The organism is Aurantiacibacter sp. KMU-128, from assembly GCF_056933515.1.
On sequence record NZ_JBXORT010000001.1, the window covers coordinates 2,258,618 to 2,316,288 of the forward strand.

The 57,671-nt window shown below is 62.4% G+C and carries 44 protein-coding genes and 1 tRNA gene (2 of these 45 running past the window's edge); 30 read left to right on the forward strand and 15 right to left on the reverse strand.

What is annotated here, in order from left to right; all coding sequences use genetic code 11:
• The 6 genes in view from glgX to ACS0VV_RS11095 are tightly spaced (at most 36 nt apart) and all read right to left on the reverse strand, a layout consistent with a single transcriptional unit that may run on beyond the window.
• On the reverse strand, positions 1-362 hold the 5' portion of the coding sequence (gene glgX, locus ACS0VV_RS11070) for a glycogen debranching protein GlgX (RefSeq protein WP_483532760.1). It extends 1,432 nt beyond the left edge of the window; the window shows 362 of its 1,794 coding nt (coding positions 1-362); its start codon is at positions 360-362; its stop codon lies beyond the left edge, outside the window.
• The gene (locus ACS0VV_RS11075) at positions 359-1,990 is read right to left on the reverse strand and encodes an alpha-D-glucose phosphate-specific phosphoglucomutase (protein WP_483532761.1); all 1,632 of its coding nucleotides are present in this window, start codon (positions 1,988-1,990) and stop codon (positions 359-361) included. The genes glgX and ACS0VV_RS11075 overlap by 4 nt, the downstream gene beginning before the upstream one ends.
• Positions 1,987-3,441 (reverse strand): glycogen synthase GlgA, encoded by a 1,455-nt coding sequence (glgA, locus tag ACS0VV_RS11080; RefSeq protein ID WP_483532762.1) that lies wholly within the window; start codon positions 3,439-3,441, stop codon positions 1,987-1,989. Before glgA ends, ACS0VV_RS11075 begins: the two co-directional genes overlap by 4 nt.
• Positions 3,442-3,443: 2 nt before the next feature.
• On the reverse strand, positions 3,444-4,706 hold the full coding sequence (gene glgC, locus ACS0VV_RS11085; RefSeq protein WP_483532763.1) for a glucose-1-phosphate adenylyltransferase: 1,263 nt from the start codon (positions 4,704-4,706) through the stop codon (positions 3,444-3,446).
• A 36-nt stretch (positions 4,707-4,742) separates the two neighbouring features.
• Positions 4,743-6,896 carry a 1,4-alpha-glucan branching protein GlgB gene (gene glgB, locus ACS0VV_RS11090; RefSeq protein WP_483532764.1) on the reverse strand — a complete coding sequence of 718 codons (2,154 nt, stop codon included), beginning with the start codon at positions 6,894-6,896 and terminating at the stop codon, positions 4,743-4,745.
• Positions 6,897-6,901: 5 nt separating this feature from the next.
• On the reverse strand, positions 6,902-9,313 hold the full coding sequence (locus ACS0VV_RS11095; RefSeq protein WP_483532765.1) for a glycogen/starch/alpha-glucan phosphorylase: 2,412 nt from the start codon (positions 9,311-9,313) through the stop codon (positions 6,902-6,904).
• A gap of 213 nt (positions 9,314-9,526) precedes the next feature.
• Here ACS0VV_RS11095 and malQ point away from each other — a divergent pair, with 213 nt between their 5' ends.
• The 9 genes from malQ to virB11 all read left to right on the forward strand — a co-directional run bounded on the left by malQ (position 9,527) and on the right by virB11 (position 19,480).
• A complete protein-coding gene (malQ, locus tag ACS0VV_RS11100) occupies positions 9,527-11,506 on the forward strand; it encodes a 4-alpha-glucanotransferase (protein WP_483532766.1) in 1,980 nt (659 codons plus the stop codon).
• Between the two features lie 121 nt (positions 11,507-11,627).
• Entirely contained in the window at positions 11,628-12,002 is a 375-nt protein-coding gene (locus ACS0VV_RS11105) for a TrbC/VirB2 family protein (protein WP_483533534.1), read from the forward strand.
• 137 nt (positions 12,003-12,139) lie between these two features.
• Positions 12,140-12,427: a VirB3 family type IV secretion system protein gene (locus ACS0VV_RS11110; RefSeq protein WP_483532767.1), complete on the forward strand. Its 288-nt coding sequence runs from the start codon at positions 12,140-12,142 to the stop codon at positions 12,425-12,427.
• On the forward strand, positions 12,406-14,781 hold the full coding sequence (locus tag ACS0VV_RS11115) for a VirB4 family type IV secretion/conjugal transfer ATPase (protein WP_483533535.1): 2,376 nt from the start codon (positions 12,406-12,408) through the stop codon (positions 14,779-14,781). Before ACS0VV_RS11110 ends, ACS0VV_RS11115 begins: the two co-directional genes overlap by 22 nt.
• Entirely contained in the window at positions 14,781-16,010 is a 1,230-nt protein-coding gene (locus ACS0VV_RS11120) for a type IV secretion system protein (RefSeq protein WP_483532768.1), read from the forward strand. The genes ACS0VV_RS11115 and ACS0VV_RS11120 overlap by 1 nt, the downstream gene beginning before the upstream one ends.
• The gene (locus ACS0VV_RS11125; protein WP_483532769.1) at positions 16,007-16,747 is read left to right on the forward strand and encodes a VirB8 family type IV secretion system protein; all 741 of its coding nucleotides are present in this window, start codon (positions 16,007-16,009) and stop codon (positions 16,745-16,747) included. The genes ACS0VV_RS11120 and ACS0VV_RS11125 overlap by 4 nt, the downstream gene beginning before the upstream one ends.
• Positions 16,744-17,463, forward strand: a complete 720-nt coding sequence (locus ACS0VV_RS11130) for a TrbG/VirB9 family P-type conjugative transfer protein (protein ID WP_483532770.1) — start codon at positions 16,744-16,746, stop codon at positions 17,461-17,463. The genes ACS0VV_RS11125 and ACS0VV_RS11130 overlap by 4 nt, the downstream gene beginning before the upstream one ends.
• Positions 17,460-18,506, forward strand: a complete 1,047-nt coding sequence (locus ACS0VV_RS11135) for a TrbI/VirB10 family protein (RefSeq protein ID WP_483532771.1) — start codon at positions 17,460-17,462, stop codon at positions 18,504-18,506. Before ACS0VV_RS11130 ends, ACS0VV_RS11135 begins: the two co-directional genes overlap by 4 nt.
• Entirely contained in the window at positions 18,506-19,480 is a 975-nt protein-coding gene (gene virB11, locus ACS0VV_RS11140; protein ID WP_483532772.1) for a P-type DNA transfer ATPase VirB11, read from the forward strand. Before ACS0VV_RS11135 ends, virB11 begins: the two co-directional genes overlap by 1 nt.
• Positions 19,481-19,487: 7 nt before the next feature.
• Here the strand turns inward: virB11 and ACS0VV_RS11145 are convergent, their stop codons facing one another.
• From ACS0VV_RS11145 to ACS0VV_RS11165, 5 genes are all read right to left on the reverse strand, one after another.
• Entirely contained in the window at positions 19,488-23,741 is a 4,254-nt protein-coding gene (locus ACS0VV_RS11145) for a TonB-dependent receptor (RefSeq protein WP_483532773.1), read from the reverse strand.
• A 5-nt stretch (positions 23,742-23,746) separates the two neighbouring features.
• Positions 23,747-25,975, reverse strand: a complete 2,229-nt coding sequence (locus tag ACS0VV_RS11150) for an SdrD B-like domain-containing protein (protein WP_483532774.1) — start codon at positions 25,973-25,975, stop codon at positions 23,747-23,749.
• A 39-nt stretch (positions 25,976-26,014) separates the two neighbouring features.
• Positions 26,015-28,600 carry a beta strand repeat-containing protein gene (locus ACS0VV_RS11155; RefSeq protein WP_483533536.1) on the reverse strand — a complete coding sequence of 862 codons (2,586 nt, stop codon included), beginning with the start codon at positions 28,598-28,600 and terminating at the stop codon, positions 26,015-26,017.
• Positions 28,601-28,664: 64 nt separating this feature from the next.
• Positions 28,665-30,269: a CshA/CshB family fibrillar adhesin-related protein gene (locus ACS0VV_RS11160; protein ID WP_483532775.1), complete on the reverse strand. Its 1,605-nt coding sequence runs from the start codon at positions 30,267-30,269 to the stop codon at positions 28,665-28,667.
• A 74-nt stretch (positions 30,270-30,343) separates the two neighbouring features.
• Positions 30,344-31,636 (reverse strand): COG1361 family protein, encoded by a 1,293-nt coding sequence (locus ACS0VV_RS11165; protein WP_483532776.1) that lies wholly within the window; start codon positions 31,634-31,636, stop codon positions 30,344-30,346.
• 308 nt (positions 31,637-31,944) lie between these two features.
• Between ACS0VV_RS11165 and serS the strand changes: the two genes are divergently transcribed.
• The 5 genes from serS to rimO all read left to right on the forward strand — a co-directional run bounded on the left by serS (position 31,945) and on the right by rimO (position 37,238).
• Positions 31,945-33,222 carry a serine--tRNA ligase gene (gene serS, locus ACS0VV_RS11170; protein WP_483532777.1) on the forward strand — a complete coding sequence of 426 codons (1,278 nt, stop codon included), beginning with the start codon at positions 31,945-31,947 and terminating at the stop codon, positions 33,220-33,222.
• 105 nt (positions 33,223-33,327) lie between these two features.
• On the forward strand, positions 33,328-33,915 hold the full coding sequence (locus ACS0VV_RS11175) for a D-Ala-D-Ala carboxypeptidase family metallohydrolase (protein ID WP_483532778.1): 588 nt from the start codon (positions 33,328-33,330) through the stop codon (positions 33,913-33,915).
• A gap of 60 nt (positions 33,916-33,975) precedes the next feature.
• Positions 33,976-34,743 carry a 5'/3'-nucleotidase SurE gene (surE, locus tag ACS0VV_RS11180; RefSeq protein WP_483532779.1) on the forward strand — a complete coding sequence of 256 codons (768 nt, stop codon included), beginning with the start codon at positions 33,976-33,978 and terminating at the stop codon, positions 34,741-34,743.
• A 6-nt stretch (positions 34,744-34,749) separates the two neighbouring features.
• Entirely contained in the window at positions 34,750-35,835 is a 1,086-nt protein-coding gene (locus ACS0VV_RS11185) for a potassium channel family protein (protein WP_483532780.1), read from the forward strand.
• A gap of 35 nt (positions 35,836-35,870) precedes the next feature.
• A complete protein-coding gene (rimO, locus tag ACS0VV_RS11190; RefSeq protein ID WP_483532781.1) occupies positions 35,871-37,238 on the forward strand; it encodes a 30S ribosomal protein S12 methylthiotransferase RimO in 1,368 nt (455 codons plus the stop codon).
• Positions 37,239-37,530: 292 nt separating this feature from the next.
• On the opposite strand, the gene rtcR is transcribed toward rimO, so the two are convergent.
• Positions 37,531-39,117, reverse strand: a complete 1,587-nt coding sequence (gene rtcR, locus ACS0VV_RS11195; RefSeq protein ID WP_483532782.1) for an RNA repair transcriptional activator RtcR — start codon at positions 39,115-39,117, stop codon at positions 37,531-37,533.
• Between the two features lie 262 nt (positions 39,118-39,379).
• On the opposite strand from rtcR, the gene ACS0VV_RS11200 reads away from it, so the two are divergent.
• From ACS0VV_RS11200 to ACS0VV_RS11240, 9 genes are all read left to right on the forward strand, one after another.
• Positions 39,380-39,452 (forward strand) — tRNA-Trp (locus ACS0VV_RS11200).
• Positions 39,453-39,476: 24 nt separating this feature from the next.
• Complete coding sequence (locus tag ACS0VV_RS11205; protein WP_483532783.1) at positions 39,477-41,048, forward strand: vWA domain-containing protein; 1,572 nt, start codon at positions 39,477-39,479, stop codon at positions 41,046-41,048.
• 459 nt (positions 41,049-41,507) lie between these two features.
• Positions 41,508-42,734 (forward strand): RtcB family protein, encoded by a 1,227-nt coding sequence (locus tag ACS0VV_RS11210; protein ID WP_483532784.1) that lies wholly within the window; start codon positions 41,508-41,510, stop codon positions 42,732-42,734.
• A gap of 30 nt (positions 42,735-42,764) precedes the next feature.
• Entirely contained in the window at positions 42,765-43,220 is a 456-nt protein-coding gene (locus ACS0VV_RS11215) for a hypothetical protein (RefSeq protein ID WP_483532785.1), read from the forward strand.
• Positions 43,221-43,248: 28 nt separating this feature from the next.
• Positions 43,249-44,265 (forward strand): RNA 3'-terminal phosphate cyclase, encoded by a 1,017-nt coding sequence (rtcA, locus tag ACS0VV_RS11220; protein ID WP_483532786.1) that lies wholly within the window; start codon positions 43,249-43,251, stop codon positions 44,263-44,265.
• Positions 44,266-44,444: 179 nt separating this feature from the next.
• Complete coding sequence (locus ACS0VV_RS11225; RefSeq protein ID WP_483532787.1) at positions 44,445-44,972, forward strand: DUF2239 family protein; 528 nt, start codon at positions 44,445-44,447, stop codon at positions 44,970-44,972.
• Positions 44,972-45,364 carry a GFA family protein gene (locus ACS0VV_RS11230; protein ID WP_483533537.1) on the forward strand — a complete coding sequence of 131 codons (393 nt, stop codon included), beginning with the start codon at positions 44,972-44,974 and terminating at the stop codon, positions 45,362-45,364. The genes ACS0VV_RS11225 and ACS0VV_RS11230 overlap by 1 nt, the downstream gene beginning before the upstream one ends.
• 35 nt (positions 45,365-45,399) lie before the next feature.
• A complete protein-coding gene (locus ACS0VV_RS11235; RefSeq protein WP_483532788.1) occupies positions 45,400-46,146 on the forward strand; it encodes an HAD family hydrolase in 747 nt (248 codons plus the stop codon).
• A 172-nt stretch (positions 46,147-46,318) separates the two neighbouring features.
• A complete protein-coding gene (locus ACS0VV_RS11240) occupies positions 46,319-46,804 on the forward strand; it encodes a DUF5946 family protein (RefSeq protein ID WP_483532789.1) in 486 nt (161 codons plus the stop codon).
• A gap of 142 nt (positions 46,805-46,946) precedes the next feature.
• Here the strand turns inward: ACS0VV_RS11240 and ACS0VV_RS11245 are convergent, their stop codons facing one another.
• The 3 genes from ACS0VV_RS11245 to ACS0VV_RS11255 all read right to left on the reverse strand — a co-directional run bounded on the left by ACS0VV_RS11245 (position 46,947) and on the right by ACS0VV_RS11255 (position 49,086).
• Positions 46,947-47,519, reverse strand: coding sequence for an MOSC domain-containing protein (locus ACS0VV_RS11245; protein ID WP_483532790.1), 573 nt, complete (start codon positions 47,517-47,519; stop codon positions 46,947-46,949).
• Between the two features lie 150 nt (positions 47,520-47,669).
• Positions 47,670-48,230: a GNAT family N-acetyltransferase gene (locus tag ACS0VV_RS11250; RefSeq protein WP_483532791.1), complete on the reverse strand. Its 561-nt coding sequence runs from the start codon at positions 48,228-48,230 to the stop codon at positions 47,670-47,672.
• Between the two features lie 223 nt (positions 48,231-48,453).
• Positions 48,454-49,086, reverse strand: coding sequence for a tyrosine-type recombinase/integrase (locus tag ACS0VV_RS11255; RefSeq protein ID WP_483533538.1), 633 nt, complete (start codon positions 49,084-49,086; stop codon positions 48,454-48,456).
• A gap of 265 nt (positions 49,087-49,351) precedes the next feature.
• Between ACS0VV_RS11255 and ACS0VV_RS11260 the strand changes: the two genes are divergently transcribed.
• The 7 genes from ACS0VV_RS11260 to ACS0VV_RS11290 form a co-directional block, all read left to right on the forward strand.
• Positions 49,352-50,272: an ABC transporter ATP-binding protein gene (locus tag ACS0VV_RS11260; protein ID WP_483532792.1), complete on the forward strand. Its 921-nt coding sequence runs from the start codon at positions 49,352-49,354 to the stop codon at positions 50,270-50,272.
• A complete protein-coding gene (locus ACS0VV_RS11265) occupies positions 50,272-51,024 on the forward strand; it encodes an ABC transporter permease (RefSeq protein WP_483532793.1) in 753 nt (250 codons plus the stop codon). The genes ACS0VV_RS11260 and ACS0VV_RS11265 overlap by 1 nt, the downstream gene beginning before the upstream one ends.
• Before the next feature lie 40 nt (positions 51,025-51,064).
• Positions 51,065-52,129 carry a sensor histidine kinase gene (locus tag ACS0VV_RS11270; RefSeq protein ID WP_483532794.1) on the forward strand — a complete coding sequence of 355 codons (1,065 nt, stop codon included), beginning with the start codon at positions 51,065-51,067 and terminating at the stop codon, positions 52,127-52,129.
• Positions 52,126-52,731: a response regulator transcription factor gene (locus tag ACS0VV_RS11275; RefSeq protein ID WP_483532795.1), complete on the forward strand. Its 606-nt coding sequence runs from the start codon at positions 52,126-52,128 to the stop codon at positions 52,729-52,731. Before ACS0VV_RS11270 ends, ACS0VV_RS11275 begins: the two co-directional genes overlap by 4 nt.
• Before the next feature lie 98 nt (positions 52,732-52,829).
• Positions 52,830-53,837, forward strand: coding sequence for an acyl-CoA thioester hydrolase/BAAT C-terminal domain-containing protein (locus ACS0VV_RS11280; protein ID WP_483532796.1), 1,008 nt, complete (start codon positions 52,830-52,832; stop codon positions 53,835-53,837).
• A gap of 375 nt (positions 53,838-54,212) precedes the next feature.
• Entirely contained in the window at positions 54,213-56,030 is a 1,818-nt protein-coding gene (locus ACS0VV_RS11285; protein ID WP_483532797.1) for an AAA family ATPase, read from the forward strand.
• Positions 56,023-57,671, forward strand: the 5' portion of a protein-coding gene (locus ACS0VV_RS11290; protein WP_483532798.1) for an ATP-dependent helicase. 142 nt of this gene lie beyond the right edge of the window; 1,649 of the gene's 1,791 nt are visible here — the first part of the coding sequence; it begins with the start codon at positions 56,023-56,025; its stop codon lies beyond the right edge, outside the window. The genes ACS0VV_RS11285 and ACS0VV_RS11290 overlap by 8 nt, the downstream gene beginning before the upstream one ends.

Genomic DNA, 57,671 nt, shown 5'->3' on the forward strand with positions numbered 1-57,671 from the left:
ATTGCGCCGGGCACGACAGCGCGCGGCACCAGTGCTGCCGTATCTGCCCCATAGACGCCCAAGCTGGGGTGCTGGACGAAGCGCCGGTCAAGCTCGATAGCGTGCGGATCAACCAGCAACTTTGCGGGATCAAACCACAGCCCGCGCTCGGGTGCCCACTCACCCTCGGCGCGATAGCCATAAAGCTGGCCGGCAAGATTTCCGGAAAGTTGGGCCACCCAGTCATCACCCTCGCGCCACATCACAATGCGCGTTTCGGCCTCTCCATCAAACAGGCATAGCCAGACTGCCGATGCTAGAGGCGAACGGACGGCGAAATACGTTTTGTTTTTGCCCGCTCGCGCGCCGTATTTGCGCGTCACGTCACGACGTCTGGGCTGGTGCGACCGGTATGGCGCGCAATCCCGGCGATGTCCTCCGCCGCCGCGATCAGGCCGGTGAGCATTTCCGGCGTTTCGCGATCAAGATCACCGCCCGCGGGTTCGTAGCGTTCAAGATAGACCCGCAGCGTCGCGCCTTCGGTGCCGGTGCCGGAGAGGCGGAATACGACACGCGAACCGCCCGCAAACAACACACGGATGCCTTGGTTGGCGCTGGTGGAGCCGTCAACCGGATCGGTATAGGTAAAGCTGTCAGCTTCACTGACTGTCAAATCGCCGAAGCGCTTGCCCGGCAAACCCGGCAGCGATCCGATCAGCTCGCTCATTAAAGCATCAGCGCGCGCAGTTTCTATCGCTTCATAATCGTGGCGGGCGTAGTAATTGCGCCCGAACCTCGCCCAATGGTCGCGGGCAAGGGCATCAACGCTGATTTTCCGCACCGCCAAGATGTTGAGCCAAAGCAGTACGGCCCACAGCCCGTCCTTTTCGCGCACATGGTCGGATCCGGTTCCGGCGCTCTCCTCGCCGCAGATGGTCGCTTTGCCGCCATCGAGCAGCGTGCCGAAGAATTTCCATCCGGTCGGGGTCTCGAAACACGGCACGCCCAGCGCCTCTGCAACACGGTCTGCGGCGGCGCTCGTCGGCATGGAGCGGGCAATGCCCTTGAGCCCGCCCGCATAGCCCGGCGCAAGGTGGGCATTGGCGGCGAGCATCGCCAGCGAATCCGAAGGCGTCACAAAACGGTGCCTGCCAATAATCAAATTGCGGTCGCCATCACCGTCCGATGCTGCGCCAAAGTCCGGCGCATCGGGCGCCATCATCAGATCGTAAAGCGCCTTGGCATGGACCAGGTTGGGATCGGGATGATGGCCGCCAAAGTCCTCCATCGGCACACCATTTCGCACCGTTCCCGGCGCAAAGCCCAGCCGCCGCTCGAGGATTTCGGTCGCATAGGGGCCGGTCACCGCGCTCATGGCGTCGAAGGCCATGGTGAAGCCGCCTGCCACCGCCTGCCGGATCGCAGCGAAATCGAAGAGATCCTCCATCAACAAAGCATAGTCGGCAACCGGATCTATGACCTCGACCGCCATGCCGCCAACCTCGCAGCTGCCCAGCGTATCGAGATCAATGTCGGCTGCCTCGACAGCCATCCAGCGTTCGATGGTCTGCGTCCGGGCATAGATCGCCTCGGTCACCGCTTCGGGCGCGGGGCCGCCATTGGCGATGTTGTATTTGATCCCGAAATCTTCCTCTGGCCCGCCGGGATTGTGGCTGGCCGAGAGGATCAAGCCGCCGCTCGCGCCGTATTTGCGGATCACAAGGCTGGCCGCGGGAGTAGAAAGAATACCGCCTTGGCCAACCAGAACCTGGCCATAGCCATTGGCAGCGGCGATGCGGATTGCAATCTGGATCACGGTGCGGTTGTGAAAACGCCCGTCGCCGCCGATTACCAGCGTTGAACCAACCGGAGCCCCGACTGCATCGAAGGTCGCCTGAATGAAGTTCTCGGCATAGTTGGGCTGCTGGAACACGCGGACTTTCTTGCGCAGGCCCGAAGTGCCCGGCTTTTGCCCGGCAAAGGGTGTCGTCGGATGGATTGTTGCCGTCATTGTGCACTCACCAGTTCGCGATAAAGATCGGCATAGGCGCTGCCGCTGCTTTTCCATGAGAAATCAGCCTTCATGGCATTGCGCTGGATCGCCCGCCACACGTCTGGCTGGTGATAGAGCGCCACAGTCCGACTGACCGCTGCTGCAAGCGTGGAATAGTCGACGCCGGAGAACTGCACTCCGGTCGCCGCGCCCGCCGCAATTGCGGCAAGGTTGGCATCGATCACAGTGTCGGCCAGCCCGCCCGTCCGCGCCACCACCGGCACGCAGCCATAGGCAAGGCCATACAGTTGCGTCAGCCCGCAAGGTTCGAACCGGCTCGGCACGAGGATCGCATCGCCGCCGCCCTGCATACGGTGGGACAGGCCTTCGTCATAACCGATGCGTACGCCGATCCGCCCGGGGTGGCGCGCTGCGGCAGCGGCAAATTCGGCCTCCATCGCGCGGTCTCCCGATCCCAGCAGCGCCAGCCTGCCGCCGATCCCGACCAGATGGTCAAGCACTTCGAGCAGTACGTCCATGCCCTTTTGCCAGGTCAGGCGGCTGACGACGATGAACAGCGGGCCATCACCCGGCTCAAGCCCGAACTCATCTTCAATTGCGCGCTTGTTGGCGGCACGTTTGCCAAGCGAACGCGCGGTATAGTTGGCAGGGAGCTGCACGTCTTGCGCCGGGTTCCACTCGGCGTGGTCGATGCCGTTGACGATCCCGCGCACCCGGTCACCACGGCTCGCCACAAGCCCTTCCAATCCCATGCCGAATTCGCTGCTCCGGATTTCGCGGGCGTAGGTCGGGCTAACCGTGGTGATCACGCTCGCCGCCTCCATCCCTGCTTTCAGAAAGCTGACGCCCTTGTGATATTCGACCCCGTCGATCGCCCAAGCCCGTTTGGGCAGGCCCATATGCCTGAACACCTCGCGCGGATAATAGCCCTGAAACGCCATGTTATGCACGGTCATCACCGAAGGCACCGGCTTACTGCCCGCAACAGGCGCGAAACGCAGATAGGCTGGCGCCATCCCGGCCTGCCAATCATGTGCGTGGAGCAGATCGAACTTTGGCAGCTTGACCATCCCGCCGGCAAGGTCCGCCGCGGCCCGGCCCAGCGCGGCAAAGCGGCGCCAGTTGTCGTCCCAGTCCTTGCCAGCCGGATCGCCATAAAGGCCCCCATCGCGGGAAAAGAACCCCGGCGCGTCGAGCACGATCATCGGATGCTCGCCGAGCTTTGCGGAAAGCAGCCGCGCCCGTTCGCCCAGCAGATCTTCATAAGCGTGCAACACCTTGCCGCGTTTGACCGCCCGCATCACCGCCGGATAGCCTGGCAGCAGCGTCGTCAATCGCACCCCGTGCGGTGCAAGCGCAGCGGGCAGCGCGCCTGCGACATCGGCAAGCCCGCCGGTTTTCACCAATGGCACCGCTTCGGAAGCGACCGATAGGACGTTCAGCGGCATTGTCAGGCCTTGAGCTTCTCGATCATGGCACGGGTGATCAGGCAGACGCCGTTCTCGCTGCGGCGGAAGCGCTTGGCATCGAGTTCCGGATCTTCCCCGACCACCATACCTTCGGGAATGCGAACGCCCGAATCGAGAATGACCCTGTTGAGGCGCGCGCCGCGGCCAATATTGCAGTGCGGCAGGATCACGGCCTCATTGACGCTGGAAAAGCTGCCCATCTTGACGCCGGTGAACAACAGGCTGCGCTGCGCCACCGCGCCCGAGACGATACAATCCTGGCTGATCAGCGAGGATATCGCGTGCCCTCTGCGGCCTTCCTCGTCATGGACGAACTTGGCCGGAGCTGCCACGATCTGGTCAGTCCAGATCGGCCAATCCCGATCATACAGATTGAGTTTGGGGACAGTGTCGGTCAGGTCAAGATTGGCATCGAAATAGGCGTCAAGCGTTCCAACATCGCGCCAATATTCCTCGATCTCTTCGGCTGCGCGGATGCAACTGTCGGTGAAGCGGTGGGCCACCGCCTTGCCGTGCTTCACGATGTAGGGGATGATGTCACCGCCGAAATCGCGTTTTGACCCCGGTGTTGCCGCATCCCGGCGCAACTGTTCGAACAGGAATGCGGTCTCGAAAACATAGATCCCCATCGACGCAAGCGCATGGTCGGGATCGCCGGGGATGCCGGGCGGGTCGGCAGGCTTTTCGACAAACTCGGTGATAGTACCCTTCGCATCGACCGCCATCACGCCAAAGCCGGTCGCTTCTTCGCGCGGCACGACAAGGCAGCCCACCGTCACATCCGCACCCGAATTGACGTGCTGTTGCAACATCAGCTCGTAATCCATCTTGTAGATGTGATCGCCCGCCAGAATGACCATGTATTTGGGCATATGCGACTGGATGATGTCGATGTTCTGGTACACCGCGTCCGCCGTGCCTTCATACCACAGCTGCTCCGAAATGCGCTGCGAGGCGGGCAGGATGTCGAAGCTTTCATTGCGTTCGGGGCGCATGAAGTTCCAGGCGCGGTTCATGTGCCGGATCAGCGAGTGCGCCTTGTATTGGGTGGCGACGCCGATGCGACGAATGCCCGAATTGATCGCATTCGACAGGGCGAAGTCGATAATCCGCGACATGCCGCCGAAATAGACGGCCGGTTTGGCCCGGCGGTCCGTCAATTCGAGCAGACGGCTTCCGCGCCCGCCTGCCAGAACATAGGCCATGGCATCACGCGCCAGCGGCGATTGTCGTATTTCGACCATGCTTTTTCTCTCCCGGTTCACGCCTTTTGGCGTTTGTTATCCTGCAAATTCGAACATCACCGTTGCGAGCGGCGGCAGCACGATTTGCGCTGCGCCGTCTTGTGCCTCAATCGCGCCAAGGTTCCCTTGGCCGCTGCCGCCATAAATCTCCGCATCGCTGTTGAGCACCTCCCGCCACGTCCCGTCGCAGGGCAATGGCAGCCGGTAGTGGCTGTGGAGCGCCGGCGTCATATTGCTGACGACCGCGATCGGCGACGCGCCGGGTGCCTTGCGCAGCCATGCGAAGACCGAGGCGGCTGCATCATTCACCACCAGCCATTCGAAGCCCTCTGGCTCGCAATCGCGGGCATGGAGCGCCGGCTTTTCGCGGTAGAGGTGATTGAGATCCTGCACCAACCGGCTGACACCCGCGTGTGCGGGACTATCCAGCAGTTCCCAATCGAGCGCGCGTTCTTCGCTCCATTCGCGGCGCTGGGCAAATTCCTGCCCCATGAAGAGCAGCTTCTTGCCGGGATAGCCCCACATCAGCCCATAGTACGCACGCAGATTGGCGAATTTCTGCCAGTCGTCCCCGCTCATCTTGCTGAGCAGCGAGCCCTTGCCATGGACGACCTCGTCGTGGCTCAGCGGCAGGACGAAATTCTCGCTGAAGGCATAAACCAGCCCGAACGTGATTTCGTCGTGATGGTATTTCCGGTGCACCGGATCACGCGCCATATATTGCAGCGTGTCGTGCATGAAACCCATGTTCCATTTGAAACCGAAACCAAGGCCGTCTTCATGCACTGGCTTGGAAACTCCGGGCCACGAGGTCGATTCCTCGGCAATCGTCACGATCCCGGCATGGCTGCCATACAGCGCGGTGTTCATCTGCCGCAGGAAAGCCACCGCTTCCCAGTTTTCACGGCCGCCCTCTGCGTTGGGAATCCATTCGCCGTCCTTGCGGCTGTAATCGCGGTAAAGCATCGAAGCGACGGCATCGACCCGCAGTCCATCGACATGGTAGTGCTCGGCCCAGAACAGCGCGTTGTTGACGAGGAAGCTGGCCACTTCCCGCCGACCGAAATTGTAGACCGCCGTGTTCCAATCGGGATGGAAGCCAAGCCGGGGGTCCGCGTGCTCATAGAGCGCAGTGCCATCGAACATGGCGAGGCCGTGTTCGTCGACGGGGAAGTGCGCCGGAACCCAGTCGATCAGCACCGAAATGCCCGCGCGGTGCGCACCGTCGATGAACCGCGCGAACCCATCAGGCCCGCCAAACCGCGCTGATGGAGCGTAAAGGCCGGTGGTCTGATAGCCCCAGCTCGGATCGTAGGGATGCTCGCTGACCGGGAGGAACTCGATATGGGTAAAGCCCATTTTCGCCGCGTAGGGGATCAGGGTCTCGGCCATGGTGTCCCACGTCTGGAACCACCCGTTTTCGTCGCGCTGCCACGATCCGGGGTGAACCTCGTAGATGGACATCGGCTCGCGGCGGGCGTCGGCACTGGCCCAATGGGCACGGTGCGCGGCATCGCCCCAATCGGGCTTGGCCGGCTGCGCAGTCACCGATGCTGTTGCCGGACGCAGTTCGGCGGCAAAGGCATAGGGATCGGCCTTGAGCGGCAGCACCGTGCCATCAGCGGCGACAATCCTGAATTTGTAGGCGCGCCCGGCACCGATATCGGGGATGAAAATCTCCCACACGCCGATATCGCCGCGCAGGCGCATCGGATGGCGGCGAGAGTCCCAATCGTTGAAATCGCCAACCAGACTGACGAGTCTGGCATTGGGCGCCCAGACAGCGAAATGGACACCGTGTGCGCCCTGATGCTCGATCAGATGCGCGCCAAGCTTGTCAAACAGCCGCAGATGCGTGCCTTCCGCGATCAGAAAATCGTCGGTCGGGCCCAGCACCGGGCCGAAGCTGTAGGCATCGGTCACCCACCATTCGTGCGTGCCTGCGGTGCAGCGGTATTTGACCGGTTGGCGGGGGCCCTTCACCTTGCCTTCGAACAGGCCGCGATCATCGCTGCGCCTCAGCTTGCCAAGCTTCTTGCCCGAAAGATCATGCGCCTCGGCGGTTTCGGCCCCCGGCAGAACCGCTCGGGCAAATGAACCTTCCGGCCCTTCGTGAACGCCAAGCAGCGAAAAGGGGTCGGCGTGGGTCCCTTCCAGCAACGCAGCAATAGCCTCTCCCGATGGCTTCATGAGCCTCAGACTTTCCAAATATCCTTCGCATATTCCGCGATGGTGCGGTCGGACGAAAACCAGCCGACATTGGCGATGTTGTGTATTGCGCTCTTGCGCCAGCCCTGCTGGTCGCGCCAGCGCCGCTCGACGTCGCGCTGGGCGGCGGCGTAGCTTTCGAAATCGGCGGCGAGCATGAACCAGTCGCTGTTGTACAGCCCGTCCATCAGCCCGGTGTAGCGATGCGGGTCATCAGGCGAGAACACACCCGACGAAATCGCCTCGACCGCTTGGTGCAGCTCGCGGTTGCCTTCGATCAGCGCGCGCGGGTTGTAACCGTCCGCGCGCTGCGCGGCGACTTCCTCCGCAGTCAGGCCGAAGATCACGATATGCTCGTCTCCGACACGGTCCTTGATTTCGATATTCGCCCCGTCGAGCGTGCCGATGGTCAGCGCACCGTTCAGCGCGAACTTCATGTTGCCGGTGCCCGAGGCTTCCATCCCGGCGGTCGAAATCTGTTCGGACAGGTCGGCGGCCGGAATGATCCGCTCGGCCAGGCTGACGTTATAATTGGGAACGAACACTACCTTCAGCACACCGCCAACCGTTGGGTCGGCGTTGATCCGGCGGGCGATGTCATTGGCCAGTTTGATAATCAGCTTGGCGTTGTGATAGCTCGACGCCGCCTTGCCGCCGAAAATCTTCACCCGCGGCACCCAATCGCGCTCGGGATGGCTGCGGATCTGGTCGTAGAGCGCGACGGTCTCGACGAGATTGAGCAACTGCCGCTTGTATTCGTGAATACGTTTGACCTGCACGTCAAACAGGGCGTCGGGGTCTAGGCGGATACCGGTGAGCTCTTTGAGATGCGCGGCAAGGGCCACCTTGTTGGCGCGTTTGACCTCGGCAATGCGTTCACCCAGCACCGCGTCGCCCGCCAGCGCGTTGAGCGCGACAAGCTGCTCGGCATCATCCAGAAACGCATCGCCAATCGCATCGCGCAGCGTTGCCGTCAGTCCGGGGTTGCACTGTTGCAGCCAGCGGCGCGGCGTAACCCCGTTCGTCTTGTTATTGATCTTGCCAGGGTAGAGCTTGTGCAGGCTGGAAAACACCGTGCTTTTCATGAGGTCGGTATGCAGTGCGGCAACCCCATTGACGCTATGCGCGCCAGCAAATGCAAGGTTGGCCATCCGCACGCGGCGTTCACCACCTTCGTCGATCAGCGAGATCGCGGAAACGTCGCCATCATCCATGCCGTTCTTGCGCGCTTCACGCAGCACGCGCGAATTGATCGCGTAGATGATCTGCATATGGCGCGGCAGCAGCCGCTCGAACAGCGGCAGTGGCCAGGATTCGAGCGCCTCGGGAAGCAGGGTATGGTTGGTGTAGCCGACGGTCCGCTGGGTGATGTCCCACGCTTCATCATAGCCGAGCGAATGAACATCGATCAGCAGGCGCATGATTTCGGCAACGGCAACAGCGGGGTGCGTATCGTTGAGCTGGATCGCCGCTTTATCCGGCAAAGTGCGGACGTCGCCGTGATGCTGCAAATGACGGCGGAAAATATCCTGTATCGAAGCCGAGGTGAAGAAATACTCCTGCCGCAGCCGCAATTCCTGCCCGGCCGGACTGGAATCCGCCGGATAAAGCACCCGCACCAGACTGTCCGCCCGCATCTGGTCAGCGAGCGCGCCGAGATGATCGCCCGCGTTGAAAGCATCGAGACGGATCGGATCGAGCGCGCTGGCACTCCACAAGCGCAGCGTGTTGACCCGCTTGCCGCGCCAACCGACGACCGGGGTATCAAACGCCGTGGCTTCAACCTGCTCGGCGGGCCGCCATGCCACAGCGTCGCCATCGGCGACAACCTCGCCGCCATAGCCGATCCTGTAGGAACTCTCGCGCCGTTCAAATTCCCACGGGTTGCCATGGGCCAGCCAGGTTTCCGGCAGTTCGACCTGCCAGCCATCGTCCACACGCTGGCGGAACATACCGTTCACATAACGGATGCCGTAGCCGTAAGCGGGGATATCGAGGCTGGCGAGGCTTTCCATAAAGCAGGCAGCAAGACGGCCAAGCCCGCCATTGCCCAAAGCGGCATCAGGCTCCAGCTCTTCCAGCGCGGAGAGATCGAGCCCGTGCGCGCGAAGGGCCTGTTCCATCTCGCGCACCAGCCCGAGATTGCTCATCGCATCGCGAAGCAAGCGACCTATCAGAAATTCAAGGCTGAGGTAATAGACCCGCTTGCCATCTGCCTCGTAAGTCTTGCGGGTCGATTCCATCCAGCGATCGATCACGTCGTCGCGGAGCGCCAGTACGGCGGCAGTAAACCAGTCATGCGGCTTGGCAGCGCGTTCGTCTTTCCCGACCCGGTGCCTCAGAACGTCAAGAATGCGCGCTTCGAGCAGTTCGGCCTCGGGATTGGGACTGATTTGCACGAACCACTAACTCCTGCACACGATTGGCACTGCGAACCGAAGTCGGCTCGGCTGATTTCAGGCTTGAATTGGATTACCCCGGCCCTGCTCCAGACTAGTCTGTGTCCCGTACGGATAGCAACCGCAGATTTGTCCGTGCCTTCGTATGCATACCCGCATTTGGCGCACCAGACGGTTGCCAAACCGCAGGCTTGGCCGGATGTTGGCGGCGCTATGGTCAAGGCGACGAATCCCGAATTGTACGAATTGGCAGAGGTCGCGGGTCTCGCGCGCCATTGGCGCGATGTCGATGGCCGCGATCAGCAGGTAAGCGATGACGCCCTGGCGGCCATTCTGGGATCGCTGGGCCATGAAACCGGGAGCCAGCGCCAGATCAGGTCGAGCCTTGCGAGCCTTGGCGAGCGCCAAAGCGGCCTTCCGCCAATGGTAGTCACAGAGGCGGGCTTTCCCACCCCCTTGCAAACGCGCGCAACCAGCGCCGAGCTGATGGACGAAGACGGCGCTTGCGAAGCGATACCCATTACGGACGGCCAGCTCGCCCCGATCCTTAAGCCCGGCTATTACGACATGGCGATTGATCGCCAGCGCGTACGTCTGGCAGTCGCCCCGCGCCATTGCCCGCTACCCAGCGGCCATGGGCGGCGCTTATGGGGAACCTCGATCCAGATCCCGGCTTTGCGCGGAGAGCGAGCGCAGGCTTTCGGCAGCTTCGGCGAACTGGCGGGGGCCGCCCGAACGCTTGGCCGGCATGGCTGCGGTGCCGTGGCGATCAATCCGGTGCACGCCCTGTTTCCGGGCGTGGGCGAGGATTTCAGCCCCTATTCGCCTTCGAGCCGGACGTTCCTCAACACGGCGATGGGCGATCCGGCGCTTCTGGGTCTGCTGCCCCTCGCCAACACCCCGCAAACCGAAGGCCTGATCGACTGGGCCAAGGCCATGCCAGAGCGGCTCGCCGCGCTGCGCCAGAGCTTTGCCGATCTCGGCGCGGAACAGCGCGCCGTCATAGCAGCGGCGAGCGCGGACGAAGGCCCGGCCTTGCACCGGCACGCGCTGTTCGACGCGCTCTATTGCCACTTCCGTGCGCTTGGCTGTGCCGACTGGCGCGCATGGCCGTCCGCCTACAGGAACCCTGACAGCGAAGAGGTGCAACGCTTCGCGGCACAAAACAGCGAGGAAGTGGCATTCCACCTCTACACGCAGTGGCTGGCCCGCGAAGGACTGGACACAGCGCAGCGCCAAGCGACCGCCGCAGGTATGGCGATAGGTCTCGTCACCGATCTTGCGGTTGGCGTGCATTGCGGCGGCAGCGATTGCTGGTCGATGCCAGACGCCATGCTGCAAGGCCTCACGATAGGTGCGCCGCCCGATCCGCTGGGGCCGCTCGGGCAGAACTGGTCGATCACGGGATTTTCGCCCGACGGCCTGCGCAGCAGCGGCTACGCCCCCTGGATCGCTATGCTGCGATCGGCGCTGCGCAGCGCGGGCGGCCTGCGGATCGACCATGCATTTGGTCTGGCACGCCTGTGGGTCATTCCCGCTGGCGGGAGCTCCTCGCAGGGGGCCTATCTGACCTATCCCTTCCATGATCTCTTGCGTCTGGTGACGCTTGAGGCGCACCGCGCTTCGGCGCTGATCATCGCCGAGGATCTGGGCACCAGCCCGCATGGGTTCACCGAGGCGGTTTCCGAGCGCAATATGCTGGGAATGCGGGTCTTGTGGTTCGAGCGTGCCGCCGATAACGGCTTCATCGGCGCACACGATTATCCTGCCAATAGCGTGGCGATGACCGGAACGCACGATACGCCGACGGTCGCCGGCTGGTGGCGCGGCCGCGATCTGGACTGGGCGGACAAGCTCGGTCGTCTGCCCGACGATGTAGACCGTCAGAAGGCCGAAGACATTCGTGACTGGGACCGGGGACTGCTATGGTCGACGATTGCCGAGGGGCCGCGGCCAGCCTCCGATGATCCCGAACCTGTTGTTATTGCTGCACTCGATCATGTCGCCAAAACGCCTGCCTTGCTCGCCATCGCCCCGCTTGAGGACTTGCTGGCAGAGGCCGAACAGCCCAATCTGCCGGGCACGACGAGCGAACATCCAAATTGGCGCCGCAGACTGCCCGCGCCGCTGGATGAACTCCTGCAGGAACCGCAAGTAACGGCAAGGGTGGCGGCAATATCCAGCCGCAGCTGATACAGACATCGCAGAGGTTGGCCGTTTCTAGCGCGGCCCAACTCCCGTCTTCGGCTTCAGCCTTTCCTGTCCATGCCGCGCCCGCCACCTGCCGCAATCTTCCGGACCTTCGAGCAACACGATTGGCAGCACGCCCGCAAATGCGCTAGCCTCGCGCGCGATGTTCGACGCCACCGCCAGCCAAGACCCGCTCGCCAGTTCGATCGGCTGGATCACCGGCACGCTGCTCGGTGATCTGGCGGTGACGCTGTGCGTGCTGGCCGTGGCATTTGTCGGCTTTTCGATGCTGACCGGACGTATTTCGCTGCGGCGCGGCGGGCAAGTCATTCTCGGCTGTTTCCTGCTGCTGGGCGCGCCAGTGATCGCGGCGAGCCTGCTCGGCCTCGCCGATGGCAATAGCGCGCGCGCAGATGCGCGGCCTGCCGTCGTCTACGAGGCGCAGCCGCGCGAACCCCTGCAACCGGCAGACGATGCGACCATTCGGCCAGCGCCGTAACGCCCGCCCACCGCTCCAATGCGGCACACTGCCCTCAGCGAAGGCTCGACTCACGCCGCAAGCCTTGCAATAACCCGGACTCGGTATTTTTGCGGATACGCCGTGAACAGCGGCCTTCGCGGAAAAAGGGGGATGAGATGGCAGACAGCTTGCGCAGCGATACGCTGTTCGTGGCGCTGACGCGTCCGCAAATGTTTGCGGGCGTCACCTTCTCCTTCTTCGTCATCAACGCAATCATCTGCGTCGAGCTGTTCCTCGTTTTCCGCAGCTTCTGGATCATTCTGCTGGCACTCGCCATCCACGGTGCGGGCGTGGTGCTTTCGCTGCGGGAGCCGCGCATTGTCGAACTGTGGCTCACGCGGATGCGGCATTGTCCGCGCGTCAAGAACCATGCCCATTGGGGCTGCAATTCCTACCGCGCATGAGCAAAAGGCGCGATCTGGCACGGCGGGAAGCGCCTGCGGGGATGCATCTCCCCTATGCCCGCCATCTCGACGCGGCGACGCTGGAAACGCGCGACGGGCTGCTGATGCAGACGATCCGCATTGCCGGTTTCCATTTCGAGACCGCCGATAGCGAAGAGCTGAATTACCGCACCGAACTGCGCGATGCCATGCTGCGCGCGCTCGGCAATTCGCGCTTCGCCGTCTATCACCACGTCGTGCGCCGCCGCGCCGATGTGGATCTGGAAGGCGAGTATCAGGACAGCTTCAGCCAAGGGCTCGATGCGCGCTGGCGGCAACGGCTCGGCGCGAAGAACCTCTATGTGAACGACCTGTTCCTCACCATCGTGCGGCGTCCCTTGCAAGGCCGCGTCGGCTGGGCCGAGCGGATCGGCAACTGGTTCACCAAGAAGAGCAGCCGCAATGCCGCGATGATCGCGGGCGAGAAGGCGGCGCTCGACAATGCGCGCGAGGCGGTGTTCTCTGCCCTGCGGCAATATGATCCGCATTTGCTCACGCGCTATGACACGGCGGATGGCGAGCGGTCGGAGCCGCTCGAATTCCTCTCCTATCTCTACAATGCCGATATGCGTCCCGTCGCGGTGCCGCATGGCGATGTAGGCCAACATATCCCCGCGCGCCGCATCAGCTTTGGCACGCACACGGTGGAACTCGGCCCGGCGGGCGCGCTGGGCCGCCGCTTTATGGCTCTGGTGTCGATCAAGGATTATCCGGGGCGCACCATGCCCGGTATGTTCGACGAACTGTATCGCCTGCCCTTCGAACTCGATGTGACGCAGAGCTTCGCCTTCGTCGAACGCGCCGCCGCGCTCGACCGGATGAATCTGGCGATCCGGCGGATGCGCTCTGCCGAAGATGAGGCGCTGTCGCTGCGGGACGAGCTGGTCGACGCCAAGGACGAAGTCGCCGCAGGCCGCGCCGGTTTTGGCGAGCATCACACCACCATCACCATCCACGCGGACGATCTGGGGCTGCTCGACGGACAAGTCGCCGAAGTGATCGCGCTGCTCGCCGATCTGGGCATTACCGCCGTGCGCGAGGATCTTGCGCTGGAGCCGACCTTCTGGGCGCGTTTCCCCGCAAACTTCAAATATATCGCGCGGCGCGGCCTCGTCTCGACGACCAATTTTGCAGGGCTTGCAAGCCTGCACAATTTCGCCACCGGGCGCGCGCATGGCAACCATTGGGGCGATGCCGTCACCCTGTTCGAGACGACGGCGGCTGGCCCCTACTATTTCAATTTCCACCAGCGCGATCTGGGCAATTTCACCGTCATCGGCCCCTCGGGCAGCGGCAAAACGGTGGTGATGAACTTCTTGCTCGCGCAGGCGCGGCGGTTCGATCCGCGCATCATCTTCTTCGACAAGGATCGCGGGGCGGAGCTGTTTATCCGCGCGATTGGCGGGCAGTATGACCGCCTCTCCTCCGATCGTGCCTCGGGCCTCAACCCGCTGCAAATGGACGATACGCCTGCGAACCGGCAATTCCTGATCGAGTGGCTTGGCCTGCTGGCAAACGGAGTGGACGAGGAAGAGCTGGACGCCATCCGCGATGCGGTCGACACCAATTTCGCGCAGCCGATGGAACGGCGGCGGTTGCGGTTTCTGGTCGAACTGTTCCGCGGCGGCGCGCGGCCCCACCCCCGCGACCTTCATGCCCGCCTGCGCCCTTGGCATGGCGATGGCGAACGCGCATGGCTGTTCGACAATCCGCTCGACCAGACCGACTTGTCCGCCAAGGCGGTCGGCTTCGACATGACGAGCATCCTCGACGATCCCGCCGCGCGCACGCCGGCGCTGATGTATTTCTTCCACCGCGTGGAAGAACGGCTCGACGGGACGCCCGCCATCATCGTGGTCGATGAAGGGTGGAAGGCGCTGGACGATGATGTCTTCGTGCGGCGGATCAAGGATTGGGAAAAAACCATCCGCAAAAGGAACGGCATTGTCGGCTTTGCCACGCAGAGCGCGCAGGATGCGCTCGAAAGCCGGATCGCCAGCGCGATTATCGAGCAGGCGGCGACGCAGATTTTCATGATCAATCCGAAAGCGCGCGCGGAAGATTACATGAACGGCTTCGGCCTCACCCGCCACGAGTTCGATCTGGTGCGCAGCCTGCCCGACAATTCGCATTGTTTCCTCATCAAGCACGGCAATGACAGCGTAGTCGCGCGGCTCGACCTGTCGGGCGAGCGTGATCTCCTCACCATCCTTTCAGGCCGCGAAAGCACGGTGCGCCTGTTTGACGAGCTGGTGGCCGAAACCGGCCCCGATCCCAAGGCGTGGATGCGCAAATTGCTGGAGCGTGCGGCGTAATGGCCTGCCCGCAGATCCTGACCGGCGGCGAATTCGTCACCCGCGTAGTGACGCATATCGATTGCCAGGCGCGCTATCTTGGCAGCTATGGCTACGGCGCGCTCAGCGATCCCGGCTCCTTCGCCGCGACCGCCATGGCGGGATTGCTGACCTTGTTTGTCGCCATCTGGGGTTTCCGCATCGCTTTTGGTTATGTGCCGCAAGGGCGCGATATAATGGGCGATGTTTTGAAGGTAGGCATCGTGCTTACCCTCGCCTTCAGCTGGCCCGCATTCCGCACGGTGGTGCATGATCTGGTGCTGGACGGCCCCGCGCAAATCGCCACCGCACTCGCCAATCCGGGTGCGACCAGCGCAGGCGGAAATTTCGTCGCGCGGCTGCAAGGCGTCGACAATGGCATACTCGCGCTGATTGACCTTGGCACCGGGCGCTGGTCGGAGCAATTGCTGGAGGGACAGGCGGGCAATGCCAGCTTTGCCGGAACCGCCTTGCAGGATGATGCAGCGCTCGGCTGGGCGCGGCTGATCTATCTGGCGGGGTTGATCGGCTCGCTCGGCCTATTGCGGCTGCTGGCGGGGCTGCTGCTGGCTTTGGCGCCGCTCGCCGCAGGGCTGCTCCTTTTCGAGGCGACGCGCGGAATTTTCGCCGGTTGGCTGAGGGGCCTCGTGCTGACTGTGCTCGGATCGGTCGGCGTGACAGCCATACTTGCGATCGAGTTGGCCGTACTAGAACCCTTCCTGCGCGATGCCCTGCTTGTCCGCTCGAGCAGCTACGCCGCGCCCAGTGCGCCGATTGAATTGTTCGCCATCGTTGCCGGTTTCACGCTGGTGCAATTGCTGAGCATCTGGCTGCTCGCCAAGGTCGCGTTTATGCGCGGCTGGCCCGAGGCATTGCGCCTGCCTGCTTGGCCCGATGCGTCGAGCCTTGGGAGCGCCGCTGCTCCCGCCATGCAGCGCGTTTCCATCGGGCCCGTGAACCGCGCAGAGCGGATCGCGCAGAATGTCGAGAACCGGATGCGCTTTGAAGACCGCCGGATGGTGAATTTACCAAGCAACTCGGCACCCGTTGGAGGTGGCGGCGGCAATGCAGGGGCACGCATATCGGGCTCCGGCACCACCATGTCCGCCAGTCGCAGCGAGGCCCGCACCCAGCCACCCGAACGGCTCGGCAATTCCTATCGTCGCAACAGCCATGCGCGGTCTCTGTCGAGCCGCAGGAGAGATCAATGAGCGCGCACGAACCCTTCGATGAGAGCTACGCCATCGCCGATAGCTGGGGCGAAAGCGTGACCGAGCAGCTGGAAAAATCGCGCCGCAACGCGTGGATTGTCGCCTGCGTTTCCGCTGCTGTGGCGATCCTGCTGGCCGTGGCTATCGTCATCATGCTGCCCCTGAAAGAGCGCGTTCCCTATACGCTGCTGGTCGACCGGCAGACCGGCCATGTCGAGGAACTCGCCCCGCTCGACCAGACGATGATCGCGCCCGACGCCGCGCTGACCCGCAGCTTTCTGGTGCAATATGTCACCGCGCGCGAAAGCTATGACTACGCCGATCTCAACGAGGATTACCGCAAGGTCGGCCTGTGGAGCACGGGCGAGGCGTGGCGGCTTTACGAGAACATGATGGCCGCTGACACACCGGGAAGCCCGATCAACGCCTATGGCAGCACCAGCCGGGTGACTGTGGAGATACGCAGCGTCTCCTCGCTCGCGGCAGACCGGTCGCTGGTGCGCTTCTCCACCGTGCAGACCGATGCGGGCGGGCAGCCGCAGGCAGCGCAGCATTGGGCAGCGGTGATCGACTACACCTTCAGCCAAGCGGCGATGAGCGAGGCCGACCGCTATCTCAACCCGCTCGGCTTTCAGGTGACGCGCTATCGCCGCGATGCCGAGACCTTGCCCGAAGTGATGGAAGCGCAAGAGGCCGTGCAGTTGCAACGCTCTGCCGAAGCGGAGACGGCCGAGTGATCCGCGCGCTCGCCCTGCCTCTATTGCTGCTCACCGCATTTCCGGCGGGCGCGCAGACCGTGCCCGATGTGCAGCTCGACAATCCGCGCATCCAGCGCGTGCATTATGCCGAAGGTGCATCGGTGTTGCTCACAATCATGCCGGGGTCGGGCACCACGATCATGCTGGAACCGGGCGAAGAGATCACCAGAGTCACGCTGGGCAGCGAATTCGACTATTCGGTGCGGGTTTCGCCCGAAGGCAACAGCCTGCTGGTGCTCGCCGATCATCAGGCGGAGGAAAGCACAATGCTGGTCGAGACTGACCGGCGGCGATACCCGTTTGTCCTTCGCATCGGGCAGGGCCTGACCGCCGCCTATCTTGTGCGCTTTACCTATGGCGAATTGCCGTCTGCCGACGCTGTGGAGACGCTGCCCGAAACGCCGCGTGCTGCACAAAGCTGGTCATACCGAATGCGCGGCGATGATGAAGTGCGCCCGCTCAGCATCAGCGATGACGGCGAACGCACCTATATCGCCTACCACCCCGAACAGGCGCTTCCCGCCGTCTTCGCCATCGGCCAGACGGGGGAAGAGGAACTGGTGAACGGCCATATGCGCGGTGACCTTTTCGTGATCGACCGCGTCTATTCCGAGCTTGTCTTCAGGCTCGACAGGGAACGGCTGCGCGCGCAGCGCAACAGCAGCCCCGATCCGGCAGAGGAGCGCGGCGGATGAGCGAGCAGGCCATCAGCGAAACCGACGATATGCGTCCCGTCGTCGCCACTTCGGGTGCGGGCAATTGGGGGCTCTACGCCTTTATCGCCATCCTCGCGCTGGGCGGCTTCTGGCTGTTCAGCACCTTGAATGCCACCGGCAATGCGGAGAGCGACAATGCCCTCCCCGCTGGTGAAGCTGTCGACCGGATTGCTTCGCCTTCCCCGCTCCGCCTGCCCGAAGGCGCGCGGCGCTTGCCGGTCGACCTTGGCGCGGCATCGGATGCAGAAGCGGCACCCATATCGGCGCCACCGTCCGGCCCCGCCGTGCTGCTTCAGCCCGCCCCCTCGCCTTTGCCGCCGCCGCCACAAGCGCCGAGCTATGCTCCGCCCAATGCGCCGCCGCCCGTGCTTAGCGAACCGCTTGGACCTGCCGTCGTGTTCGACCGCGCGATGGAGCCCCCGCGCCGCAATGAGGAGGAGAACGTCACCACTGGCGGCGTCAACGCAACGCGGCTCGCCAACCCGTCCTACACCGTGCCGCAGGGCACGATCATTCCCGCCGTGCTTGAAACCGCCTTCGATTCCACCCGCCCCGGCCGCGTGCGCGCGCTGGTGCAGCGCGATGTGCATTCTTTCGACGGACGCCGCGTGCTGGTGCCGCGCGGCAGCCGGTTGTTCGGCGAATATGAGGCGGGGCTTGCGCCGGGCGAAAGCCGGGCAATGATTCAGTGGACACGGCTGATGCGGCCCGACGGCGTGAGCATTTCATTGGACAGCCCTGCATCCGACCCGCTGGGGCGCGGCGGGGTGGAAGGCGATGTCGACAGCCATTTCTGGGAACGCTTGGGCGGCGGCCTGCTCAACACGGTGCTGGGCCTAGGCGTGGGCGTAATCGCGGGTGAAGCATCGGGCGGCAGCACGATCCTTGCCCTGCCCGGCAGCACGCAAAACATTGCCGAAGGCGGCTCGCGCGGCCCCCGGCCCGTCTTGCAGATCGCCCACGGCACCAGCGTTTCGGTCTATGTCGCGCGCGATCTCGATTTCTCCAGCGTCGATCGCTGATGGATAGCGGATATTATCTCGACAGCTTCCTCGCCCCGCTCGCTCCGTGGCTGGGGCGCGAGGATGTGACCGATATCTGGATCAACCGCCCCGGCGAAGTGTGGTTCGAGCAGCTGGGCGGCGGAATTTCCTGCGAGCGTGTCGAGGCGCTGGACGAAGTCACGCTGGCCCGACTCGCGCGGCAGGTGGCGGCGCATTCCTCGCAAGGGATCAGCCGCGCGCAGCCGCTGCTCGCCGCCAGCCTTCCCGACGGCAGCCGCGTGCAGGTGGTCGCTCCGCCTGCGACGCGCGGCGGGCATATCGTGGCGATCCGCAAACACGTCGCGCCTGAATTGTCGCTGGGGGACTGGCAGGCAGAAGGCGCGTTCGACGCGCTGGCGCCGGGCGAAACGGCGCTGGAACCCAAGCTTAGCCACCGCACGCTGGGGCCGGACGAAGCGCCTGCGGCTTTGCAACAGGCGGTGCGCGAACGGCGCAACATCATGGTGGCGGGCGGCACCTCCACCGGCAAGACGACCTTCCTCAACGCCCTGCTGGCCGAAATTCCGCAAGAAGAGCGGCTCGTGCTAATCGAGGACACCGAGGAGCTCAATCTGAAGCACCCCAACGCGGTCGGCCTTATCGCGGCGCGCGGGCAGATGAGCGAGGCGCAGGTCAGCGTCGAAGACCTGCTGATCGCCGCGCTGCGATTGCGGCCCGACCGGATCATCCTCGGCGAATTGCGCGGGCAGGAGGCGTTCACCTTTCTGCGCGCGGTCAATACCGGGCATCCTGGTTCGATGACCACGATCCACGCCGACACGCCCGCCCGCGCCATTGAGCAATTGACGTTGCTCGTGCTGCAAGCCGGCACCCGCCTCAGCCGCGATGATGTGCGGCATTATGTGCGCGAAAGCGTCGACGTCTTCGTCCAGCTTTCGCGCCATAACGGCAAGCGCAGCATCGCGCAGGTAATGGTGACCGAGCGGGTGTGAAACCGGGCTAGAAGCGCGAGAGGATATTCAGGAACGGCCCGTGGCTGGAATAGCTCTGGTCGGTCAAATCATCCGAGAAGTCGCTCCACGAATAACCGACGCCGACTTTCACATTGTCGCCGACATGGCGGTAGACCGCACCAAGCGCGCCGAGCCGCAGATCGTCCGCCTGCGTCACCCAAAGCGCACGCCCTTCGGCGAGCACGTCCCATTCGCGCAGCACATTATAGTCGAGGCGGATAACCGCGAGATGCGCGTCGGAGCTGACGAATTCGTCCGAATCGCGGCCCAGCGAGACGCTGCCATCGCGGTAGCCATAGCGGCCACCAATGGTCAGGCGGTCGGTCAGGTCGTAATTCACATCGACAGTGAAAATCGTGCTCGATTGCTTGGGCGTCTCGATCTGGCCGGAGCCGGTGATCTGGCCGACTGGGCCGAGATCCTCGAAATACTGCAAGCGGACAAGCGCGTTCAGCCGGTCATTAGCAACCGGGCGATAAGCAAAGCCGGCAATCGCTTCGGTGAACTCGGCAGCGCGGATCGACGTGCTGTCGGTATCGGCGCGGGCGATATTGAACTGGCTGACAAAGCGCCAGTCGGGGTTCACCGCATAGCTGAGATTGGAACGCAGCAGCCAAACGGTCTGGTCTTCGCCCGCAATCGTCGTGCTGAGTCCTTCCTCGTTGCGCACTTCGATGGCGGCACCCGCGCGCACATCCTCCGCGGTGTAGCCCAAAGCGACCGAGCCCGCCGTGCGGCGGAACACGCCTGTGTTCGGGTCTTCGATCCGGCCGTTTTCGAACGTGCCGTTGATGCTGACGTGCTCGCTCGGCTCGAATTGCAGGCCGAAACTACGCGAGAGGGTTGGCGTGTCGCCGCCCACGCTCACACGGTTTTCGCCGAAGACCGAGAGGCTATCCGAGAAGCGTTGCCGCCCGCCGACGACCAACGCGCCGCCGGGGCGTCCGGTGAAGAGATTTTGCGGCTCCAGCCCGGTATCAGTGCGGTCTGCCAGCAGCGTGTAGCCGACATAGGCCTCCGAACCTTCGCCAAGACGGTAATTCACACGCGCATCCGCGCCAAGCCCGCCGTCGCCGCCCGAGACCTCGCCCGACAGCGTGGTGCGGTCCGAAATCTCGGCTTCCAGCCCCACACCGGCGCGGTTGTTGCGCTGGCGGCTCGCATCGCGGTCGATCGTAATCTGCCCGAAAGCGCGACCGGTGAAATTGGCGCGCGTCGGCTGGAACGCCAGCTCCAGCGCGGCATCGGTACGGCTGCCATCCTGCACCGCGTTGAACAGGGTGTTGGGCGAAAGCTCGTCAAAGCGCACGCCAGCACTCGCGGTCAACTGACCAGCGGTGAGCGCGAAACGGTTCGACAGGTCGAGTTCTGCCGTGCGGTTGCTGCCGCGTCCCTCGGCAGAGAAGTCGTCATAGCTAGCCGCGATATTGCCGGTTTCGCCAAGCGGAATATCGGCAGCAACGCCCCAACGCTCGATAGCGCCCGGAGCAAGACGCCCAGCGGCGCTGAAGCCCGCCTCAAGGTTCTCGTAGAAGGCATTGATCGTGCCCAGATTGCCCTGTTGCCCTGCCAGTTCGGCGAAGTTCACCGCCGCTTCGGCGCGATAGGCGTTGGCGGTCACATTCGCGCCCGGATTGGCGATATCGAGGAAGCTCAACCCGCCATCGATGGAATTCGATTGGGCAAAGCCCGCGCCATCGCTCTGCGCGAATTCCGCCTTCAGATAGGTGCCAGCGGTCAGGCGCAGCAGCGCATCCACGCCGAACAGTGTCTGGTCGGCTTCTTCCACAGTGTCGATCTGGCCGGTTGCGCCAAGACGCACAACGTCGCCCAGCCACACCGTGCCGCGTCCGCCCAGCGTATAGCCGTCGAGCTCGCCGACCGTGGGCGTGTATTCGTAGCGCACGACCAGCACCGGCACATCGCCCGGCGCACTGCCTTCGCGCACCGTCCCGCCGCCATCGGCGAAAGAGCCGAGCGGGCGCAGCAGCGTGAGGCGGCCACTGAACGGGTCGAAATCATAGTCCTGGCGCGGATTGAGATTGCGCGTCTCCAGCACAATGCCCGTCTCGCGGTCGCGGATTTCGATACGCACACGCTCGCTGCCGACCGTCACATCCTGCCGCTGCAGGAAGTAGAGCGAGCCACCCGTGCCGCGGAATTCCTCGCGCGCCGGAACCGTACCCGGATCGGAGGCGAAGGCCAGCACCTGCGCGGTGCGTTCACCAAAGCTGGTGGTGCCCGCCGAATTGATATCGACCAGCGCGCCGAACAGCCCGCGATCCAGCTCGACCAGTTCGGAACCGCTCGCCTGCGCGGTGAAGTTGCCGATAATCGCCTGGCTCAGCCCGTTCTCGAGGCGGAAATAGAAGCGCCCCTGCGTCGGCGCATCCTCGACCAGCGTCGAATCATCGCCATAGGTTGGGTAATATTGCTCCGAATTGAGGCGGCGCAGCAGGGTGCGCGGGTCCTTGCGATCCAGATTGGTGACAAGGTCTTCTAGCAGCGCTTCGCCGGTGTCGAGCGAAGCGGTGAGTTCCCAATCACCGCCGACGGGGCCGTTGGCGTAGAAGGCCACGCGGCCAATGGCATAGTCGCCCTCGGCAAGGCTGGAGCCACTGACGCGCTCTGCAGGGCCGCTCGAAATCGAGGTGCCGACCGTGACCTCGCCCTGCCCGACAATCAGCCAGTCGTCGCCGTTCTGCTCCAGATCGCGCATGGCGACAAAGTTCAGTTCATCACCCTGCCCGATGGAGATCAGGATCCGTTCCATGTCACGCGGGACGATCTGCTCGCTGACGAAGCGGCCGGTCTCGTCCACCGGCACGATCTGCCCGCCAACGCGGACGATATCGGTATCGGGATCGGCGAGGCCGGTCACGGTCACCGTCGACACGCGGCGCTGCGGGATGGTGCGCGTGGCCGCTTCATCCTGCGTGCCGAACAATTCGCGCGCGGGTGCCTCGTCGGCAATCGGGCGCTCGTCGAGCACGGTCAGTTCCTGCGGCGCGGTTTCGTCGAACCGGCCTTCTGCATCATAGACACGGAAGGTGTAGAACATATCCTGCGGAGCTTCTGCCGCTACCGGCCAACGCACCACGCCATTGGCATCGGCAGAAAGTGTGGCGAAGGGCACAGCATCGGGATGGGCCCCGGCTTCGAACAGGCGGATTTCTCCGCGCTCGACCAGCGCCGGATAGTTGGCGTAAGTGACAAAGGTCGCCTCTTCGCCGCGCACCACGATGCGCAGGCTTTCGGCAAGGCCGGTTGCCAGCACCGGATCGGCGCGGCGGTCTTCTACGCGGATATCGATCGCGTGATCGTCTGGGTCAGCAGTAACGGCAGAGGCGCGATTGTCTTCGCCCGCCTCGGAGCGGGTAATCACCAAGCCGTCAACTTCGCCATCGACCGGATCGGTGACCGGATCGGCAGCGAGCGTGTGGCTGATGCCGCAGGAATCGGTCGCGACGATGCTCGGCAAGCAGCCGAAGGGCAGCAATTGCGCGGCGGCAAATTCGCCGCTTTTCGCATCATGGCTGAGCAATTGTCCGCAAAGATAGAGCCGCGTGGCATCGCCATGCACCACGCCGCTAACATCGGCGGAGAAGGCGGTGGTGAGCGGGATCATGCGCGCAGCGGCGCTGTCCACTAGGCCGAATTCCGGACGGCTGACCGCTTCGCGCGGCAGGTACTGCGCTGCTGGAATCACGGTAAGCGACTGCGGGGCCGTCTCGTCGAAATGCCCCTCGGCATCATAGACACGGTAGACCGCAACCATATGCTCTGCGGCGTATGTGCCCGGCATCCACTGCATTACGCCGTCAGCATTGGCGGGGACGACTTCGTGGGGGACCCCCGACAGATCGCTGCCCTTGGCAAACAGCCGCAACTCGGCGCGCTCGACAAAAGCCGGGTAGTTCGAATAACCAAGAAAGCGCGCGGGCGTGCCACGCTGCACCGTGTCCTGCGAACCGATCAGGCCGAGCGAGAGCACCGGCGCAATCGCGCGGGCCGCAGGCCTGACCGAGTAATCGGCAAGCGCAGGCGCCTTTTGCCGCTGCGCAGTATCCGGGGCGCGTTCGGCGGCTTCGACGAGTTGGTCAAATTCGACCGGTATCGGCAGCGCCCCCGCCTGCGCGGGAACCGCCGCGAGACACGCGAGGCCGGAGACACCAGCGAGCAGAATGCGCGACTTGGCCGAAGTGATTGCAGGAATGTGCGGGAAGAAAGTCTGGGTCATGGCGCTTACTCCCCTCCTGACGCGGCGCGGGCGCGGGATGCGTCCACCTGGATTGTTGGCGGTGGCCCGTCGCGTTGCTCGGCAAACACGGTTTCGAGCGCGGCGCGGATGGCGGTGATGCGGGACGTGATGAGCGACTCGCTCTCGCCCGGTGCGATGGCGTAGGTGGCGCGCACCAGCATGTGCGTCTCCTCGCCTGTGGCGAGCGCACGCAAGCGTTCGAGCACTTCGGGTTTCAGATTGCCCGCTGTGTCAAAGGCATTGGCACCGATATCGAGCTGAACCAGATCAGCCTCGCTCGCGCCGAAATTGAGCACACCCATGATGCCGCGCGTCAGACGGATCGAGCGCGGATTGTCAGTGGTCATCGCCCAGCCCTGCGGCAGCGATGCCTCGTCGACTTCGAGCACGAAGTTGGAACCGATGCGCGCGTCCGGAACGGCGGCACAAGGAATGTGATAACGACCGAATTCGTCGGTGGTGATGATCTGGCCGTTGACTGTGGCGAGGCGCACGGCAGGCACGCCGGGTTCGCCATCATCCTGATAGCCGTCGCCGTCATAATCCTCGAACACCTGACCGATCAGCTCGGTGCAATCGAAGACGGTGCTCGGCGTGATGATGACCGTCGCGGTGCCGCGGTTGGAGATTTCACTGCCGTCGAGGCCGTTTTCGGCGAGGCCGGTATTGACCGCCTGCCCTTCGGTTACGCCCGCGCCGACGACCAGCACCAGTTGATAGGTCATTTCGCCATTGGCGGGGATGATCTGCCCTGGCCATACCAGCTCGCGATTGCCGTTTTCGAATTGCGGCTCCTGCGCCATCCCGTTCACCCGCGCGGTGCCGGTGACATAGGTCATGCCCGGTGGGAGAACGTCCACCACATCAACGCCAGCGCGCTGCACATTCTCGGTGTTGCGCACGGTGATCTCGTAGGGAACCAGATCGCCCGTGCTCGCGGAGCGGCGGGTCGAAGTCTTGGTCACCACCAGCCCGTCGCGCGCCAAGAAGGGATCGAGCGCGATGTGGTTGTTGATGATGTCGGGATCGCCCGTCTCCAGCTCGAAGCTGATGAAATAGACCGGAGCGTTGCCCACCGGCACGGCGGGCGAAACGCTGACCGAATAGGGATTGCCCAGCCCCGTCGGATCAAGCGGCCCCGGCTGCGGCGGCAGCACGGTGGAAGTAAAGCTGTAGCCCGGCGGCGGCGTGATGCGGATCGTGTAATCGCTTTCACCCGTGGGACAGGCAGGCGCTGCGCCCGGCACCACGTCGAAACGGTAGGCCCCGCTTGCGCCCGTCACCTGATTGCTTTGCGAGGCGTCGACATAGCAATCCTCGGGCAGCGGAATGCCGTTTGAATCGACCAGCGTTGCGGTCGCGCCAGCCACCGGCAATCGGGTGACCGAATCGTAGATGATGCCCGATGGATCGATCGGCAGGTTCTGGTCTGGAAGCGTGGTTGCGTCCTCGAGGAAAATGCCCGTGATTTCTTCGTAAACAACGCCGCCGTCGGGGCTGCGGAAACGGATGGTGTATTCAGTGCCGCCCGGAAGGCCGGGGAAGGCGTAGGAGCCATCAGTGCCTGTAATTGCCGTGCCAACGACGCTGCCGCCGGAGAGCACTTCGACAGTCCAGCCGGCAAGCCTTGTGTCGCCGTCATCCAGCTCGCGGTCGCCATTATTGTCGAGATAGACGGTGCCGTCGATCTCGCTGATCGGCGTGACGATCTCGATTGTCACCAAAGCGGTTTCGCAATTGGTCGGGATCGCCAGTTCGCAGATCCGGTATTCGAACGTGTATTCGCCCGGAGCCATTCCCGGCGCGACATTCACATTGCCCGTCACCGTATCAAAGGTGATTCCCGTAGGGAGATTGGAGCCCGGCGCAAGCGAAAGCACGGCGTTATCACGGGTTGCCGGGCCGCCATCGATCGTGTCGCCGGTAAAGACGTTGACCACGCCCGTTCCGCCAACCGCCGCATTGATCCCGCGTCCTTCATCAGGCGTGGCCACAATCACGGCTTCGACATCAGTGATGGTCGTTGCAGTATTGTTGCCGCCATCGGGATCGAACGACCCGGTGGGCGGAGCCACGCTGGCGGTGTTGGTGACGGGGTCCATCGCCAACACCACGCCAGTGGGCAAAGCCACCGCAAGGAATGGAAGGATGCTGGTAAACATCCGCGCAAGCGGCAAGCCTGGCAAACCCAGATTGTTCTGTAGGGTATACATAGACTTAGCCACCTTGCGCTTCCGTCCTATTCCTTAGCTTCAGTCGATCGAGCAGCTGTAGGTGATGGTGGTGCTTTCACCCGCCGCCAGCGAACCGAGCGTGATGCCCGCACCCGTCAGGTCAGCGATGGTGAAGCTGCCCACCGGCACGCCGTCGCCCGTCAGGGTTACGGTGTTGCCGACCGGGCAGGTCAGGCCTGCGCCCGGGACGTCGGTGACAACCGCGCCAACCGCTGCATCGGGGCCAGCGTTGGACACGACCAGCGTGTAAGTAACCGTATCGCCCGACTGGACGGTGGTGACACCGTTGGTCTTGGTGATCGAGAGATCGACCGTCGGGGCAATGATGACCGTTGCAGTAGCCTGCGCGGTGTTGCCCGGATTGTTGCGGTCCTCGATCTCGTAGACGATGGTGTAGGTGCCACCGGGCGTGTTTGCCGGAACCTGCACCTGGCCCGTTGTCAGGTCGATAAACGGCACGTTGCCGCTGCCGCTCGCCGGAGTGACGATGGAGATGCTGACTTCGGTGATGTCCGTCTGCACGCCGTTTAGCGTGTCGCCTGCCAACACGTCGAGCACGTCGGCAGAGCCTGCCACGCCGCTGAGGCCGGTGACGCTGTCATCATCCGCCGTGATCGCCGGCGCCACCACGTTGACGGTTGCCGTCGCGGTATCGCAATTGGTCGGGTTGATGACTTCGCAGATCGTATAATCGAAGGTGTAGACGCCTGCCGGGGTGCCCGCTGCAACATCCACCGAGCCATCGGTGATGTCGAAGGTGAGGCCAGTGGGGACGCTGGAGGTGGTCGCCACCGCCAGAGTGACATTGCTGACCGTGGCCGCGCCGCCATTGAGCGTGTCATTATCCAGCACATTGATGACATTGGTGCCACCATCCGCGCCGTTAATGTCGAGCGAGCTGTCATTGACCGCATCGATCACCGGTGCATCAACCGTCACGCTGACCGTGTTGGTCTCGCAATTGGTCGGGTTGAGCACGTCACAGATCGTGTAGTCGAAGGTGTAGACGCCCGCCGGAGTGCCCGGATCGACGCTGACGCCGCCATCGGTCGTATCGAAAGTAAGGCCGGTCGGAACCGACGAACCGCTCGCCACGGTGATGGTGACAGTGGACGGGGTCGCAGGGCTGCCGCCAATCGTGTCGCCGTCGAGCACATTGACCACATCGGTGCCGCCATCGGCGCCATTGATGCCGGTAACCGTATCGGGATCGGCGACAATCACCGGCGCATCAACCGTGATGCTGACGGTGTTGGTGTCGCAGTTCGACGGGTTGACCGCATCGCAGATCGTGTAGTCGAAGGTGTAGACACCCGCCGGGGTCGCTGGATCAACGCTGACCGAACCGTCGGCGGTGTTGAAGGTAAGACCTGCCGGGACGGACGAACCGCTGGCAACGGTGATGACGACATTGCTCGTGGTCGCTGCGGCGCCGCCAATCGTGTCGCCATCAAGCACGTTGAGCACGTTGCTCTGGCCTGCCACGCCATCCACGCCGGTGGCGCTGTCTGGATCGGCCAGGATCGTCGGTGCTTCCACCGTCACGCTCACCGTATTGGTGTCGCAATTGGCCGGGTTGAGCACGTCGCAGATCGTATAATCGAAGGTGTAGACACCCGCCGGCGTGTTCGGAGCGACGCTGACGCCGCCATCGGTGGTGTCGAAGGTGAGGCCTGCCGGAACCGAGGAACCGCTCGCCACGCTGATCGTGACATTGCTGGTCGTCGCCGGATTGCCGCCAATCGTGTCGCCATCGAGGACGTTGAGCACATCGGTGCCGCCTGCCAGGCTGTCGACGCCGGTAACCGAGTCCGGGTCGGCGACAATCACCGGCGCATCAACCGTAATGCTGACGGTGTTGGTGTCGCAGTTCGACGGATTGATCGCGTCGCAGATCGTGTAGTCGAAGGTGTAAACACCGGCCGGAGTGCCCGGATCGACGCTGACGCCGCCATCGGTCGTATCGAAGGTGAGACCTGCGGGGACAGAGGAACCGCTCGCAACGGTGATGACGACATTGCTGGTCGTCGCCGCCACGCCGCCGATAGTGTCGCCGTCGAGCACGTTGACCACGTCGGCCACGCCCGCCACGCCGTCCACGCCGGTAGCGCTGTCCGGATCGGCCACGATGGCCGGATCGGTGACGGTTACCGTCGCGGTGGCCGTGTCGCAGTTCGTCGGCTGACCGGCTTCACAGATCGTGTAGTCGAAGGTGTAGACGCCGCTGCCAGTGCCCGCTGCCACGTCAATCGTGCCATCGGCGGTATCGAAGGTAAGGCCCGCCGGGACCGAGGAGCCCGAGGCAACCGCAATGGTCACATTGCCGGTCGTCGCCGCCGCGCCATTGCTGGTATCGTTGCCGAGCACGCTGAGGACATCGGTCGCCCCGGCAAAGCCGAAGGCACCCGAAGCGGAGTCGTCATTGGCGATGATTGCCGCGAGCAGCGTATCGGTATCGGTCGCCGAGTTGTTGGTGGGATCGGTATCGATCGCGCCACTCGGCACCGAGATCGACGCCGTGTTCGACGGGTCAACCTGCGCATAGGCCGTGCCGGGAACGGCAACGGCGATAAAGGGAAGCGCACTCGTCAGCATCTTGCGCACAGGCAAGTTGCCGATGGGGAACGCAGGCGGGGGAGCTGCAATGCTTTGTACTGAGTTCATCATGTTAGTTCACCTGGCAAGAGTAAGAGAGAGTGGTCGTTTGACCGGTAGAGAGAGTGCCGAGCGTGATGCCCGCACCGGTTAGGTCTGCGATTGTGAAGGAACCGGCAGGGACACCGTCGCCCGTGATCGTCACGGGACTGGCGGCATCGCAGGAAAGCCCCGCGCCGGGAGTATCGGTAAGGATGGCACCAACGGCATCGTCAGGGCCGTTATTGGTCACGCGAATGGTGTAGGTTGTGGTCGAACCCGAAATGAGCGTGTCATCCGGCTGATCGACTTCGCCGTTGACGCCCGGCGTGTTGGTCTTGGTCAGCGCCAGATCAACGGCCGTCGTCAACGTGACGATGTAGTCCTCGACCTCGCCATTTCGGGCCGCAACCGTTGCGCCAGAGGCCGTGAGCGTATCGCTCGTGTAGCGCAGGCGGACATAGGTGCTTGCGCCCGAGGTAACGCCCGAAACGCCGCTCCAGACCAGATCGCTGGCAGGAACGCCGCCGGTGACGGTTGTCGATGCGAATTCGTCGGTGTCGAACGTGCCGTTGCCGTCAAAATCGACCCAGCCGTAAAGATTGCCCGAACCCGAAACCGAGATGTTGGATGCAGGCAGCGTGTAAGTGGTGGTGGCGCGTGTCAGCGTCCCGAACGAAGAAATGCCGTTCTCGTCATCACCACGCGGGTCGGTATCATCGCCATCGGCGTTGACGCTCGCTTGCGCGCTGAATTCCGGATCGATGCCGGTGCCGAGAATGGGCTGGCTGGCATCCGCCACCAGACCGAGGCCCAGCGGATTGGCATCCTCGCGGAAGGCATGGACGGCCGAACCGTAGGATGCGGGCGCGTCGGAAAAATCGCACGGCAACAGCACGCCGAACGCGACCGCCTGATTACCGCCGGCGACCATCGCCACATCGGTACGGCTCACCGCCTTTGTCAGCAGGACGGGGGAATTCGATGGCCCTTCGGTTCGGGTAATGGTGATTGTTTGGCTTCCAACGCCGGCCATCACATACCCTGTGCCGCCGATGTTCTCGATCAGCGCCCAGCCGCCACCATTGGTCGTCGCGGCGATGGACTCGCCTCCACCATTGGTGGCTTCCGCATCGAAGAAGATCAGATCGAGCGGCTGCGCTTGCCCGCCTACCGTGAACGTCCAGTTGATCGTAAAGCCGAGGTCGTCATTGACAGTGTGGATCGCCTCGCCCGCGCCTGGGCCGTTATAGGCCTGAAACGCCGATGATCCGACCCATGTCTGCATATCGCGAATGTCCATGTTTCCGGCATTCACGACATTGCTGAAGGTCGCCGTCAGCGTTCCCGTGCGGCAGCCGGTCAGCGCGAAATTGACGACGTCGCCGTTCTGGATGCCATCGACGATCGAGCTGGTCGACCAGTCGAGGATCGCGATGCTGGACTGGTGCAGGCCGTTGCCGCTGGTGGCATAGGACATCGTACCCGGCCCCGTTGAGGGCGCCGGGATAACGCGGTCGCTATCGGTTGCGGTGTTGTTGGCGGCATTCGGATCCGTCAGCCCGCTAGGTCCGGTAATCTGGACGGTATTTGTGGCTGTTTGCGCATACGCTGTCACGGGGGCAGCCGTGGCTGCCATCGCGATTGTTACAGGCCACAATCGGCAAGCACCGGTCAAAAGCATCCTGAGAGAAAGGCGATGTTGTGCCATGGTCAGTTCACCGTGCACGCGTAGCTGAGCGTGGCACTCTGGCCGCCCGCAAGAGTGCCGAGCGTAATGCCCGCACCGGTCAAATTTGCTACCGTGTAGCTACCTGCGGGAACGCCGTTGCCCGAAATTGTAACGGTGTTGGAGCCGGCACAAACAATGCCGCTGCTCACCGTGTCCCTGACGATGATGCCATTTACACTCACCGTGCCATTGTTTGTTACGATGACCGTGTATGTCGTTGTCTGGCCAGCATTCACGGAATCGTTGGCCTGGTCGACATTGCCGTTTACGCCCGGCGTATTGGTTTTGGTGACCGATATGTCTGCGGAGCCGGTCACGGTCACCGTCGCAGTGGCGATGGCGCAATTGGCTGGAAATCCGGTTTCACAGATCCGGTAGTTGAAGGTGTGCACACCCACGGGCGTGCCTGCGGCAACCGTGACCGCACCGGTCGTGGTGTTGAAGGTCAGACCCGCGGGCACAGTCGATCCGGGAGCAACGCTCAGCGTGGTATTCACGCCATTGACGGCAACCGTGTTGAGCGTGTCATTGGCGCGGACATTGGCAATCGCCGTTCCGCCCGTCGTTGCGCTGGTCGAGCCGGTATCGTTGCTGGCAACGACGCTGCCCGACGCGACGACAATGACGATATTGTTCAAGCTTATGCGCGAGGTTGCATCGCGCCCGGCTTGCACATCGTCATAGATCATACGGAAGGTGCGGGTTGGCGTGGCCATCGTGAAGGTGGCCGCTTCGTCAACGGGGTTGTTGCCAGAATCATTGGCGATGAAGCTGCCCACAGCTCCCGCCGCCGTTAGCCGTGCAGCTTGGTCGGCGTAGGTCGGCGGGCTCGCAAAAGAGTGGACTTCGATGGTGGGCGACGTCCAAGTGCCCGGAACGTTCATCGCCATCCCATCGCGCGGGCCAGTGCCATCGAAATCGTCGATATCGATGAAATTGATCGACTGAACGAGAAAGCCGGACGTCTCGAAATCAAAGGTGATAGCGCGGTCGCACGCTGCGACGCTGACCCGCGCATATTGGAAAGTCCGCCCGGTCGCATCGATCGAGGCGCAACTGGTGTTCTGAGGCTGCATCCGCACAGTAATCGTGCGACCAAGACTGTCGGCAAAGGTAGCGGTCCAGCTGTTGGGCACCGATTGGACGGTAAAGGTCGATTGTGCTGCCGCATCGTCCGGCGCGCCGATCAGCGACAGGCCAGCGGTAGCGAGCAGCGCCGCGGCTTTGCCTGTTCCTTTTCTGATCCAGCCTGTGAAGGCAGCGAGCCGAAGCATTACGTAGTACCCGTTAGTGTTCAAACAATCGGGGTTTCGTCGAAGGTCGGATAAGCCAGAGCAAGCGCCCCGCGTCGAAAACCCGAGGCGCTTTCTGGACAGAAATGGTTAACAACTATTTGAGGAGACCGGCCCGTTACGCGATTTTACAAGGTTTGCTGCAGGATTGCGGGTTAATTGCAGCCCATACTCCAGCGTTAGGAGAGTTTAACAAGGGCTTGCCGCGCCCTAAGGGAATGGCCCCGAAAATGCCGCGGCAAGACGCAATGCTGGACAAGCCCGCCAGCCTGCGGGCATAGGCGCTGGCCATGCACGATATCCGCTCGATCAGAGACAATCCGCAAGGCTTCGATAACGCGCTGGCAAGGCGCGGGCTGGAGCCGGTGAGCGCCGCCATCCTCTCCCTCGACACGCAATTGCGCGACGTGACGACGCGGCTGCAAGAAATGCAAAGCCGCCGCAACGAAGCGTCCAAGGCTATCGGTCAGGCGATGGGCCAGGGCGACCGCGAGACGGCCGATGCGCTGAAGGCCGAAGTCGCGCAGATCAAGGGCGATATGCCCGCGCTGGAAGACCGCGAACGCGCGCTGGGCGATGAATTGCGCATGGCGCTCGCCACCATCCCGAACCTCCCCGCCGCCGATGTTCCGCAAGGCGAGGACGAGGCGGGCAATGTCGAAGTTGCGACGTGGGGCGAGAAGCGCGCCTTCGACTTCACGCCGAAGGAACACGCCGATCTCGGCCCCGCGCTCGGCATGGAGTTCGAGACCGGTGCGAAGCTCTCGGGCGCGCGCTTTACCTTCCTGCGCGGCGATATCGCCCGCCTGCACCGCGCGCTGGCGCAGTTCATGCTCGACACGCAGACGCGCGAAAACGGCTACACCGAATGCAACCCGCCGGTGCTGGTGAACGATGACGCGATGTACGGGACGGACAAGCTGCCCAAGTTTGCCGGGGATAGTTTCCGCACCACCGATGACCGCTGGCTCATCCCCACGTCCGAAGTCAGCCTCACCGCATCGGTCGCGGGTGAAATACTGCCCGATCTTGCCGCCGCCATCCGTCTCACCGCGCACACGCTCTGCTTCCGCAGCGAAGCGGGCGCGGCGGGGAAGGATACGCGCGGCTTTATCCGCCAGCACCAGTTCGAAAAGGTCGAGTTGGTCAGCATCTGTCGCCCCGAAGATTCCGATGCCGAGCATGAGCGGATGACCGGCTGTGCAGAAGGCATTCTGAAGGCGCTCAACCTGCCCTATCGCAAAGTGTTGCTCTGCACCGGCGATATGGGTTTCGGTGCGCGCAAGACCTACGATCTCGAAGTCTGGCTGCCGGGCCAAGGTGCTTATCGCGAGATCAGCTCCTGCTCGAACACCGGCGATTTCCAGGCGCGGCGGATGAACACCCGCTACCGGCCAGAGGGCGAAAAGAAGACCGAATTCGTCCACACGCTCAATGGCTCCGGCCTCGCTGTAGGCCGCACGCTTGTGGCGGTGATGGAGAATTACCAACAGGAAGACGGCTCGGTTCTGGTTCCGGAAGTGCTCGCGCCCTATATGGGCGGGGTGACTGCGATTTTGCCGGTTTAGTTGCCGCAAGCACCGACGATGCGGTCCAGTCCTCGGATAATTGTTCTCCTTTGCATCCTAATTGCACTCGTAACCGGTTGGTATTTCAATGTTGAGCCAACTGGTATGGGTGCCGGTGCTTCCCCAACTGACCGCGATCACACCCAGCGCTGGATCGATGCCAGTCCGGAACGGCAACAAGCCTATGCCGATTTCGTGCAATTCCTTCAAAGTGAAGAAGTCAGTGACATCGTTCCGCCATATACGCTTCTTCGCGCTGATCGCCCAAATGCGCACCGATGCAATGGTGAACTGCTCTCTATTCCTCCAGCAGAAATGTGGCCACAGATAGTTCCAACGCTGAGGCTGGTGCGCGATGTGGTGATCCCCGAAATTGGCGAAGTCGAAGTGATATCTTCCTATCGTTCACCGGCGATGAATGAATGCGCCGGTGGAGCGTCAAACAGTCGGCACCTTTCGTTTTCTGCGCTTGATCTAGTTCCCAAGCAGCAACGATCGGCGCTCAATACATTCACCACTCTTTGCCACGTGTGGCGCAGCGCAGGTACATCATCACAATGGGGCCTTGGCGCGTATTTCGACGTTGCACAGCCAGAAAGAAACGAGCGCGCAAGATTCCATGTTGACGCTACGGGTTGGCGCACTTGGGGTTATACCTACGAAAACGAGAGTAGCGCCTGCCATCAAGTTTGATGTGACTTTGAGACGACCAAGGCCTTTACATCGCAGCCACATTATACGATCCGAAAAATAGTGCGTATCCTCCTCACCAATGATGACGGCATCCATGCCCCCGGCCTTGTCGTGCTGGAGAAGCTGGCGCGGCAATTGTCGGACGACATCACAATTTGTGCGCCCGCCGAAGAGCAATCGGGTGCCGGACACTCGCTCACGCTGCACAGCCCGGTGCGCCTGCGCCAGCATGGCGAGAAACGCTATTCGGTCACCGGCACGCCGACCGACAGCGTGAACCTGGCGCTGCGCAAGCTGTTTGCCGACGGCAAGCCCGATCTCGTCCTGTCGGGCGTCAATGCGGGAGAGAACCTGGGCGATGACATCACCTATTCGGGCACCGCATCGGCAGCGATGGAGGCGGCGCTGGCAGGCGTTCCCGCCATCGCGCTGAGCCAGGCCTTCCGCGACAATGGCGCGAGCTTTTCCGCGACCGAGGATTGGGGGCTGAAAGTCCTCACTCCGCTGGTTGATGTGACGATGGCCAAGCGCACGCTCATCAACGTCAACTTTCCCGCTCTTCCTGCAGACAAGGTGCGCGGTATCCGCGTGGTGCGGCAGGGGTTCCACGATTATTCGCGCGGCTCGCTGGTCGAGGCAACCGATCCGCGCGGGCGGCCCTATTTCTGGTTCGGTCTGCAAGATGCAGAGCATACGCTGGATCATGGCACCGACTTGGAAGCGATCGAGGACGGCTATATCTCGGTGACCCCGTTGCAACTCGATTTGACGCATTACGCTGCAATTGGCACTCTGGCAGAACGGTTTGCTGCGGAAGAGGGCAACTGAGGCGGGATGCGGCTCACAACCAACAAGAAACGCGGCAAGACCGATCTCGGCCCCGCCCGGTTGCGACGCGCGGTCAAGATCCCCGTATGGGGCGACTTGGGCCTGCGAATGGGCCTGGCGCTGCTTCTGATCCTTACTGTGATCATGATCCATTGGTTCGATCGGGGAGGGCTGGTGGACAATGTGGACGGCCATGTCAGCTTCACCGATGTGATCTATTTCACCATGATCTCTGTCACCACCACCGGCTTTGGCGATATCGCCCCGGTGACAGACAGGGCGCGGATGGTCGAAGCGATTGTCGTGACCCCGGTGCGCGTTGCGGTGATCTTCATTTTCGTGGGCGCGGCCTACAGTTTTGTGCTCAAACGCAGTTGGGAGAAATGGCGCATGGCGCGGATCCAGGAACAGCTTTCGGACCACATCGTGGTGCTCGGCTTTGGCGTCTCCGGCGCGGAAGCGGTGGGGGAGCTGATCGAGCGCGGCACCGATCCCGGCAATATCGTGGTCATGGACCCCGGCGAGGAAAGACTTGCGCTGGCCGAAGCCATGGGTTGCAACGTCATCCAGGCCGACGCCACGCGCGACGAGAATCTGGAAGCCGTACGCATCGCCGCTGCACAGACCGTGCTCGTCTCTGCCGGGCGTGACGACAGCTCGATCCTGATCGTGCTCACCGTGCGCCATCTGGCGCCGCACGTTCCCATCAGCGTGGTGGTGCGCGCTGCCGATAACGAATTGCTCGCGCGGCAGGCGGGCGCGGACAATGTAATCAACCCTGTGCGCTTTACCGGTCTGCTGCTGGCGGGCAGTGCGCGTGGAGCGCATATTGCCGAATACATGGCCGATCTCGCGTCGGTGACCGGACGGGTCCAGCTGGTGGAGCGTGCCGTCTTGCCCGAAGAAATCGGCAAGCCCTTGTCCGAACTCGCATCGGGCGGACGGGGCCTGCGCATTTACCGCAATGGCGGCGCTTGCGGCTTTTGGGAGCACGAGGCCGATTGCCTGCAGGCGGGCGACATCGTGGTCGAAATCCTGCCCTCCGATCCCGCCAGCAGCAATGGCGAAGCGGCAACGCCCGAAAGAGCCTAGCCCCCGTCCGCCGCCGCGTGTAAGGGCGCGGCATCATGGCTACCCTCATTCCAGACCAGAAGCGCGTCGGCATGGTGTCGCTCGGCTGCCCCAAGGCGCTGGTCGATTCCGAACGCATCCTCACCCGCCTGCGCGCCGATGGCTATGCCATGTCGCCCGACTATGCCGGGGCGGACGTGGTGCTCGTCAACACCTGCGGCTTCCTCGACTCCGCCAAGGAGGAGAGCCTCGAAGCCATCGGCGAGGCCATCGCCGAGAACGGCCGCGTCATCGTCACCGGCTGCATGGGGGACGAGGCGGAGATGATCCGCGCCCGCTATCCCAAAGTCCTCGCGATCACCGGCGCGCACCAGTATGAAGACGTGGTCGAGGCCGTTCACGAAGCTGCGCCGCCCTCGCAAGGGCCGTTTATCGACCTTGTGCCGCAGCCCGACGTTAAGCTGACACCAAGGCACTACTCCTATCTCAAGATCAGCGAGGGGTGTAACCACTCCTGCGCCTTCTGCATCATCCCGCAATTGCGCGGGAAGCTCGCCAGCCGCCGGATCGACGCGGTGCTGCGCGAGGCGGAAAAGCTGGTCGCGGCGGGCACCAAGGAGCTGCTCGTTATCAGCCAGGACACCTCCGCCTACGGTGTCGACACCCGCCACGAGGAACGCGAGTGGAAGGGCCACCCCGTCCGCGCTCATATGACCGACCTCGCCCGCGAACTGGGCCAGCTGCGCACGCCCGAAGGCACCCCGCCCTGGGTGCGCCTGCACTATGTCTACCCCTACCCCCATGTCGACGCGGTGATCCCGCTGATGGGCGAAGGGCTGCTCACCCCCTATCTCGACATCCCGTTCCAGCACGCCGCGCCCAAAGTGCTCAAAGCCATGCGCCGCCCCGCCAATGAGGCGAAGGTGCTCGAACGCATCAAGAGCTGGCGCGCCATTGCGCCCGATCTCACCATCCGCTCCAGCTTCGTGGTCGGCTTTCCGGGCGAGACCGAGGAGGACTTCCGGTACCTGCTCGACTGGCTGGAGGAAGCCCAGCTCGACCGCGTGGGCGCTTTCCGCTTCGAACCCGTCGAAGGCGCGGCGGCCAACGCCCTGCCCGATCCGGTGCCCGAAGCGGTGAAGGAAGAGCGATACGCAAGGCTGATGGAAGTCACCGAACGCATCAGCGCCGCCAAGCTGGCCGCGAAGGTGGGCCGCACGCTGCCCGTCATCATCGACGAGGTGGGCGAACCCGACGAGGATGGCGATATCGGCGCCACCGGCCGCAGCCAGGCCGACGCGCCGGAGATCGACGGCGCGGTGTTCCTGCGCAACGTGCCTGCGACGCTTGAGCCGGGCGACATCATCGATGTGGCAATCGAGGATGCCGACGCGCACGACCTGTTCGGGGTGCCCATAGCCTGATTCGTTCAGTCTAAGTCGCTCCAGCCTGAACAACGGCGCGGAAATTCACGAAATACATCCGTGTGAAACACTGCAAAAAGTTTCGCTGCGGGGCGGAGGGGGATCGACGTTAGAAAAGAGCCTGCCCGACGGGTGAAGTTGGGCGAAGCGACGCTAGGCACGATGGCGGCGTGTAGGAAAGGGTACAACGGTCTTATAGGTGCGGTCTGCTTTCGGTCGGTCCGAAGGAACGAAACTGGGCCGGTAGCGGACTGTCCGGTTTTGGCGATGAAAGTGCGGATAGCTGACTCTGCTATCTTGCGACTATGTCCCAATCCAATCCAAACTTGGCTAGGTATTTCCGCAGGCGATCTGAATCATTGGTCGATGTGCGCTGTTCGCGTGAGGCGGCAAAGAGGGTGCGTCCTGCGTCAGAAAGGCTGGCTGAGCGTCGGCACACGCCAACCACATATTCCAGCTGTACCCGGTCGAAAGGGTCAATCGCCTCCACTCGCTCCGTTCCTAGCAAGTCGGTCAGGCTGTCGCTCTCCGCCTTGTCGCCTGACCAGAGCCGTGCAAGGCGGCCGGTTTCGAAGTCCACTGCCTCGCGGTCGATCCGGCCGGTGGGGCAAAGTGTTGCCATGCGGGTGACGCTGGCAGCGAGATCGCGGAAATTGCCCTGCCACCGTGCTGACGGGCTCTCGGCAAAAGCGAGATACCGGTCTCGCGCTTCCTTGTTGAATGTAACGCGCGTGCCTTCACGTTCGGCGAAACGCTCAAGTTCGTAGTCGAGGTTGGGTTCGATATCTTCGCGCCGCTCGGCGAGCCCGGGCAATGCGAAGGTCCACAGATTCAGGCGCGCAAACAAGTCTTCGCGGAAATTGCCAGCAGCGACTTCATCCATGAGGTTGCGGTTGGTGCCGGCGATCAGCTGGAACTCGCTCTTCGCCTCGCTGTCTGCGCCAACAGGCAGGAAGCGCCCTTCCTCGATCGCCCGCAGGATCATCGCTTGCTCGTCGAGACCCAGCTCGCCGATTTCGTCGAGGAAAAGGAGGCCCTTGTCGGCACTCTTGAGCAAGCCAGGCCGGTCCGCCACCGCGCCGGTGAAGGCACCCTTCTTGTGACCAAACAGCGCGGACATTGCGCTGTCGCCCTTTAGGGTTGCGCAATTGACCTCCACGAATGGCCCCTCGACCTGATGGCGCAGCTTCTTGAGCTCATATACCTTGCGCGCGAGCTGACTCTTGCCTGCGCCGGTCGGGCCCATTAGCAGAATCGGCGCGCGGCTGCGAACCGCGACCTGTTCGATTTCCTCGACCATGCGGTTGAAGGCCGCATTGCGCGTCTCGATCCCGCTTTTGAGAAAGCTGGTGCTTTCCGCGCTCGCCTCGGCAAAGCGACTGGCGATAGAATCGTAGCGGGAAAGGTCGAGGTCGATCGAAGCCCAGGTGCCGATCGGCTGCGGCGCTCCCTGGTGAGGCTGTGTCTGCAAGAGCTTTCCGGGCAGATAGCGCGCCTCGGTCAGCAGAAAGAGGCAGATCTGCGCCACATGGGTGCCGGTGGTGATATGGATCAGGTAATCCTGTGAGTCCGGATCGAACGCGAATTCTCGCGCGAAATCGAGCAGCTTTCCATAAACCTCCTCGAAGTCCCATGCGTCTTTGAAATCCATGACGTGGGGAACAACTTCGGTCTCGGGCGAAACATCCCGGATATCCTGCATGACGAACTCGGCGAGGCGCCGGTGATAGCTGCCGTGGATCAGCACGAAGCGATCCACCCGCAAGTCCTCTTGCATGCAGATGCTGACCGTGGGCCGCCACTTGTTCCAGCGCGACGGACCGAACTTTGCGGCATCTAGCGTCGAGCCGAGAAAACCTATGACTGTAGTGGGCTTCACTCTTACTCTGATAAAATTTTATCGTTGGCGATACAAGAGGATAGATTTTCTTTGCAACGACAAGTCGGCTGGCGGAAGCGCAAAACCAGATTTTCATCCTTATTTCATAATCTTATAAGAAAGTCGCCGCACTCAACTCCGAATTGGCACGCCTCATGCGTCACCCACACCGTCGGGCCAGTCGAACGTCCGGCATGAAGCGGCGGAAACGGGTGGTCGGAATGGGCCGGCCACCCACACCCGCCAGACAGTTCAAGGGTGGATCGGTGAGCGCATGGGCGCGATCCGGACTCCAAATCCGACGTCCGCCGGTTCGATTCCGGCCACCGGTGCCACCCATGACGCGAAGGAGTTGGACTATGGCCAACAAGACACTTTTTTCCTCTGCGCTGGCGAAGTTGCTGCCGCGCACTGACACGGTAAACCAGGCAGGTGGCAACGCTTATGCCTATGGCCCCGAAGCTCTGCTCGCGCAGCTTGCAGCAACCGGCACCTTGTCGGACGGTTTCTACGCCGATGCGCAGGACCAGCTTGCCAAGGCGCTCGAAGCGGCCTGGGCGGTCGACGCCGAGTGGGTCGCCAAGTGTGCGATCTATGCTCGCCAGTCGGGCGCGATGAAGGATATGCCGGCATTGCTCACTGCAGTGCTGTCGATGTCCGATCCGGACCTGATGGTCCCGGTGTTCAAGCGCGTGATCGATAACGGCCGCATGCTGCGCAACTTCGTGCAGATCATGCGTTCGGGGCAGACCGGGCGGACTTCGCTGGGCTCGCGGCCGAAGCGGCTGGTGCGTGAATGGCTGGAAAATGCCTCGACCCGCCAGCTGATGCAAGCGGCAACGGGTAGTGATCCGAGCCTCGCGGATATCGTAAAGATGGTTCACCCGGCTCCGGCTTCGGCCGAACGGCGTGCCTTCTACGGCTGGCTGATCGGCAAGCCCTATGATGTCGCGGCGCTACCGAAGGAGATCGCCGAATTCGAGGCGTGGAAGGCGGACCGTTCGCGGCCTTTGCCCGATGTGCCCTTCGAATGGCTGACCGCCTTCGAACTGACCGCGAAACAGTGGGCCGTGCTGGCAGAGCGCATCGGGTGGCAGGCGTTGCGGATGAATCTCAACACGCTGGCGCGTAAGGGAGTGTTCCAGATCGACGGAGTGACCGAGATGGTTGCTGCGCGGCTGGCCGATCCCGATGCCATCGCCCGCGTGAAGCCGATGCCCTACCAGTTGATGACGGCGCTGACTCAAGTCGGTGACGGCGTCCCGCTGGCGGTGCAGGCTGCGCTTGAGAAGGCTCTGGACCTGTCGCTTGCGAAGGTCCCGGTGCTGGAAGGTAATGTCGTGGTGTGTCCGGACGTGTCGGGCTCGATGAGTTCGCCTGCGACCGGTTATCGAAAGGGTGCGACTTCGGTCGTACGCTGCATCGACATCGCCGCGCTGGTTTCGGCCACGATGCTGCGGAGCAATTCGCAGACCCGCGTGCTGCCGTTCGAAGTGGACGTGGTGGAGCTCAAGCTTGATCCAAAGGCCCGCGTGGCGGTGAATGCCGCAAAGCTGGCGGGGGTCGGCGGTGGCGGAACCAACGTCTCGGCCCCGCTTGCCTTGCTGAACCGCGAGAAGGCGATGGTCGATTGTGTAGTCATCGTTTCGGACAATGAGTCCTGGTTCGATGCGCCGCGTCCCCGAGGAGTTTGGGGGTCCTATGGCGATGCTTCGGCGACGATGAAGGAGTGGAACAAGCTGAAGGCCCGTAACCCGGGTGCGAAGCTGATCTGCATCGACATCCAGCCTTACGGCTCGACGCAGGCGAAAGATCGCAAGGACATAATGAATGTCGGTGGTTTCACCGACTCGGTGTTCGACGCAATGGCACGCTTCGCCAACGGCGATGCGAAAGATTGGGTCGAGATCGTCAACGAAGTGGAGGTTTAAAATATCAGAGGTCGGGGCAAATGCCGGTGGGACTACATATTCCGAGCAGGCCCGACGAGTAAAGCGCCCCATGGGAGCAATCCTGCGGGGAGATGCGGGTTCGAATCCCGCCGCCGGAACGTAGCTTAAGGGCCGATTGTCTCACCAACACTCGTTGCCCCGACCTTTTCCAAATTCACGGCGGATGCCGGAAGGACTACATCGACTTGTAATCGCCATGTCGCGGGTTCGAATCCCGCCAGGTCCACCAAATACGGGCCTGTAGCTCAGTGGGTAGAGCAGGAACGTCTTTCCAGAACCTCGTCGCCGTGAACCCAAAAAAGCAATTTACGCTGGCGAATGCCGGTCAGGACTACATCGGTACAATAGGCGGTTCGAACCCGCCCCCGGTCCGCGTGGACCGGAGAAGTCTTGCCAATCCTCGTCGCCAGCACCCAAAAAGGTTTTCAGGAGGTCACCATGACCCAGACGACGTATGAATTTCAGGAAGTGGAAGGCGGATCGCCGATCAAGATGTGGACGCGCGGCGTGCCGGTTGATGACAAGGCGCGCGAGCAGCTGACCAAGGCGGCGCAGATGCCTTTCATCTTCAAACACGTTGCCGCCATGCCCGACGTCCATGTCGGGATCGGCGCGACCGTGGGTTCGGTTATCCCGACCAAGGGCGCGGTGATTCCGGCGGCTGTCGGCGTCGACATTGGCTGCGGCATGATGGCCGCGCGCACCTCGCTCGTCGCGAGCGACCTGCCGGACAACCTTGCCGGTATCCGGTCCGCGATCGAGGCGGCGGTGCCGCATGGCCGCGATGTCGGGCGCGGCAAGCGTGACAAGGGTTCGTGGGGCGATCCGCCTCCGTCCGTGGTCGATGCCTGGGCAAAGCTCGCCGAACGGTTCGGACAGATCGTTGCCAAGTACCCGCGCCTCAAGAACACGAACAACCTCGTGCATCTGGGGACGCTGGGAACCGGCAACCACTTTATCGAGCTGTGCCTCGATAGCGAGCAGCGGGTGTGGGTCATGCTCCACTCGGGTTCGCGAGGGGTGGGTAACGCGATCGGCACGTTCTTCATCGAGCTGGCCAAGCAAGACATGCGCAAGTGGCATATCAACCTGCCGGATCAGGACCTCGCCTATTTCCCCGAAGGGACTGACCATTTCGACGACTATGTCGAAGCGGTCGAATGGGCGCAGGACTTTGCGGCGCTTAACCGGCGTGTGATGATGACGCATGTGCTCGACGCGCTGCGCAGCCAGATCGCCAAGCCGTTCGAGGCCGAATGCGAAGCGGTGAACTGCCATCACAATTATGTGACGCGCGAACACCATTTCGGCGAAAACGTGCTCGTCACCCGCAAGGGGGCGGTGCGCGCGGCGAAAGGCACAATGGGCATCATTCCGGGCTCGATGGGCGCGAAGAGCTTCATCGTGCGCGGGCTTGGCAATGCCGAGAGCTTCGACAGCTGCTCGCACGGTGCGGGTCGGGTCATGTCCCGAACCCAGGCGAAGAAGCTGGTGACGCTCGACGAGCATATCGCCGATACCGCCGGTGTCGAATGCCGCAAGGACGAGGGCGTGATTGACGAAACGCCCAAGGCCTACAAGCCGATCGAAGCCGTAATGGCCGCACAGGCCGATCTGGTCGAGATCGTGCATACGCTGAAACAGGTGGTGTGTGTGAAGGGGTAACACCCTTCACGCCGCCATTGGGAGGCCTTCATGCGAGACTGGGTGAACGAATGGCACCAGGAAGGTCGCATCTTTATCTGGCGCTACGCTGAGCCGAACCGTTCTTGGCGGGGCTGGCATTTCACTGGTGATCAGACGGGCTGCAGGTCGCTCCGAAATTTGCTCGATCGAATGCGAGGTGGCGAACCCTGCTATCGAACCTTGGATTTGGGTTCTGTGACGGACGCGATACTCAGCGTCCCGAACTACGGGCACAAAACCAAAGGCAAGTTCGACAAAATGCAGATCGAGTTTGATCCCGACGCGCCAGATCTGATCCTTGAGCCTGATGGCCAGAAGCTCACGATGATTGTGGGCGATGCACGCCTACGGTTTTTGACCGCTGCGTTGGCAGACGTCGAAATTGGGCGTGGCGATTTTGGAATTAGGACATCCGATAACCGTGAGTCTGACCCTTGGATGTTTTGGTGGATGCCTGCAGTCTAAGTACAGATAGTTAGATAGTAGAACGAGAATGATCACAATCGACGGCTCTGAAGGCGAAGGCGGTGGGCAGGTCTTGCGGTATTCCGCAGCCCTGTCGCTGCTGACCGGCGAGCCCTTCACCATCCGGAACATCCGCGGGGGCAGGCCCAAGCCCGGCCTGATGCGCCAGCATGTTACCGCGCTGGAAGCGGCCTGTGCCATCGGCGGAGCGGAATGCTCCGGGCTGACGGTTGGTGCCAGCGAGCTGACCTTTCAGCCCGGCAGCGTGCGCGGCGGCGAATACCACTTCGCAGTCGGTACCGCCGGTTCGACCGGGCTTGTGCTCCAAACCGTGTTGGTGCCGCTGATGCTGGCTGACGCACCGTCGCGGCTGCTGATCGAGGGCGGCACCCATGCGATGGCCGCACCGCCTTTCGAATTCCTGCAGAAGACGCTGTTGCCGGTGCTAGACCGGATGGGGCCAAATCTATCCATCAGGCTGGAACGTCACGGCTTCTACCCGCGCGGTGGCGGGCGCATCGTCGTGGACATTGAGCCATCGCCACTGAGCCCAATCGAATGCGTTGATCGCGGCGCGTTCAAGGCGGGCAAGGTAGAAGCACTGGTCGCCGGAATCCCGTTCGACATCGCTGACCGCGAACTGACGGTGGCACGCAAAGTGCTGGCCGAATGGCCGGAAGAAGCCTTCGCTCCAGTGCAACTCCCGGCCGAGAATGGCCCGGGGAATGCCCTGATTATGGTAGCCGAATTCGAACACGTCACCGAAGTCATGTCTGGCTTCGGCAAGCTCGGCGTACCTGCGGAGCGCCTGGCAAAGACTGTGGCCAAGCGGATGGCAGGTTATCTGGCGTCGCAGGCCTTTGCCGGGCCCTATATGCAGGACCAGTTGCTGCTGCCGTTTGCAATGGCGGGCCGTGGAGCGTTCACCACAGTCAAGCTCAGTGCGCACACGCGCACCGCTGTAGACTTGATCGAACGATTTTCCGGCAGGGGCTTTCGCTTCGCGGAAACCGCTGACGGGGCACATCTCGCAGAGGTTTACTAACTGGCGCGAATTGGGCCGGAAGAGGACTGTCAGCTTTTGGAGCCAAAAGTGAAGAAGGCCGCCATTTGGCTTCCGCCCCCAGATACGGACACTGATTAAGCGCGAGGATATTATTACCCGGATATAATTGACTCTATTTTCACCCGGGTATAATACCGCCTCTCAGGAGGCAATCGAAGATGACGAATTTCACGGCTTTTCTCGCGCACCAGAGGGTCGCCTCGGGCACGCGCGATGAAGTCCAAAGGCAAATCCTGTCGGACTTTGCGGAGCACAAAGAAACCATCCTCGTCTTCGATGACGAAACCGGGCGGGTGACCGACCTCGATTTTCGGGGAACAATGGCCGGGACCACGCCCCAACCTGTTGGGCGCCCAAAACTGGGGGTTCAGGCGCGTGAGGTGACGCTGCTTCCGCGACACTGGGAGTGGCTCTCTCAACAAAGCGGCGGCGCTTCTGCTGCGCTTCGACGTCTCGTCGATGTTGCACGCTCACAGGGGCGCACTGTCCGTGAGCGCCAAGACGCGGCCTATCGATTCATGCAGGGCCTTTGCGGCGATATGGAAGGCTACGAGGAGGCGCTGCGCGCGCTATACCGATCGGATGCCACCATGTTTGCATCAACCATTGCGCACTGGCCGGAAGACGTACGGCTCTATATCAACAGCGTGCTCAACGCAGCTGCGGGCGATCAGGAAACAAAATGATGCGCGTCGCCTCTTGCCGTTGCGGTCACCTTAGAGCGAATTGCTCAGGTGAGCCCCTCAGACTTTCTGTCTGTCACTGCCGTGCCTGCCAGCAACGGACCGGGAGCGCTTTTTCGGCACAAGTTCGCTTTCTCGTCGACGCCGTGACCGTTGAGGGTAACTGGGTTGAATTTGTTCGGACTGCTGACAGTGGACGCGAGGTCACTTACCGGTTTTGCCCGAGCTGCGGATCGACGGTGTCCTACATGATCGATGAGTGGCCTGACCTGATCGCGGTCCCTCTAGGTCTTTTCGATGAGGCAGATTTTCCGCATCCTGCATATTCGATATACGAGAAAAGCAGGCACCCCTGGGTCAGCATCACTGGGGCTGAAACCCAACATCATCTGTAATGCGCTTCCCTTATCCCACGCACACCTCACGGGTCATGAGCGGGATTGATGCGCGATCCCGGACCCTGCGGGGCGGTATCAACCGATTTTCATCAGCAGCCGCCATTCGAAAACTGACCTCTTGGCAGCCCTCGCGTGCCTTCGGAGAAGAGGGTAAGGGTGGAAGTATGCGACGCAAGGCAATCATGGTAGATGTAGACGGCGTGCTCATTACGCACCCGAATATGGGTGGCTGGGCCGCCAATCTCGAACACGACCTCGGCATCCCGCCTGCCTTGCTGCATGACAGATTCTTTCGCCGCCATTGGTCTGATGTCGTGCACGGACGTGCTGCTCTGCGGGATCGACTGGCACTCGCTCTTGCCGAAATTGCGCCCTCGGTCTCTCCGACAACCCTGATCGAATACTGGTTCGAAAACGACGCGCATATCGACGAGCGTTTGCTGGCAGAGCTTCAGCAGCTGCGAATGGAAGGCTTCGAACTCCATCTGGCGACAGTCCAGGAGCATCAACGTGCCGCCTACCTTTGGGATCGTCTGGCGCTGAGAGATAGCTTCGACGGCATACATTACGCTGCCTCGCTCGGCTTTTCCAAGCCCGATCATGCCTTCTACCGGGCGGTTGAAACCGCTGTGCACATCGAACCCGAAGCCATCTTCTTCATCGACGACAAAATCGACAACGTGGAAGCGGCAAGAGTATGCGGTTGGGCTGCAGCACTGTGGTCAGGGGACTGCACCGTCAGGGAACTCATGCAAGTTATGCAGTGGCAAGACCCTTAAACAACCCGGAGCCAACCTTTGCGGCAGCGTTCACAACGACTGTGCCTGCCATGTAGCTGCAACGGGATTCTTGGCGGAAGCCACCATTTTGAAAACGCCCATGTAGCTTAATCTCTACAATGTCGGCATTGATCCAGGTTGCATGAGGGGCGCGGTTCGGTGAGGTATTCTTATGAGGGATAAGTGCTTTGCTTGCGGCGGCAGTTTTGTGGCTGTCGAAGGTCACACGCACCAATATATGCTTTCATCTCCAGGGTGTTGGAAGGCATATGGTGAGCTTCTGGCGCGCGAATATGAGAACCCGATGTTATTTGGTGCCGTCCACCGACTGACAGTGGACGCCTATGCGCTGCAACATCCCGGCGATGCTTCAGACAGACGTGCCCTACAATCCGTCTGGGTTCACTATGCAGCCCTTTACTTGTCCCTTCATAAAAAGGAAGCACACTCGAGAATTCCGTCTGTCATGCAGAAGCTGGTGGCTGGTCCCTTCCCGGCGCTGCCGCCGCCTCCCGCACATTTCGATGTCACACTTGAGGACGTTCTCGCCCAAGGGGACACAAATCATGTATCGGCGGTGAAGGCATGGGCCGACTGCGCATTCCACGCTTGGGCCGAGCTCAAAGATCAGACCGTCGCGATGCTGAAGTCTCTTTAGCTGGAACTGCGGAATCCGCCCATCACCGATCATAGGTGAGGCCAGTCCGCGATCCCGAAATCTATACGGCTGCTTCGGCCTGTTTCCGCCAGCGGCCGCCATCTGGACACCGACCCCATTACGGTCAGAAGCGCGCGGCGGATTACACTCGCTCTAGCGGCAAGAATGGCGGTTGGGGCAACTCGACAACGATGCGATCACCGGCACGCACACGCCCGCCTCTCAATACGGCGGACATTATACCGGATTTGCGGATCAGCTTGCCGTTTGGTCCCCGGTCGAGCACCACAGACAGCAATCCCTTCTGCCAGTTATCGATTTGAACACAGGGATTGCGAAGGCCACTAATCTCGAGAACCACTTCCTCGCCGACCCTAAGGTGTGCTCCCCGCGGGAGGCCAAGCAAATCTATCCCCTTGGTCGTGATGTTCTCGCCCAGGTCAGCGGGCCCAATTCGAAAACCTTGCTCTGCGACTTCGTCGAACAGTTCGGAATGGATGAGGTGCACCTGGCGAAGATTTGGTTGGGTTGGATCAGCCTTGACCCGCGAACGATGCTTCACCGTCACGCCCTGGTGCGCATCTCCGTCTACCTCAAGGCCCGCAACAATCGTGATTTCGCGCACGATCTGCTTTGAGAAGCGATGGCTTCCATCCATCGCAACAGCAAGAACTTGACCGCTCATGTTGGAAGCTCCCGCATCGGCCACCCCCATCACAGTTCACGCAAGACCACAAGCGGCCATTCAGCAAAGCACCCGCGACCGGCCATGCGCCGGGCCCGCGCGCGATATCGAAAGCGGCTCGGCGGCTTGACTCCGGTCGCGAAAAGTTGCTGCCATTCGGCAAACGACCCCGAAACGGACTCAGGGTCTGCTGATTGATGCTGTGGAATAGGGCGAAACCGTCTCCCACCCCAATGCTGAATAGAGAACTCTGCCAGCTTCCGTTGCAACAAGCACCTGAGGTCCATCGATCTGCCGCGCTGCATAAAGGTTTGCCATCAGGACTTGCGCCAAGCCTTTTCGGCGATGCGGAAGTTGCGTTATGATACGGTCATATATGAAGACATCAGCTGTCTCTGCGGCGTAGCCTTCCGCAGCCAGTTCCCCTGTATCGCAAAATATTTGTGCGTGGGTCACGGCCCCGTCGCGTCTGACCCGGATCTGATAACCCACAGCCAGCCTCCTCGCTGCGGGTTCTGCCGAGGCTTGCATGAAGTAGCCCGGATGGTGGAGCGTCCACTGCGCAGGTAGTAGGGCGCTAAGTCCGTCGGCCGAACCGCAAAGCTTCAGGAGATAGCCCGGCTCACTGATGGTCTGAGCAAGCGTTGTTAGTCGCGGCTCCGCTTTCGGAAAGACCCAGCGAGCAATTTCGTCATTCGCGTTTGTATCGACGCGAAATCCTCCATATTCTGGGACCGGCATCGGCAGTCCGCGTGCGATCGAGCGAGCCGATAGCCACGCGTTCAAGAGCAATGGATCAACGCCTCCGCAGGTCATCCTGTCCTTCTAATTCACCCCGCAACTATCCGTCCATTGAAATTGGAAAGCGGACAGTCGCAAAGCCACCCAATTCCCGCTGGCCACTTCGCAGCGACTGGTGCCTGAAAGCGGTCGGCCGAAGCTGACAGCCGACCGCTTGAACCAATCAGATTTCAGTTCTCTCTGCCAGGAGCAAAGCGTCCTCAACATCGACCCCGAGATAGCGGACCGTGTTCTCGATTTTGGTGTGCCCCAGCAAAATCTGGATCGCCCGAATGTTGCCGGTGGCCCGATAGATCATTGCGGCTTTTGTCCGCCGAAGCGAATGCGTTCCGTATTCGGACTTCCGAAGACCAATCGCAGTCACCCATTCATCGACGAGGCGGGCATACTGGCGCGTGCTCATGTGTCCGGCATGATCAACCCTGCTTGGGAAAAGGTAATCGCCCGTCGAACCGCCCCGTCGTTCTAGCCATGCAAGTAATGTCGTTCGCACATCGGCGGTGAGTTCGAACTGGACTGGTCGATTGGTCTTCCGCTGAACGACGATCGCACGATTGCGGATGTCAGCGCCGGCGACCACATCGCCAATCTTGATCTTCACCAGATCGCAGCCGCGCAACTTGCTATCGATGGCGAGATCGAAGAGCGCCTTGTCTCTCAACCGGCCTTCGCGATCGAGGTGAAAGCGGATCGCCCATATCTGTTTTTGCGTTAGCGGGCGCTTGGTTCCGACGTCTTTGCCGGCGTTCCAGGCCACGCGTCTCTGCATGGCAGGATCAAATCGTGAGTATCCCATTGTCTTTTCTCCTAGGCCGTCATTGGCCAAGGGAAGAGCATCCGAAGAAGGTAAAGATCTGGGCCGGTTGCAGACTGTCCGTTTTCGTCTTCAAAGACCGGCAAGCAGACATTCCGCAAGCGACCCGAAGCGGACGTTCGCATTTCCGCCGCGCTTGCCTTATCCGCGCCGGGGGTGACATCCGTCATGTCGCCGCGCTGACACCGGGCACTGCTGACCCATGCGACAGCGGGCTAGATCGGGCTCCACAGTCAGGAGAACGATCATGCTTTCCAACCATTCTTCGACCATCGCCGCACTTGATGGCGCGACCAAGGCTTACGGCACGCACCGGGTGCTTGAAGCATTCGACTTCACGCTTGCGGCCGGATCGGTCACCGCGCTGCTTGGCCCCAACGGTGCGGGCAAGTCCACCGTTGCGGGGCTGTTGACCGGCCGGTTACGGGCCGATAGCGGCCGCGTGAGCCTGTTCGGGTTCGACCCCGCCGACCGGCACGCCCGAGCGCGGATGGGGATTATGCTGCAAGCAGGCGGCCTGCCCGAAACGCTGACCGTGGCCGAGGCGGTCGATCTGCACGCGGGCTATTTCGCCCGCCGCCTCCCGATTTCCGCGGTGCTCGAACAGGCTGGCCTGACAGAGCTTGCCAGTCGCCGGTGTGACCGGCTGTCAGGCGGTGAGGCGCGCAAGGTGCAGTTCGCCATCGCCATCGCCGGGGCGCCCGATCTGCTGGTGCTGGATGAACCGACCACCGGCTTCGATCCCGATGCCCGCCGTGCCATGTGGGACGTGGTCCGCGCCAAGGCCGATGCGGGCGCAGGCGTGCTGCTCGCCACGCACCACATGGACGAAGCCGAAGCGCTGGCGGACCGGATCGTGGTGATCGCAGGCGGGCGCATCATCGCCGATGGCACGCCGGCCGCAATCAAGGCGCAGGTCGCCGCGACCGCGATCCGTCTGCGCACCCGCCTTCCGGCCGAACGCTTCCGCGCTCTGCCCGGCGTGGCCAAGGTGGAGACGGTTGGCGCTGACCTTTCAGTCCTGACCACCGCACCGCGCGCCAGCCTTGAGGCCGCTTTCGCAATCGATCCGGCGCTCCAGCACTTTGAAGTCACCGGGGCGAGCCTCGAAGATGCCCTCGCCAATCTTGTCCAGTCCAACCGCACCGCCCTGAAGGAGGTCGCATGATGTCCGCTCTGATCGCACCCGCACCCGCCGTCTATGCCCGCGAAAGCCGGGCCGAGATCGTGAAGTCGGCAAGGATGCCGCAATTCATCATTCCCACCATCGCGCTGCCGCCAGCCTTCTATGCGCTGTTCGCGCTCGCCATTGGGCAGGGCAGCGCGGACGGCGCGACCCGGGCCTTAGCTACCTTCGGCGTGTTTGCGGTAATGGGGCCGGCGCTGTTCGGCTTCGGCGCCAATATCGCCGCCGAGCGCGAGAGCGGTCAGCTGGAGCTAAAGCGTCTTTCGCCTATGCCCGCAGGCGCGCAGATCGCCGCCAAGCTTGTGGCGACGGCCGCCTTCAGCTTCCTTGCTTTCGCGCTGCTCTATGCGCTCGGGATCGCAGGGGGCGTGCGGCTTGATGCCGGCCAATGGGCGTTGCTCGCGGGAGTTCACACGTTGGCGATCATCCCCTTTGCGCTGATCGGGCTTGGCATTGGTTACCGGCTTGGCCAGAAAGGTGCGATAGCGGTTGCCAACATTGTGTTCCTGGCGATGGCCGTGCTTGGGGGGCTTTGGATGCCGATTTCCGTCTTGCCGCAGGCCATGCAGACTATCGCTTGGGCGCTGCCGTCCTATCACCTTGGCGAGCTGGCGCTGATGGCCGCGGGTCAGCGCGATGCTGCGAACGCGTGGTTGCATGCCGGTCCGCTGGCGCTCACCACGCTTGCTGCCGCGCTGTTCGCCTGGACGGGCGAGCGGACGCAGGCGCGGTAAGATGAGCAAGGCCGGGCTACATGCAAAGACCAGGGGCCGGATGCTCCGGTGGGAGGGCATCGACCATCCAGCCATATGGCTGGCCTATCTGCCGCTGTTCTTCATCCCGTGGCTGATCGTTCTTCCGAGCCCGCCGCAGATGATCGCAGCGGGAATCGGGCTGGCGATTTTCCTGTGGATCTATTTCCTGTCCTTAAAGGCCGAAGGTGCACGGCTTTTGGCGCTGGCGGTAGCATCTTTGCTTCTCTCCTTTGCGCTGGCATACACGAACAGCAACTGGACGGTCGTGTCGATCTATGCCGCTGCGATGATCGCCGAACTGCGTCCGGCTCGGCATGCCAGCATCGGCGTAGCTGTGTTCGCCGCTGCCAGCGCCGCGCTGGGGCTGGCGACCGGTCAACCCGTCATCTACTGGCTGTTCGGCGTGTTCCTGATGATCATGGTTGGCATCGGCAATCTCTCGCGCGCGGCCCTCCAGGACAAGAACGCCGCTCTTGCTGCGGCGCAGACCGAGGTGCGCCAATTCGCCGCCGCCGCCGAACGTGAGCGCATCGGACGCGATCTGCATGATCTGCTCGGCCGCACGCTGACCCTCATCGCGATCAAGGCTGATCTCGCCGCGCGCCTTGCGGATTCTGCGCCGAACAGGGCAGTGGCCGAAATGCGCGACGTCGCCGCCGCTGCACGAGAGGGGCTGGCCGAGGTCCGCGCCGCGGTTAGCGGGATGACGGGTGCGAGCCTTGCCCGCGAAATCGCCGGGTCCAAGACCGCGCTGGCCGCAGCCGGGATCGCCTGCGAGGTTGAAGGCGACGCCGAGGCCATTGATCCGGGCACCAGCGCGGTGCTCGCCATGGCCTTGCGCGAGGCGGTGACCAACGTCATCCGCCACTCGGGCGCGGGCACATGCCGGATTGCGCTGATCCAGCAGGCAGGCGGGCTCGAACTCAAGGTCAGCGACGATGGCAATGGGCAGGCCGTGCGCCCCGGCGGAGGGCTCGCTGGCCTCACCTCGCGCCTCACGGCAGCAGGGGGCGAACTGGCCATCGAGGGTGATACACGCGGCACACGGCTGACGGCACGCGTGCCGCAGGGGGCGCTCGCATGATCCGCATCGTGATCGCCGAAGATCAGGCATTGGTGTTGGGCGCACTGGCAACCTTGCTCGGCCTTGAAGGCGATATCGAGATCATTGCCCGTGTGGGTGATGGTGCCGCCGCGCTCGACGCGGTGCGAGAGAATAAGCCAGATATCCTCCTCTCCGACATCGAAATGCCGCAGATGAGCGGCCTTGATGTAGCAGAGGCTATCGCACACGAGGGGCTGGCGGCGCGGGTGCTGATCGTCACCACCTTTGGCCGCGCGGGCTATTTGCGTCGCGCGATGGATGCGGGTGTGCGCGGCTATCTGCTCAAGGACACCCCCGCCGAAGCCCTTGCCGCCGCGATCCGTAAGGTTGCTGCAGGGGGGCGCGCGATTGCACCGGAACTGGCCGAACTCGCCTGGGACGCGCCCGCCAATCCGCTCACGGAACGCGAACGCGATGTGTTGAGGCTCGCCGATGAAGGCCGCTCGAACAAGGAAATCGCCCGCCAGCTCGATCTCTCTCCCGGCACGGTCCGTAACTACCTCTCTGAAGCCTCGGCCAAGCTGTTCGCCGCGAGCCGGATCGAAGCCGGGCGTATCGCGCGCGAAAAGGGGTGGCTGTGACTGGCGGCATGACGCTTGTCACCTCGCCCGGCTGACACCATGCACTGCACGGCCTGCGCACCTTGCAGCACTCCTTAAATCAACAAAGGAGTTTGACGATGAAGTGGAAAAATGCAGCCATGGTGACCGCCGCGCTCGCCGCCTTGCTGGGCGGGGCAGCGTTATTCAAAGGGCTGGCGCCGGATCGCTACGGTCTGCCCGAGATTGAGGTCCTTGCCCCCGGCCCGACCGGCACGCGGATCGTGCAGGGAGAGCTTTTCGGTAACTACTTCCCCGCGCAAGGCCCGGATGCCGGCCCCGGCCCGCACCCGGCGGTGCTGCTGCTCGGCGGATCGGAAGGCGGGCTGGGCGGCGGCGCGCACCAGATGGCGCTGGCTTTGCAGAAGGAGGGCTTTGCCGTCTTTCACCTCGCCTATTTCGGCGCGCCGGGCCAGACAGATGCGCTTGAGGGTATCCGGCTTGAACTGTTCGACAAGGGGCTCGATTGGCTGAAGACGCAACCCGGTGTCGATCCGGCGCGGATTGCGGTGATGGGCGCATCCAAGGGCGCGGAGGCCGCGCTGCTGGTCGCCTCGCGCCGTCCTGATCTGACCGCTGTGGTCGCCGGGATGCCGACCAGCGTTGCGTGGAACGGCGTCAATTGGGCCAGCGGCGGGCAAAGCGAACGCTCGTCATGGACCGCAAATGGCATGGAAGTGGCGACCATGCCGTTCGGCGACTGGGATCAGGCCGATGGCATCATCAGCGTCTATCGCACGATCGAGGACTCGGCCCGCCAGGCCGAAGCAGAACGCGCCGCGATCCCGATCGAACACGGTCGGGCCGAAGTGCTGCTCGTGTGCGGCGAGGCGGAAACAATGTGGCCTGCCTGCCCGATGGCGCAGCAGGTCGCCGCGCGCAGCAGGGCTCGCTCCGGCCCGCCTGTCACCGTGCTATCCTATAAGGATGCCGGTCATTTCGTGTTCGGCCCGCCGATTGCGCGCGATCACCGCTTTTACTCACGGCTCGGAGAATATGGCGGCAGCGTGGAAGGCAATGCCGTTGCACGAATCGACAGCTGGCCGCGGGTAATCGCCTTTCTGAGGCGCGCTATGGCGGATACCTGAAGCCCCTCGGCAATGCTGATCATTTTCAAGGCATGCCCGCATTGGATCGATCAGACCAGCAATTCAGCTTGCCACCCCAATACCGGACATTCCTCGCTTCAAACTGTGAAGCTGAAATCTGCCGATCGCAATCCATTTGGGTTGTGGCAGAAACTGGGCCGCTTGCTGCCTGTCAGGTTTCGGGCAGTGAACCACAGATAGCTGCCCTTCCTCGCGAAGCCCCGTTGAGGAAGCCGTCGACCCAAGCCCGGTCGCTTATTCAACCACTAGGAACGCCTACTTTGGACAGAAGCTGCCGGTGGGGCGAAGCGGACAAAGCTGCATAGGTGACGCGAATATGTGTATAGGCGGAATTCAAAGGAGGGTGGGGGCACCATGCACTTATCACGCATTACGATTGAGAATTTCCGTAATTTCCATAAACTTGATGTCGCACTTGGCGGCAACCTCGTGATCGTAGGCGAGAACAGGGTAGGGAAAAGCAATCTTCTCTACGCCCTACGACTCATCTTCGATCCCTCCCTACCTGACAGCAGCCGGCAACTGAGTCTGGCAGATTTCTGGGACGGCCTCGACGCGATCGATGAGAACTCAAGGATCACCGTCACGGTTGAAATCAAGGATTTCGAGGACGACCTCGACGTTCTTGCGGTCCTGACCGACTTTCGACTTGACGACGATGCTGACACGGTGCGGCTGACTTACCAGTTGCGGCCTGAGCCGGGGCTGGAGCACGCGCCGACGAGCGATGATGATTTCTCCTTCATCTGTTTCGGCGGAGAGGATGAGGCCAAACGCTTCGGCCACGACCTGCGCCGACGGATCACGATGGACCTCCTGCCTGCACTGCGAGATGCCGAGGGAGATCTCGCAGCCTGGCGCCGCTCGCCCCTCCGGCCGTTGGTCGAAGACGCGTTCGTCGGAATCGATTCCGATGCTTTGGCAGCGATCGGCGAGAAAATTTCGGAGGCATCAAACGCCGTCCTAGCGTTTGACGAAGTTGAGTCGCTTGAGAAACAGATTGCCGATTTGTTTCTAGCAATGAGCGGTCCAAAACAAAATGTGAACCCGTCACTCGGCTTCTCGGCGACCGATGCCGCGCGGATTAACCGTCAGATCCGGTTGCTGATTGACGAGGGGCGTCGTGGGATTGCCGATGCTAGTCTCGGTTCCGCGAATTTGATTTTCCTCACGCTCAAACTGCTCGACCTGAAGCGGCTGATCGAAACCAACAAGCGCGATCACTCGCTGCTCGCGATCGAGGAGCCGGAGGCGCATCTCCACCCGCATCTCCAGCGCCTCGTCTACAAACATTTGTTCGAGACGATCGTCGAAACCGATGATGATGATGATGAGGAGGAGGAGGCCGAGGCCCAGCCGCTATCGGTGATCCTAACCACGCATTCCCCCCACATCGCAAGTGTTGCGCCGCTCACCTCGCTGATGCTGTTGCGTGAGCAGGCCGGGGCCGGAACCAAGGGATATTCGACGGCTTCGGCCGAATTCTCCTATGACGATGTCGAGGACCTCGAACGCTATCTGGACGTAACGCGCGCCGAGTTGGTCTTCGCGCGTGGGGTGATCTTGGTGGAGGGCGACGCCGAGCGCTTTATAATCCCGACCTTCGCCGATGAAATGGGGGTTTCGCTCGACGAATACGGCATTACTGTTTGCTCTGTCGCCGGTACAAACTTTCAGCCTTACGTGAAGCTGCTTTGCGCGCTCGGCATCCCGTTCTCGGTGATTACCGACTATGACGAGGTCAATGATGTGCCTCGTGCCTATAATCGCTGCTTGAAGATTGTTCGCACCATCGAAGAAGCGCGAGACGGAGAGGATACAGATGTTGTTCTGAGCGACATCGAAGAGGGCACCTACGAGGAGTCCTTCGAGAAGATGGAGCCGTTCGGCCTATTCGTAAATGCAGACACCCTCGAGACCGAATTGTTCGACGGTGATTACGCACAGGAAATGATCGATACGTTGCGTGAGCATAACTTCAGCAAGAAGCGTAAGACGCTGCTCGGCGAGTGGGAGGAAAATCCAAGCACCGTGGATTACAAGCTCCTACTCAAGATGATCGAGCAGATCGGCAAAGGGCGCTTTGCGCAGCGGCTAGCGATCCGTGTACCCGGTAATCCCGTCCCCAGCTATATTTCCAAAGCAATAAATCACGTGATCGGCCTTGTCTGACCCTGCACTTTATCTCCGCGGCGCAGAAGACCTGCGTCGCAACGAGCGCCAGTGGCAGGCATATGAATCAACCGGCCACTGCGTGCTGCTCGCTGGTCCGGGAAGCGGCAAGACCAAGACCCTCACTGTCAAGCTTGCTCGAATGCTCGGTGAGGATCTCGATGAGCCACGCGGGATCGCTTGTATCACCTACAACAACGAGTGCGCCCGCGAACTCGAAATGCGGCTCGACGCCCTCGGCATTTCGCCAAGCGGCCGGGTCTTCATCGGCACGGTCCACTCATTCTCGCTAACCCAGATTTTGTTCCCCTACGCGAAGCTGGCCGGGGTCGGCTTGCCGGACGAGTTCACCGTCGCCACCCGGCAGCAATCCCGTGCGGCGCTCGAGCGCGCTCATGCCAAAGTCATCAAGGGACCGGAGAACCCGCAGACCTGGGATTTCCGGATGGGCGTATATAGGCGCCGTTTCCTTGTTCGCGAGCAATCGGATTTCGATACCGCCAATCCGCAGCTGGCGACGCTAGTGACCGCCTATGAAGCCGAATTGCGGGCGAAGGGCCTGATTGACTTCGACGACATGCCGTTGCTGGCAGTGCGCGCGCTCGCGACCAACCCGTGGCTCCGCAAGGCGCTTGTAGCCAAATATCCGATCCTCGCTGTCGACGAATATCAGGATCTCGGGCGCGCGCTGCACGGTATGGTCATGGGGTTGTGCTTCAGCGCCGGCATGCGGCTGTTCGCGGTGGGCGACGTCGATCAGTCAATATACGGCTTCACCGGCGCCAATCCCGAGCTGCTGCGCCGTCTATCTGACCGCCCGGATGTCGAGACGGTCCAGCTCGGTCTCAACTATCGCTGCGGCTCAAAGATCGTTGCTGCGTCCGAATATGCCTTGGGCGAGGAGCGAGGCTATCGTGCGCCCGACGACGCGCACGAGGGGACGATCTACTTCCATCCCTGCACCGGCAGCTATGCGGGCCAGGCCCGCCATCTGATCGAACAGCTGATTCCCGAGATCCGAGAGCGCCGCCCTGACCTCAACCTTGGCGAGATCGCCGTGCTCTATCCGGCGGCTTTTATCGGGGACGAGGTCGCGAATGCCGCCGCCGATGCGGGCTATTCGGTCACCCGCACTGACGCCAATGCACTGTACCCGCGATCGAGCCGGCTGCTACGGTGGCTCGAGCAATGCGCTATGTGGTGTTGCGGCGGTTGGCGCAGCGGTGACCCGCGGCTTAGCCGTGTGATCGGCGAAGGTTCGCGGCTGTTCCACGAGGTTCTTATTGACGACGCGGCCAGGCTCGAATTCCAGCGGACATTGACCGCCGCTTTGTGGAGCCGGCGGGATGACACCCTTGCGCTCGATGCCTGGCTGACAACGCTTCGCGCGGAGATTGTCGAACCGCATGTGGCCGGCGCGCGTTCGCTCAACGACGATCTGGGTTTGCTCGACGATTTTATCGCGCGGCTCGGCCCGGAAGGGGACGTCGAAGACCTGTCGCTGGGTGAGTTCGCCGGCATCGGTACAGGCCTTAACCGTATCAACCTGTCGACTCTTCACAGCTCAAAGGGCCGCGAGTTCGATGTCGTCATCCTAGTGGGAATGGAAGAAGGCCGCTTGCCGCGAAACAATCCGAGTGC

Bases quoted from the DNA above. Each gene is read 5' to 3' on its own strand.
- ACS0VV_RS11280 (WP_483532796.1), top strand. From the start codon at position 52,830: ATGAAGTGGAAAAATGCAGCCATGGTGACCGCCGCGCTCGCCGCCTTG.
- glgA (WP_483532762.1), bottom strand. From the start codon at position 3,441: ATGCCGCTGAACGTCCTATCGGTCGCTTCCGAAGCGGTGCCATTGGTG.
- ACS0VV_RS11245 (WP_483532790.1), bottom strand. From the start codon at position 47,519: ATGGGGGTGGCCGATGCGGGAGCTTCCAACATGAGCGGTCAAGTTCTT.
- ACS0VV_RS11175 (WP_483532778.1), top strand. From the start codon at position 33,328: ATGGGTGCCGGTGCTTCCCCAACTGACCGCGATCACACCCAGCGCTGG.
- ACS0VV_RS11210 (WP_483532784.1), top strand. From the start codon at position 41,508: ATGACCCAGACGACGTATGAATTTCAGGAAGTGGAAGGCGGATCGCCG.
- ACS0VV_RS11075 (WP_483532761.1), bottom strand. From the start codon at position 1,990: ATGACGGCAACAATCCATCCGACGACACCCTTTGCCGGGCAAAAGCCG.
- ACS0VV_RS11165 (WP_483532776.1), bottom strand. From the start codon at position 31,636: ATGCTTCGGCTCGCTGCCTTCACAGGCTGGATCAGAAAAGGAACAGGC.
- glgB (WP_483532764.1), bottom strand. From the start codon at position 6,896: ATGAAGCCATCGGGAGAGGCTATTGCTGCGTTGCTGGAAGGGACCCAC.
- ACS0VV_RS11235 (WP_483532788.1), top strand. From the start codon at position 45,400: ATGAGCGGGATTGATGCGCGATCCCGGACCCTGCGGGGCGGTATCAAC.
- ACS0VV_RS11250 (WP_483532791.1), bottom strand. From the start codon at position 48,230: ATGCCGGTCCCAGAATATGGAGGATTTCGCGTCGATACAAACGCGAAT.
- ACS0VV_RS11265 (WP_483532793.1), top strand. From the start codon at position 50,272: ATGTCCGCTCTGATCGCACCCGCACCCGCCGTCTATGCCCGCGAAAGC.
- ACS0VV_RS11145 (WP_483532773.1), bottom strand. From the start codon at position 23,741: ATGACCCAGACTTTCTTCCCGCACATTCCTGCAATCACTTCGGCCAAG.
- ACS0VV_RS11225 (WP_483532787.1), top strand. From the start codon at position 44,445: ATGACGAATTTCACGGCTTTTCTCGCGCACCAGAGGGTCGCCTCGGGC.
- ACS0VV_RS11205 (WP_483532783.1), top strand. From the start codon at position 39,477: ATGGCCAACAAGACACTTTTTTCCTCTGCGCTGGCGAAGTTGCTGCCG.
- ACS0VV_RS11150 (WP_483532774.1), bottom strand. From the start codon at position 25,975: ATGTATACCCTACAGAACAATCTGGGTTTGCCAGGCTTGCCGCTTGCG.
- ACS0VV_RS11125 (WP_483532769.1), top strand. From the start codon at position 16,007: ATGAGCGCGCACGAACCCTTCGATGAGAGCTACGCCATCGCCGATAGC.
- serS (WP_483532777.1), top strand. From the start codon at position 31,945: ATGCACGATATCCGCTCGATCAGAGACAATCCGCAAGGCTTCGATAAC.
- glgC (WP_483532763.1), bottom strand. From the start codon at position 4,706: ATGGTCGAAATACGACAATCGCCGCTGGCGCGTGATGCCATGGCCTAT.
- ACS0VV_RS11120 (WP_483532768.1), top strand. From the start codon at position 14,781: ATGGCCTGCCCGCAGATCCTGACCGGCGGCGAATTCGTCACCCGCGTA.
- rimO (WP_483532781.1), top strand. From the start codon at position 35,871: ATGGCTACCCTCATTCCAGACCAGAAGCGCGTCGGCATGGTGTCGCTC.
- virB11 (WP_483532772.1), top strand. From the start codon at position 18,506: ATGGATAGCGGATATTATCTCGACAGCTTCCTCGCCCCGCTCGCTCCG.
- ACS0VV_RS11270 (WP_483532794.1), top strand. From the start codon at position 51,065: ATGCTCCGGTGGGAGGGCATCGACCATCCAGCCATATGGCTGGCCTAT.
- ACS0VV_RS11215 (WP_483532785.1), top strand. From the start codon at position 42,765: ATGCGAGACTGGGTGAACGAATGGCACCAGGAAGGTCGCATCTTTATC.
- ACS0VV_RS11260 (WP_483532792.1), top strand. From the start codon at position 49,352: ATGCTTTCCAACCATTCTTCGACCATCGCCGCACTTGATGGCGCGACC.
- ACS0VV_RS11230 (WP_483533537.1), top strand. From the start codon at position 44,972: ATGCGCGTCGCCTCTTGCCGTTGCGGTCACCTTAGAGCGAATTGCTCA.
- ACS0VV_RS11255 (WP_483533538.1), bottom strand. From the start codon at position 49,086: ATGGGATACTCACGATTTGATCCTGCCATGCAGAGACGCGTGGCCTGG.
- ACS0VV_RS11185 (WP_483532780.1), top strand. From the start codon at position 34,750: ATGCGGCTCACAACCAACAAGAAACGCGGCAAGACCGATCTCGGCCCC.
- malQ (WP_483532766.1), top strand. From the start codon at position 9,527: ATGGTCAAGGCGACGAATCCCGAATTGTACGAATTGGCAGAGGTCGCG.
- ACS0VV_RS11110 (WP_483532767.1), top strand. From the start codon at position 12,140: ATGGCAGACAGCTTGCGCAGCGATACGCTGTTCGTGGCGCTGACGCGT.
- rtcA (WP_483532786.1), top strand. From the start codon at position 43,249: ATGATCACAATCGACGGCTCTGAAGGCGAAGGCGGTGGGCAGGTCTTG.
- ACS0VV_RS11240 (WP_483532789.1), top strand. From the start codon at position 46,319: ATGAGGGATAAGTGCTTTGCTTGCGGCGGCAGTTTTGTGGCTGTCGAA.
- ACS0VV_RS11160 (WP_483532775.1), bottom strand. From the start codon at position 30,269: ATGGCAGCCACGGCTGCCCCCGTGACAGCGTATGCGCAAACAGCCACA.
- ACS0VV_RS11275 (WP_483532795.1), top strand. From the start codon at position 52,126: ATGATCCGCATCGTGATCGCCGAAGATCAGGCATTGGTGTTGGGCGCA.
- ACS0VV_RS11135 (WP_483532771.1), top strand. From the start codon at position 17,460: ATGAGCGAGCAGGCCATCAGCGAAACCGACGATATGCGTCCCGTCGTC.
- ACS0VV_RS11285 (WP_483532797.1), top strand. From the start codon at position 54,213: ATGCACTTATCACGCATTACGATTGAGAATTTCCGTAATTTCCATAAA.